The 57,671-nt window shown below is 33.7% G+C and carries 49 protein-coding genes, 4 tRNA genes and 3 rRNA genes (2 of these 56 only partly in view); 30 read left to right on the top strand and 26 right to left on the bottom strand.

All coding sequences use genetic code 11. The features are described 5' to 3' along the window. The 3 genes in view from mgrA to CLU82_RS12915 are tightly spaced (at most 18 nt apart) and all read left to right on the top strand, a layout consistent with a single transcriptional unit that may run on beyond the window. Positions 1 to 975, top strand: partial view of an L-glyceraldehyde 3-phosphate reductase gene (mgrA, locus tag CLU82_RS12905; protein ID WP_100843480.1) — the 3' portion only. The gene continues 33 nt to the left of window position 1, outside the view; the window shows 975 of its 1,008 coding nt (coding positions 34–1,008); its start codon lies beyond the left edge, outside the window; it ends in the stop codon at positions 973 to 975. A 10-nt stretch (positions 976 to 985) separates the two neighbouring features. Continuing rightward, positions 986 to 2,449 (top strand): glycoside hydrolase family 30 beta sandwich domain-containing protein, encoded by a 1,464-nt coding sequence (locus tag CLU82_RS12910; RefSeq protein ID WP_369829029.1) that lies wholly within the window; start codon positions 986 to 988, stop codon positions 2,447 to 2,449. A gap of 18 nt (positions 2,450 to 2,467) precedes the next feature. Beyond that, positions 2,468 to 3,121, top strand: a complete 654-nt coding sequence (locus CLU82_RS12915) for a carbohydrate-binding protein (RefSeq protein ID WP_198520224.1) — start codon at positions 2,468 to 2,470, stop codon at positions 3,119 to 3,121. Between the two features lie 50 nt (positions 3,122 to 3,171). Here CLU82_RS12915 and CLU82_RS12920 read toward each other — a convergent pair whose 3' ends face one another. Beyond that, entirely contained in the window at positions 3,172 to 3,408 is a 237-nt protein-coding gene (locus CLU82_RS12920; protein ID WP_100843481.1) for a hypothetical protein, read from the bottom strand. Between the two features lie 150 nt (positions 3,409 to 3,558). On the opposite strand from CLU82_RS12920, the gene CLU82_RS12925 reads away from it, so the two are divergent. Continuing rightward, entirely contained in the window at positions 3,559 to 5,118 is a 1,560-nt protein-coding gene (locus CLU82_RS12925) for an NAD(P)/FAD-dependent oxidoreductase (RefSeq protein WP_100843482.1), read from the top strand. Positions 5,119 to 5,341: 223 nt separating this feature from the next. Here the strand turns inward: CLU82_RS12925 and CLU82_RS12930 are convergent, their stop codons facing one another. The 5 genes from CLU82_RS12930 to msrB form a co-directional block, all read right to left on the bottom strand. Continuing rightward, positions 5,342 to 6,301: a quinone oxidoreductase gene (locus CLU82_RS12930; protein ID WP_100845031.1), complete on the bottom strand. Its 960-nt coding sequence runs from the start codon at positions 6,299 to 6,301 to the stop codon at positions 5,342 to 5,344. A gap of 55 nt (positions 6,302 to 6,356) precedes the next feature. After that, the gene (locus CLU82_RS12935; RefSeq protein WP_100843483.1) at positions 6,357 to 6,842 is read right to left on the bottom strand and encodes a nuclear transport factor 2 family protein; all 486 of its coding nucleotides are present in this window, start codon (positions 6,840 to 6,842) and stop codon (positions 6,357 to 6,359) included. 87 nt (positions 6,843 to 6,929) lie between these two features. Then, the gene (locus CLU82_RS12940; RefSeq protein ID WP_100843484.1) at positions 6,930 to 7,466 is read right to left on the bottom strand and encodes a MepB family protein; all 537 of its coding nucleotides are present in this window, start codon (positions 7,464 to 7,466) and stop codon (positions 6,930 to 6,932) included. Positions 7,467 to 7,574: 108 nt separating this feature from the next. Continuing rightward, a complete protein-coding gene (msrA, locus tag CLU82_RS12945) occupies positions 7,575 to 8,210 on the bottom strand; it encodes a peptide-methionine (S)-S-oxide reductase MsrA (protein ID WP_100843485.1) in 636 nt (211 codons plus the stop codon). 18 nt (positions 8,211 to 8,228) lie between these two features. Beyond that, entirely contained in the window at positions 8,229 to 8,783 is a 555-nt protein-coding gene (gene msrB / locus CLU82_RS12950; protein WP_100843486.1) for a peptide-methionine (R)-S-oxide reductase MsrB, read from the bottom strand. A gap of 328 nt (positions 8,784 to 9,111) precedes the next feature. Between msrB and idi the strand changes: the two genes are divergently transcribed. The 7 genes from idi to CLU82_RS12985 all read left to right on the top strand — a co-directional run bounded on the left by idi (position 9,112) and on the right by CLU82_RS12985 (position 12,206). Further along, positions 9,112 to 9,651 (top strand): isopentenyl-diphosphate Delta-isomerase, encoded by a 540-nt coding sequence (gene idi / locus CLU82_RS12955; protein WP_100843487.1) that lies wholly within the window; start codon positions 9,112 to 9,114, stop codon positions 9,649 to 9,651. 36 nt (positions 9,652 to 9,687) lie between these two features. After that, complete coding sequence (locus tag CLU82_RS12960) at positions 9,688 to 10,098, top strand: 6-carboxytetrahydropterin synthase (RefSeq protein WP_100843488.1); 411 nt, start codon at positions 9,688 to 9,690, stop codon at positions 10,096 to 10,098. Then, positions 10,098 to 10,553: a peroxiredoxin gene (locus tag CLU82_RS12965; protein ID WP_100843489.1), complete on the top strand. Its 456-nt coding sequence runs from the start codon at positions 10,098 to 10,100 to the stop codon at positions 10,551 to 10,553. The genes CLU82_RS12960 and CLU82_RS12965 overlap by 1 nt, the downstream gene beginning before the upstream one ends. A gap of 62 nt (positions 10,554 to 10,615) precedes the next feature. Then, complete coding sequence (locus CLU82_RS12970) at positions 10,616 to 11,584, top strand: type I phosphomannose isomerase catalytic subunit (protein ID WP_100843490.1); 969 nt, start codon at positions 10,616 to 10,618, stop codon at positions 11,582 to 11,584. Between the two features lie 56 nt (positions 11,585 to 11,640). Beyond that, positions 11,641 to 11,907, top strand: coding sequence for a hypothetical protein (locus tag CLU82_RS12975; protein ID WP_100843491.1), 267 nt, complete (start codon positions 11,641 to 11,643; stop codon positions 11,905 to 11,907). 78 nt (positions 11,908 to 11,985) lie between these two features. Next, a tRNA-Thr gene (locus tag CLU82_RS12980) sits at positions 11,986 to 12,059 on the top strand. A gap of 73 nt (positions 12,060 to 12,132) precedes the next feature. Beyond that, a tRNA-Thr gene (locus tag CLU82_RS12985) sits at positions 12,133 to 12,206 on the top strand. A 310-nt stretch (positions 12,207 to 12,516) separates the two neighbouring features. Here CLU82_RS12985 and CLU82_RS12990 read toward each other — a convergent pair. The 7 genes from CLU82_RS12990 to CLU82_RS13020 all read right to left on the bottom strand — a co-directional run bounded on the left by CLU82_RS12990 (position 12,517) and on the right by CLU82_RS13020 (position 18,783). Then, positions 12,517 to 13,233, bottom strand: a complete 717-nt coding sequence (locus CLU82_RS12990) for a DUF4369 domain-containing protein (protein WP_100845032.1) — start codon at positions 13,231 to 13,233, stop codon at positions 12,517 to 12,519. A 189-nt stretch (positions 13,234 to 13,422) separates the two neighbouring features. Continuing rightward, positions 13,423 to 15,285 carry a peptidase M61 gene (locus CLU82_RS12995; protein WP_100843492.1) on the bottom strand — a complete coding sequence of 621 codons (1,863 nt, stop codon included), beginning with the start codon at positions 15,283 to 15,285 and terminating at the stop codon, positions 13,423 to 13,425. Positions 15,286 to 15,418: 133 nt separating this feature from the next. After that, complete coding sequence (locus CLU82_RS13000; RefSeq protein ID WP_100843493.1) at positions 15,419 to 15,697, bottom strand: DUF2805 domain-containing protein; 279 nt, start codon at positions 15,695 to 15,697, stop codon at positions 15,419 to 15,421. 168 nt (positions 15,698 to 15,865) lie between these two features. After that, the gene (locus CLU82_RS13005) at positions 15,866 to 16,468 is read right to left on the bottom strand and encodes an alpha-ketoglutarate-dependent dioxygenase AlkB (RefSeq protein WP_100843494.1); all 603 of its coding nucleotides are present in this window, start codon (positions 16,466 to 16,468) and stop codon (positions 15,866 to 15,868) included. A gap of 86 nt (positions 16,469 to 16,554) precedes the next feature. After that, positions 16,555 to 17,262: an aquaporin Z gene (aqpZ, locus tag CLU82_RS13010; protein WP_100843495.1), complete on the bottom strand. Its 708-nt coding sequence runs from the start codon at positions 17,260 to 17,262 to the stop codon at positions 16,555 to 16,557. Between the two features lie 162 nt (positions 17,263 to 17,424). After that, on the bottom strand, positions 17,425 to 18,318 hold the full coding sequence (locus CLU82_RS13015; protein ID WP_100843496.1) for a DMT family transporter: 894 nt from the start codon (positions 18,316 to 18,318) through the stop codon (positions 17,425 to 17,427). A 33-nt stretch (positions 18,319 to 18,351) separates the two neighbouring features. Beyond that, positions 18,352 to 18,783, bottom strand: coding sequence for a DUF2721 domain-containing protein (locus CLU82_RS13020; protein WP_100843497.1), 432 nt, complete (start codon positions 18,781 to 18,783; stop codon positions 18,352 to 18,354). Between the two features lie 1,273 nt (positions 18,784 to 20,056). Here CLU82_RS13020 and CLU82_RS13025 point away from each other — a divergent pair. The 6 genes from CLU82_RS13025 (at position 20,057) to CLU82_RS13050 (ending at position 25,964) form a co-directional block, all read left to right on the top strand. After that, positions 20,057 to 21,570, top strand: a 16S ribosomal RNA gene (locus CLU82_RS13025). Positions 21,571 to 21,736: 166 nt separating this feature from the next. Further along, a tRNA-Ile gene (locus CLU82_RS13030) sits at positions 21,737 to 21,810 on the top strand. A gap of 138 nt (positions 21,811 to 21,948) precedes the next feature. Next, positions 21,949 to 22,022 (top strand) — tRNA-Ala (locus CLU82_RS13035). A 152-nt stretch (positions 22,023 to 22,174) separates the two neighbouring features. Then, positions 22,175 to 25,058: ribosomal RNA gene (locus CLU82_RS13040) — 23S ribosomal RNA — on the top strand. A 153-nt stretch (positions 25,059 to 25,211) separates the two neighbouring features. After that, positions 25,212 to 25,321 (top strand): 5S ribosomal RNA (rrf, locus tag CLU82_RS13045). Together the 16S, 23S and 5S rRNA genes with 2 tRNA genes alongside form the textbook arrangement of a ribosomal RNA operon. Positions 25,322 to 25,559: 238 nt before the next feature. Beyond that, positions 25,560 to 25,964, top strand: a complete 405-nt coding sequence (locus tag CLU82_RS13050; RefSeq protein WP_100843269.1) for a DUF3244 domain-containing protein — start codon at positions 25,560 to 25,562, stop codon at positions 25,962 to 25,964. 229 nt (positions 25,965 to 26,193) lie between these two features. On the opposite strand, the gene CLU82_RS13055 is transcribed toward CLU82_RS13050, so the two are convergent. From CLU82_RS13055 to CLU82_RS13075, 5 genes are all read right to left on the bottom strand, one after another. After that, the gene (locus tag CLU82_RS13055; RefSeq protein WP_100843498.1) at positions 26,194 to 27,141 is read right to left on the bottom strand and encodes an MASE1 domain-containing protein; all 948 of its coding nucleotides are present in this window, start codon (positions 27,139 to 27,141) and stop codon (positions 26,194 to 26,196) included. 253 nt (positions 27,142 to 27,394) lie between these two features. Next, on the bottom strand, positions 27,395 to 28,339 hold the full coding sequence (locus CLU82_RS13060; protein ID WP_100843499.1) for an ABC transporter ATP-binding protein: 945 nt from the start codon (positions 28,337 to 28,339) through the stop codon (positions 27,395 to 27,397). A 131-nt stretch (positions 28,340 to 28,470) separates the two neighbouring features. Continuing rightward, positions 28,471 to 29,154: an OmpA family protein gene (locus CLU82_RS13065; protein ID WP_100845033.1), complete on the bottom strand. Its 684-nt coding sequence runs from the start codon at positions 29,152 to 29,154 to the stop codon at positions 28,471 to 28,473. 17 nt (positions 29,155 to 29,171) lie between these two features. Continuing rightward, on the bottom strand, positions 29,172 to 29,681 hold the full coding sequence (locus tag CLU82_RS13070; RefSeq protein ID WP_100843500.1) for a lipocalin family protein: 510 nt from the start codon (positions 29,679 to 29,681) through the stop codon (positions 29,172 to 29,174). Positions 29,682 to 30,054: 373 nt separating this feature from the next. Further along, positions 30,055 to 30,750, bottom strand: a complete 696-nt coding sequence (locus CLU82_RS13075; RefSeq protein ID WP_100843501.1) for a hypothetical protein — start codon at positions 30,748 to 30,750, stop codon at positions 30,055 to 30,057. Between the two features lie 475 nt (positions 30,751 to 31,225). Here CLU82_RS13075 and CLU82_RS13080 point away from each other — a divergent pair, with 475 nt between their 5' ends. From CLU82_RS13080 to CLU82_RS13105, 6 genes are all read left to right on the top strand, one after another. Then, complete coding sequence (locus CLU82_RS13080; RefSeq protein ID WP_100843502.1) at positions 31,226 to 31,750, top strand: hypothetical protein; 525 nt, start codon at positions 31,226 to 31,228, stop codon at positions 31,748 to 31,750. Positions 31,751 to 31,761: 11 nt separating this feature from the next. Then, positions 31,762 to 32,364, top strand: a complete 603-nt coding sequence (locus tag CLU82_RS13085; RefSeq protein WP_100843503.1) for a DUF4145 domain-containing protein — start codon at positions 31,762 to 31,764, stop codon at positions 32,362 to 32,364. Positions 32,365 to 32,520: 156 nt separating this feature from the next. After that, positions 32,521 to 33,069: a transposase gene (locus CLU82_RS13090; RefSeq protein WP_100843504.1), complete on the top strand. Its 549-nt coding sequence runs from the start codon at positions 32,521 to 32,523 to the stop codon at positions 33,067 to 33,069. A gap of 275 nt (positions 33,070 to 33,344) precedes the next feature. Beyond that, complete coding sequence (gene htpG / locus CLU82_RS13095) at positions 33,345 to 35,231, top strand: molecular chaperone HtpG (RefSeq protein ID WP_100843505.1); 1,887 nt, start codon at positions 33,345 to 33,347, stop codon at positions 35,229 to 35,231. A gap of 363 nt (positions 35,232 to 35,594) precedes the next feature. Next, positions 35,595 to 36,785 carry a pYEATS domain-containing protein gene (locus CLU82_RS13100; protein ID WP_100843506.1) on the top strand — a complete coding sequence of 397 codons (1,191 nt, stop codon included), beginning with the start codon at positions 35,595 to 35,597 and terminating at the stop codon, positions 36,783 to 36,785. Positions 36,786 to 36,965: 180 nt separating this feature from the next. Then, positions 36,966 to 37,778, top strand: coding sequence for a hypothetical protein (locus CLU82_RS13105; protein WP_100843507.1), 813 nt, complete (start codon positions 36,966 to 36,968; stop codon positions 37,776 to 37,778). Between the two features lie 82 nt (positions 37,779 to 37,860). Here the strand turns inward: CLU82_RS13105 and CLU82_RS13110 are convergent, their stop codons facing one another. Further along, positions 37,861 to 40,272 carry a S9 family peptidase gene (locus tag CLU82_RS13110; protein WP_100843508.1) on the bottom strand — a complete coding sequence of 804 codons (2,412 nt, stop codon included), beginning with the start codon at positions 40,270 to 40,272 and terminating at the stop codon, positions 37,861 to 37,863. Positions 40,273 to 40,467: 195 nt separating this feature from the next. Here CLU82_RS13110 and CLU82_RS13115 point away from each other — a divergent pair, with 195 nt between their 5' ends. Continuing rightward, positions 40,468 to 41,475, top strand: coding sequence for a 3-oxoacyl-ACP synthase III family protein (locus CLU82_RS13115; RefSeq protein WP_100843509.1), 1,008 nt, complete (start codon positions 40,468 to 40,470; stop codon positions 41,473 to 41,475). Positions 41,476 to 41,592: 117 nt separating this feature from the next. Here the strand turns inward: CLU82_RS13115 and CLU82_RS13120 are convergent, their stop codons facing one another. Continuing rightward, the gene (locus CLU82_RS13120) at positions 41,593 to 43,944 is read right to left on the bottom strand and encodes an outer membrane beta-barrel family protein (RefSeq protein WP_100843510.1); all 2,352 of its coding nucleotides are present in this window, start codon (positions 43,942 to 43,944) and stop codon (positions 41,593 to 41,595) included. A 374-nt stretch (positions 43,945 to 44,318) separates the two neighbouring features. Between CLU82_RS13120 and argS the strand changes: the two genes are divergently transcribed. Then, a complete protein-coding gene (gene argS, locus CLU82_RS13125; protein ID WP_100843511.1) occupies positions 44,319 to 46,097 on the top strand; it encodes an arginine--tRNA ligase in 1,779 nt (592 codons plus the stop codon). 76 nt (positions 46,098 to 46,173) lie between these two features. On the opposite strand, the gene CLU82_RS13130 is transcribed toward argS, so the two are convergent. Together CLU82_RS13130 and CLU82_RS13135 are read right to left on the bottom strand one after the other, a co-directional pair. Next, positions 46,174 to 46,518, bottom strand: a complete 345-nt coding sequence (locus CLU82_RS13130; RefSeq protein WP_157813354.1) for a DUF6686 family protein — start codon at positions 46,516 to 46,518, stop codon at positions 46,174 to 46,176. 15 nt (positions 46,519 to 46,533) lie between these two features. Further along, the gene (locus CLU82_RS13135) at positions 46,534 to 47,445 is read right to left on the bottom strand and encodes a DUF6607 family protein (protein ID WP_100843513.1); all 912 of its coding nucleotides are present in this window, start codon (positions 47,443 to 47,445) and stop codon (positions 46,534 to 46,536) included. A gap of 107 nt (positions 47,446 to 47,552) precedes the next feature. Here CLU82_RS13135 and CLU82_RS13140 point away from each other — a divergent pair, with 107 nt between their 5' ends. The 5 genes from CLU82_RS13140 to CLU82_RS13160 all read left to right on the top strand — a co-directional run bounded on the left by CLU82_RS13140 (position 47,553) and on the right by CLU82_RS13160 (position 54,062). Then, the gene (locus CLU82_RS13140) at positions 47,553 to 49,619 is read left to right on the top strand and encodes a TonB-dependent siderophore receptor (RefSeq protein ID WP_100843514.1); all 2,067 of its coding nucleotides are present in this window, start codon (positions 47,553 to 47,555) and stop codon (positions 49,617 to 49,619) included. Between the two features lie 26 nt (positions 49,620 to 49,645). Further along, positions 49,646 to 50,278 carry an HmuY family protein gene (locus tag CLU82_RS13145; protein WP_100843515.1) on the top strand — a complete coding sequence of 211 codons (633 nt, stop codon included), beginning with the start codon at positions 49,646 to 49,648 and terminating at the stop codon, positions 50,276 to 50,278. A gap of 325 nt (positions 50,279 to 50,603) precedes the next feature. Then, positions 50,604 to 51,965 (top strand): signal recognition particle protein, encoded by a 1,362-nt coding sequence (gene ffh, locus CLU82_RS13150; RefSeq protein ID WP_100843516.1) that lies wholly within the window; start codon positions 50,604 to 50,606, stop codon positions 51,963 to 51,965. Positions 51,966 to 52,090: 125 nt separating this feature from the next. Continuing rightward, a complete protein-coding gene (locus CLU82_RS13155; RefSeq protein ID WP_100843517.1) occupies positions 52,091 to 52,972 on the top strand; it encodes a bifunctional 5,10-methylenetetrahydrofolate dehydrogenase/5,10-methenyltetrahydrofolate cyclohydrolase in 882 nt (293 codons plus the stop codon). Between the two features lie 205 nt (positions 52,973 to 53,177). Then, the gene (locus CLU82_RS13160; RefSeq protein WP_157813355.1) at positions 53,178 to 54,062 is read left to right on the top strand and encodes a hypothetical protein; all 885 of its coding nucleotides are present in this window, start codon (positions 53,178 to 53,180) and stop codon (positions 54,060 to 54,062) included. A gap of 90 nt (positions 54,063 to 54,152) precedes the next feature. Here the strand turns inward: CLU82_RS13160 and rluF are convergent, their stop codons facing one another. From rluF to CLU82_RS13180, 4 genes are all read right to left on the bottom strand, one after another. Then, on the bottom strand, positions 54,153 to 54,965 hold the full coding sequence (gene rluF / locus CLU82_RS13165; RefSeq protein WP_100843519.1) for a 23S rRNA pseudouridine(2604) synthase RluF: 813 nt from the start codon (positions 54,963 to 54,965) through the stop codon (positions 54,153 to 54,155). 159 nt (positions 54,966 to 55,124) lie between these two features. After that, positions 55,125 to 55,982, bottom strand: a complete 858-nt coding sequence (locus CLU82_RS13170) for an alpha/beta fold hydrolase (protein ID WP_100843520.1) — start codon at positions 55,980 to 55,982, stop codon at positions 55,125 to 55,127. Between the two features lie 48 nt (positions 55,983 to 56,030). Continuing rightward, entirely contained in the window at positions 56,031 to 56,810 is a 780-nt protein-coding gene (locus CLU82_RS13175; RefSeq protein ID WP_100843521.1) for a zinc ribbon domain-containing protein, read from the bottom strand. Between the two features lie 3 nt (positions 56,811 to 56,813). Beyond that, positions 56,814 to 57,671 carry the 3' portion of a Nif3-like dinuclear metal center hexameric protein gene (locus CLU82_RS13180; RefSeq protein WP_100843522.1) on the bottom strand. 240 nt of this gene lie beyond the right edge of the window, so the window shows 858 of its 1,098 coding nt (coding positions 241–1,098); its start codon lies beyond the right edge, outside the window — the gene reads right to left on this strand; its stop codon occupies positions 56,814 to 56,816.

The following is a 57,671-nucleotide window of genomic DNA, read 5'->3' on the forward strand; positions in this document are numbered from 1 at the left end:
AAAATGGATTACCGTCGTTGCGGAAAAAGTGGTTTACTATTGCCAGCGCTTTCTCTCGGATTGTGGCATAACTTTGGTGCAATCGACAAGATTGAAAACGCTCGTAATATAATGCACACCGCTTTTGATAATGGTATAACTCATTTTGATTTAGCCAATAATTATGGTCCGCCTCCTGGATCGGCAGAAATAACTTTTGGACAGTTATTTAAAGAAGATTTCAAATCATATAGAGATGAACTTTTAATTTCAACTAAAGCTGGATGGCAAATGTGGGATGGACCTTATGGAGATTGGGGGTCTAAAAAATATTTGGTTGCTAGTCTTGACCAAAGTCTTAAACGAATGGGATTAGATTATGTCGATATTTATTACCACCATAGACCTGATCCAAATACGCCTCTTGAAGAAACGATGGGAGCGCTTGACTTAATTGTTCGCCAAGGAAAAGCATTGTATGTAGGTATCTCTAGTTATAGTCCGAGTGAAACTCAAAAAGCAATTAAAATATTGAAAGATTTAGGTACACCTTGTCTTATTCATCAACCAAGATATTCAATGTTTGACAGATGGGTTGAAGATGGGTTATTAGATGTTTTGCAGGAGAATGGAGTGGGTAGCATTGCTTTTTCTCCTCTTGCACAAGGGCTTTTAACTAATAAATATTTAAACGGAATTCCACAAGATTCAAGAGCCGCATCTCATAGAGGGAATGGAGCGATAGAAGAAGATGTTTTAACTCCTGAGAATATAGCTAAGGCAAGAAGTCTAAATGAAATTGCTGAAAATCGTGGTCAAAGTTTGGCTCAAATGGCTTTATCGTGGATTCTGAAAGACAATCGTATATCATCCGTTTTGATTGGAGCAAGTAAACCTGAGCAAGTAATCGATTCTGTTGGTGCTCTTCAAAATAGTACCTTTACTACTGATGAACTTCAGGCGATTGAAAATATTCTTAATAAAAACGGGAATTAATTTTTTAGATATGAATAAAAACAACATCAAAATGTTTACTGTAGCATTTCTCTTTTTTTCTGTAACGTCAAATATAATGGCACAGAAAGCAGCTGTAAATCCTCTAGCGGGAAAAACAGCTAAAGTGTATGTTACAGCCAAAAACACAGAAAAGAAACTTACAGAAACCGAAACGCTACAGTTTATTGATAAACCTCAAACAACTGAAAAAGAGATTGCGGTTTTTGTAGATCCATCAAAAACTTTTCAGACGATGTTGGGAATTGGTGGTGCGATTACAGATGCCTCTGCTGAAGTTTTTTATCAACTTTCTAAAGAGAAACAACAAGAAATCCTGACAGCTTATTATGACAAAGACAAAGGAATTGGTTACTCTTTGGCAAGAACGAACATGCAGAGTTGTGATTTTTCGAGTGATACTTACAGTTATATTGCTGAAAACGATAAAGAACTTAAAACCTTTGATATCAGTCATGATCAAAAATACCGAATTCCATTAATTAAAGAAGTGATTGCAAAATCAGGAGGGAAATTGACTTTATATGCATCGCCATGGAGTCCTCCAGCTTGGATGAAAACCAATAATGATGTTTTACATGGAGGTTCTTTAAAACCTGAATTTCGTCAGAGTTGGGCAAACTTTTTTGTAAAATTTATTACTATTTACGAAAAGGAAGGAATTCCGATTTGGGGGTATACAGTACAAAACGAACCTATGGCTGTACAACGTTGGGAATCATGCATATTTACTGCGGAAGAAGAACGTGATTTTATAAAAGATTATCTTGGACCAACAATGAATAAAGCGGGATATTCTAAAAAGAAATTAATCATGTGGGATCATAACCGTGATTTAATGTATCAACGTGTAAGTACGGTTTTGGAAGATAAAGATGCTGCCAAGTATGTTTGGGGAATTGGATATCATTGGTATGAAGACTGGATGAAAGCAGGAATGAATTTTGAAGCTGAAGGTCGTGTTGCACAAGCTTTTCCAGATAAGGCACTAGTATTAACTGAAGGCTGTGCAGCAGATTTTGATCAAAAACTACTAACTGATTGGAGTTTTGGTGAAAAATACGGAATGTCTATGATTAATGATTTTAATATTGGAACTGTTGCTTGGACAGATTGGAATATTTTGTTAGACGAAAAAGGCGGACCAAATCATGTACAGAATTTTTGTATGTCGCCAATTCATGCCGATCTAAAAAACGGAAATCTAATTTATACTAACGGATATTATTATTTAGGTCATTTTTCTAAATTTATTCGACCTGGAGCAAAACGTATTGCTTGTTCATCAAGTAGCAACAAACTTTTATCTACTGCTTTTGTCAATCCAGACGGAAAAACGGAAATCATTGTAATGAACCAAACTGATGCTGATATTGAGTATTTTCTTTGGATAAAAGGAAAAGCAGCAAAAACAACAAGTCTTGCTCATTCTATTGCAACTGTAGAAATTCGTTAAATAAAAAATAGTAGAACTATGAAAATCTGGAAAATGTTAATTTATGGAATTGCGCTAATAAGTCTCGTTTCTTTTAAAAATCCATTTTTAATTGGAAATCCTTGGCAAGGAAAAATACAACAAATTCCAGGTAAAGTTGAATGTGAGTTTTATGATGAAGGCGGAGAGGGGATTGCTTATCACGATATTGATATCGATAATAACGGAAGTGGAAAATTAAATCCTATTAATGGTAATCCGCTTAACGAGTTTAGAATAAAAGAAAGTGTTGATATTTCATATACTAAAGATGGAGACGTAGATAATAGCCAATATAATAAAACCAAAAGGAGCATAGGTCAGTTTTATTTAGGCTGGACTCAACCTTCTGAATGGATTAATTATACTGTTCAAGTTGCTAAATCAGGAAATTATCACATTGGGGCACTTTATACTTCAAACGGTGACGGGTCTATTTCTATTGATGTAAATGGTAAAGATGCAACAGGAATAATTAAAATTGAAACTACCCACGATGATCGTGATACAATAGATTGGAGACAATGGCATCATTGGAATGAATCAAAATCTTTGGGAATAATCAAACTCAAAAAGGGGAAACAATTACTTACAGTCCACATTGTGAAGAACGGTAATATGAATCTAGATTATTTGAGTTTTAACCCTTACTGAATATTTTTTTGAAGTTAAAACGCGATTATAAAAGTATAATCTTTCACATACTATTCAAACACTTCTCCACGATGCGGTTTCAAAGCATCACGTACTTGAATCATATTTTCTTCGGTTACAACCATAAAAGCGGTAGCATGCATATCGTTTGCAATTTCAAAACCTGTAATATTAAGAGGAAGTTTTTCGATAGCAATATATTCTTTCAAATGAATTTCATGATGTTCAGCTGTCTTAGCAGATGCTGGACCACGAAAGTCCCAAATCAATTTTATTTGTCTAGGCATTATTTTTTGGAGTAAAGTTTTAAAGGAGCAAAGTTACAAAGTCTATTTTTTAAAATGGATTTTTATATTAAAGAACTAGTTTCAGTTCAAAAGACTATTTTTGCATGTTCTTTTCATAGAAAGAAAAGCTAAAAGCATAAATAATATACAATGCCACAAGAACTTTTATTACAAGTTACTCCGGAAACAGCTTCAAATGATTTGTTGCTAAAAGACCATTTGTCTAAGCAAATTAAAGTTTCGACAAACGAGATTCAACATGTTGCTATTTTAAAAAGATCTATTGATGCACGTCAAAAAGCAATCAAAATCAATTTGAAAGTAGCAATATATTTAAAAGGTGAATCTTTTAAAGAACTTAAAATAGAACTTCCCGATTATAAAAATGTTTCCACAGCGCAAGAAGTAATTGTTGTAGGCGCAGGACCTGCTGGTCTTTTTGCTGCTTTACAATTAATTGAATTAGGTTTGAAACCTATCGTTATAGAACGTGGAAAAGATGTTCGTGGACGACGTCGTGATTTGAAAGCTATAAATGTTGATCATATTGTTGATGAAGATTCTAATTATTGTTTTGGAGAAGGAGGAGCAGGAACCTACTCGGATGGAAAATTATATACTCGTTCCAAAAAACGTGGTGATGTTACCCGAATATTAGAGTTGTTGGTAGCTTTTGGTGCATCGGGAGATATACTTATAGATGCGCATCCGCACATTGGAACTAATAAATTACCTCAAATTATTCAGGATATTCGAGAAAAAATTATCGAATGTGGTGGACAAGTTTTGTTTGAAACACGTTTGACTGATATTCTTGTAAAAAACAATGAAGTACAAGGAATTGTAACCCAAAGTGGAGATACAATTTTAGCAAATAAAATAATTCTGGCAACAGGACATTCTGCTAGGGATATATTTGAATTATTAGACAAAAAGAAAATTTTAATTGAAGCTAAACCTTTTGCCTTGGGTGTAAGAGCAGAGCATCCACAATCCTTAATTGATAGTATTCAGTATAGTTGTGATTATCGCGGAGAGCATTTACCACCAGCACCTTATTCGATTGTGAAGCAGGTAAATGGACGTGGAATGTATTCTTTTTGTATGTGTCCAGGAGGTGTTATTGCGCCTTGTGCTACTAGTCCGGGAGAAGTGGTTACTAATGGTTGGTCACCATCTAAAAGAGATCAAGCTACAGCTAATTCTGGAATTGTAATCGAATTGAAATTGGAAGATTTTAAGCCTTTTGCCAAATTTGGGGCTTTAGCTGGAATGGAATTCCAAAAAAGTATCGAACAAAAAGCGTGGCATTTGGCAGGACAAACTCAAAAAGTTCCAGCACAGCGTATGATTGATTTTACACAAAATAAAGTTTCTGAAAGTATTCCTAAAACGTCTTATGTGCCAGGAACTACTTCGGTAGAAATGGGACAAGTTTTTCCGGGATTTTTATCTCAAATTTTGAGAGAAGGATTCAAGGAATTTGGTAAATCTATGAAAGGATATTTGACAGACGAAGCCATTTTACATGCGCCAGAAAGTAGAACTTCATCTCCAGTTCGTATTCCGAGAGACGGAATCTCCTATGAACACTTGCAAATAAAAGGATTGTATCCTTGTGGAGAAGGAGCAGGTTATGCGGGCGGAATTATATCAGCGGCTATTGATGGTGAAAAATGTGCTTTGATGATTGCTGAAGCTTTAAAATAAAACTAATAAAAAAAACCGCTTCAAAAGCTACCATCTGGACATAAGTATAAAATCAACCATAAATTTCACAAATTAGCACAAATTTGAATATACTAAATCAACCCAATAACTATTTTCACTATACCGATTTGCGCTAATTTGTGAAATTTGTGGTTAAAAAGTAATATTTACTATTTGTGTCCACACGGTAGCTTCAAAAGCGGTTTTTTTTATTGATCAATTTTTAAGGAATTAAAATTATTTTTCCTGTACTTTTTCGGCTTTCCAAATAATCGTGTGCTAGTTTTCCTTCTGATAGTTTGAAAGAAGTTGGAGGAGCAAGCGTAATTTTCCCTTCTATAATCCAATCAAATAATTGGTTGGCTCTTTTAATTCTTTCTTCTTTCGAATTTAAATAACTCCATAAATCTCCGCCTGTTAAGGTTTTTGAAGTGTCCATTAGCATTCTTGGGTTAATAAATTCAGGATCTCCGCCTGCCATTCCAAAGAAAACAACCTGACCACATTCTTTGGTAACTTCAAAACTTTCCATTAAAGTGCTTCCGATACTGTCATAAACTACATCAACACCATTTGGAACCGTTTTGAAAATATCCGATTTCCAATCTTCGTTATATAGAAATACATGGTCAGCGCCTTGTTCAAGAGCTATTTTTGCTTTGCCTGATGATGAGGTTAAACCAATAACTTTGGCGCCTAAAAGTTTGCTAATTTGTGTCAAAAATTGACCAACTCCACCAGCAACTGCATGAATTAAAACAGTTTCACCTTTTAAGGTCTTATGACTGTCTGTTGCTAAGTAATGTGCCGTTAAACCTTGTAATAATATAGATGCAGCAGTTTCAAATGAAATGGCTTCGGGTAAAGGAAGAACATGGTTTATATTAACAGCAACCAATTCAGCATTTGCAAAAGGAACATCAGCGAAAGCGATACGATCGCCAACTTTGAATTCTGAATTATTATTGGCGTTAACAACAATTCCAGCGCCTTCGTAACCAGCAATAAATGGCGGATTTCCTTTGAGGTGATAATTTCCTTTTCGTCTGTAAACATCGGCAAAGTTTAATCCGATGGCTTTCATCTCTACTAAAATTTCATCTGATTTTAATGTTGGAGAAGGAATTTCTATATATTCAAGTACATCTGAGTCTCCAAATGCAGAGAAGGTAAGTGCTTTCATTTTCATTTTTATTTTGAGAATGCAAAGGAAAGTAATTTTATCAGTTAATTAAAAATTAATGATCGTAGCTAATCATTCTTGAGATTTTCCATTCATTATTAACCTTTTTCCAAATAGCAAGAAACTTAAAAGTTCCTATTTCTTCTTTCCCATTTTCCATATGTTTAAATTGATGAACACCAATTTCTATAGCTCCAAAGTCTTTTATAGGATGTACTTCAAGACTTCCTTTTACCAACTGTCGAGTGAGTTTGTTTTCGTTTTTGAACATTTTTTCAAAATTAGAAAAAACAGTTTCATAGGAAAGTAATCCTCCATTGTCCTGATACCATTCTAAATCTTCGAGAAACAAAGGTTTAAATTTTGCCATGTCTTTAGCATTAAATGCATCAAAGAGAACGGTGTCCATTGCTGAAATTTCATTGTATAATTCTTGCGAAGTTGGAGCTACTTTTTTTTCTTGCGCTTGTGCAAAATGTAGACCGACTAAAAATGTAAAAAATAGCAAGAATGCGTTTTTATTAAGAAATTTTGGTGTCATGTTAGTTTTGTTTAAAATGCATTAAAATTTTAATTTACTCATTTTTAGTTTTTTACAACTCTAAAGATAGAAAAGTATATTTAATTTTTAGTGCTCTAAATGAAGAAGTAATTTTGTACGGTTTAAATCGAATGCTTGGTTTTGTGATATTTCCAGGAAATACTCTAATTGCCAATTCTGTGTTTTTTGAGCTTGTTTACTAGTTGTAATGTCCCAAGGCGGATAAACACGAATAGCACGTTTCCCTTCTTTTTTATCCGAAACTATTTCTTTATCAATAAGAATGGCTTTTGGAAAAATAAACAGACCAAAGTGATTTTCTTTTCTAACGCTAATAATGAATAAATCTATAGGGTCAGTATTGTCAAAAGGTTGAATAGGTCCTTTGTTTATTCTTTTCCAAAGTGTCACAAATTGTCCTGTTTTAGTAGGTGTGATTTTAGCGGTTCGAAATCGAATGTTTGAATTGTTTAGGACAAAAGTACAAGCTCCATATTCAATGCTTTCCAATTCAATAATCGGTTGGCTAATTTTTATATTATCAATTTCAGAAAATATTTTTTTTATGTTTAGGAACTCTTCGGGTAATTCTTTACTTGTAATTTTTGGATTTTGAATACTCATTGAATTTGATTGGTTGGGAGTAATTAGTTTTTTAGCAAAATAAATAAAAAAAATCCTTCAAATGTATTTTTGAAGGATTCTGTTTTTAGTATTTTTAATTACTGTTGATTAATGACTCTTTGTTTTGAGTTTATCTTTAAAAACTTTTTCAAATTTTTCAAGCTTGGGTTGAATAACCATTTGACAATAAGGCTGATTTTTGTTATTGGCATAATAGTTTTGATGGTAATCTTCGGCTTTATAAAATTTAGTAAAAGGTTCTATAGTAGTAACAATTGGATTTTCATAAACTTTTGCTTTTTGTAGCTCAGCAATAATGGATTTTGCTTCTTGTTTTTGTTCTTCGTTATTATAAAAAATTACAGAACGGTATTGCGTTCCTCTATCCGCACCTTGTCGATTAAGAGTTGTTGGATCGTGTACCGTGAAGAATACTTTGAAAATCTCATCAAGATTAGTTATATTTTTATCAAATGTAATTTGGACAACTTCGGCATGTCCAGTTGTACCAGAACAAACTTCTTCATAGCTTGGGTTAGCAATTTTTCCTCCCGAAAATCCAGAGACTACTGATTTTACTCCTTTCAAGTTTTCATATACAGCCTCTACGCACCAGTAGCAGCCACCACCAAGAGTTATGGTTTCAAAATTAGATTGTGTCATTTTTTTAGTTGAACTGTTGTTTTGAGAGAATAGTGCTCCGCTAAATAATAAGCAGAACAAAAATATTGTTTTCGTTTTCATCAGAATATTTTTTAGTTTTTATTTAGCATCTGGTACAAAATCAAGGGCGATAGAATTCATGCAATATCTTTTCCCTGTCGGAGCTGGGCCATCATCAAATAAATGACCTAAATGACCGCCACATCTACCACAAAGCGCTTCTATTCGTTCCATACCTAGAGAATTATCATTTTTATAGACAACACTTTTTTTGTTTTCTTGTTCAAAAAAACTTGGCCAGCCACAACTACTAGCAAATTTAGCTCCTGACCGAAAAAGAAGATTACCACAAGCGGCACAATAATAAGTTCCCTTTACATCAGTATTCCAATATTTACCTGTAAATGGTCTTTCAGTATCTGCTTTACGAGAAACTAAATAAACATCTTCTGGAAGGATTTTTTTCCACTCGGCATCAGTTAAATTCAGTTTTGTAGTATCGGTATGCGAATAATAAGGATTTTTAGGTTTGCTTGGGTTGGTTTCAACCGAAGCCATTTCAGTACTCTTAGCTTCTTTGTTTTGTCCACAAGCTTGAAAAACAAATAAAGGGAGTAGTAGTAGTACAATGCAAAAAAAAGATTTTGTTTTCATGGTGATGATTTTTTATATCTCAAAAGTAATAGAAGAATAACGATGGAAATGTCGCGTATTTTACAATTCACTTCTATTTATGTAATTTTTAACTATTAGTAGTTACGTTAAAAATGTTATTTTGGTTTTGAAGAGTAATAGAAGGAATAACTTTTATAGGTATTATAGATTAAATTTGGTCTCTCAAATATACAAAAAAATAAGGACTAGAATTTATAAGGTTTAGGTTCTAAAGTAGTACAAGGATATGATTTTAGTAAAAAGCAAAAGAATGTTTACCCTTTTATAAAGGTATCTTTTTTGTACTTTTGTTTTATCAATACAGTATATGGAAGAAGAAAAAGTAATATTAGTAAATGAATTAGATCAGCAAATTGGTTTGATGCCGAAATTAGAAGCACATGAAAAAGCTATTTTGCATCGTGCTTTTTCTGTTTTTGTTTTAAATAATCAAAATGAGATTATGCTTCAGCAAAGAGCGCATCAAAAGTACCATTCTCCTTTACTATGGACAAATACTTGTTGTAGCCATCAGCGAGAAGGGGAGTCAAATATTGTAGCCGGCAATCGTAGATTGTATGAAGAAATGGGGTTCAATACCGATTTGAAAGAACTTTTCCATTTTATTTACAAAGCCCCTTTTGATAATGGTTTGACGGAACATGAACTTGATCATGTAATGATTGGTTATTATGATGGAGAGCCTTTGATTAATTCAGAAGAGGTTGAAGCTTGGAAATGGATGAAAATTGAAGATGTAAAAAATGATATGCTTTTGAATCCAGAAATTTATACTGTTTGGTTTAAAATCATTTTTGATGAATTTTATCACTTTTTAGAAGAACACGCTTTAGAGCAAAAGAACTAATCGTGGATTTACTAAATTTAAATTCTTAAACCCCATATGAGAGTAACTATATCTAGAAAAGCCCATTTTAATGCAGCTCATCGTTTGTATCGAAAAGATTGGTCTTTTGAGCAAAACGATGCAGTTTTTGGTAAATGTAATAATCCCAATTTTCACGGGCATAACTACGAATTAATTGTAAGTGTTACTGGAGAGATAGACAAAGAAACAGGCTATGTTTTGGATGTAAAATTTTTAACTGATATTATTAAAGAAGAAGTAGAGGATAAATTTGATCATAAAAATTTGAATCTGGATGTTCCTGAATTTCAAGATTTGAATCCAACCGCAGAGAATATTGTAGTTGTGATTTGGAACAAAATCCGAAGAAAGGTAAAGCCTGAACTAGATTTAGAAGTTGTTCTTTATGAAACGCCACGTAATTTTGTAACCTATAAAGGAGAATAATGGAACTTAAAGTAGGAGATAAAATTCCAAATTTTACAGCCAAAGATACTAATGGTAATGATTTTAATAGTCAAGATCTAATAGGTAAAAAGCCATTGGTTATTTATTTCTACCCGAAAGATAATACTCCAGGATGTACAACTCAAGCCTGTAGTTTTAGGGATCAATATGAAGATTTTAAAGATTTTGGTGCTGAAGTTATTGGAATAAGTAGTGATAGTGTAGCTTCTCATCAAAAGTTTACTCAACAATTTAAATTACCTTTTATTCTTTTATCAGATTCAGATAAGAAAATTAGAACTCTTTTTGGGGTTCCTTCAAATTTGTTTGGATTATTGTCAGGCAGAGTGACTTATGTTGCAGATAATACAGGAACAGTTATTATGATATTTGATAGTATGAAAGCAAAAAATCATATTCCTAAAGCTCTTGATGCAATTAGAGGATTACAGTAATAGAATGACAAAATAATATTACTGTTTGAAAGCAAAAAGATAGAAATTTGTAAATAAAAATTATGAACTCAAAAAAATATCCATTACAGTTTAATGCTATCCTAAAAGAACGAATTTGGGGCGGAGAGAAATTAAAAACAATTTTAAACAAACCAATTACTTCCAGTATTACTGGCGAAAGTTGGGAATTGTCTACTGTAGAGGGGGATGTAAGTGTTGTCGCAAATGGTGAGTATAAAGGAAAACTTTTGACGGAGTTAATTAATGAATATCCAAATGAAATTCTAGGGACAATAGTTCATGAAAGATTTGGAAAACAGTTTCCACTGCTTTTTAAATACTTGGATGCGCGTGAAGATCTATCCATTCAGGTACATCCTAATGATGAATTAGCAAAAAAACGTCACAATTCTTTTGGTAAAACCGAAATGTGGTATGTTACACAAGCTGATAAAGATGCTAGGATTATTGTAGGTTTTAAAGAGGATTCCAGCCCAGAAGAATATATAGAGCATTTAAATAATAAAACCCTAACAGATATTCTTGATGATGTAAAAGCAAAACCCGGAGATGTATTTTTCTTAGAAACGGGAACTGTTCATGCTATTGGAGCAGGATTAGTTGTTGCCGAAATACAGCAAACTTCAGATATTACGTATCGTTTGTATGATTTTGATAGAAAGGATGCTCAAGGGAATACTAGAGAACTTCATGTTGATTTAGCATTGGACGCTATCAATTATAAAAAAGTAGATACTTATAAAAAATATACTAAAGACACAGATAAGTCAAATGTAGTGGTGGATTGCCCTTATTTTACAACTAATTTTATTCCATTGGAGAAAGCAAAAGCAGTTGAAAATTCAGGATCGTCTTTTACCGTATATATGTGTATAGAAGGCTCTTTTGAACTGGATTATGATGGTGTAATATACCAATATATAAAAGGAGATACAGTACTTGTTCCTGCAGCAATGAAGTCTTATAATCTTAAGGGAAAAGCTTCAATTTTAGAAATTTACATTTCATAGTTGGGAATAGAAAGATTATGTGTACTTTTGCAAACGCAAATTAAATAAAAAATAAAATGGCAAACGTTAAGAATTTAAAGAAAGACATCAACTACGTTTTAGGTGATATTATTGAAGCAGTTTACTTGTTTGAAATTTCTACAACAGGAAAACCTACAGATGAAACGAATGCATTAATTGACGAAGCTATCGCTGCTTTTGATGTTTTAATCACTAAAGTGAACGCTAAAAATGTTGAAAATAAAAAAGCACATTTCAAACAGATAAATGTAGAATTGGAACAAACTGCTAATCAATTGATTGCTAAAATCAACGATTTGTAGTAAAAAAAAGGGCAAAAAAAGTTTGAATTTATTTTGGAAAAACGAAATACAGACTTATATTTGCACCCGTAATGAGTCGCCAGCGTAGCTCAGTTGGCTAGAGCAGCTGATTTGTAATCAGCAGGTCGTGGGTTCGAGTCCCTCCGCCGGCTCAAAGAAAACCATCTATTCATTTAGATGGTTTTTTATTAAAGTCGAAAAGATCATTACAAAACATATTGAGTCGCCAGCGTAGCTCAGTTGGCTAGAGCAGCTGATTTGTAATCAGCAGGTCGTGGGTTCGAGTCCCTCCGCCGGCTCAAGTAAAACCATCTAACTTTTGTTAGGTGGTTTTTTGTTTTAGAAAGGTTTGAGAATATATTTCTTCAAACAAATAGAATATTTATTGATCCCTATTGGCTCGCGAGACGGATAGAAGCAAGCTACCGAAGTAGCTCGTATAGCCCGACCCCAATCTTATAAAAGAGCGTATATTCGCAAAGTGAGTTTGCTCTTTTATAAGGTTGGGGTCTCGCCCAAAAGAGTCTTAGCTATCTGAATAAGCAAATACTTTTAAGCAAAAAAAACCGCCAATGTAATAAAGGCGGTTTTGTATTTAAAGTGAAGAAATTATTTTGCCTCACTTTTTTTGATGTCATTCACATACTTGGTCAATTTTTTACCATAAAGAGAGTTGGCAACTTTTGGAGTCATCGATTTTTGTATGGTATCTAAGTATTTAATATTGATATCATAAATTTCGGCCAAAGCGATATATGGTGATACTTCGTGATCTTTGTGGTTTACAGCAAAATTGGTTGCATAAAGATATTTACGTTTGATGTTGCTCTCTTGTGCTGCAGAAATGCTATCAATTGCTTTTGCATTTTTACTTTTTAGAGCTTTGAATCTTTGCTCAATCAGAGTTAGATTTTCATCGGTGAAACGAGAGTTTATTTTTTTGTATTCTTCGTATAATTCTTGATTTTTTGATCCTGTGATTTTTGCACTTGAAATGAATGAATCTAAGTCAGTATCGATATTGATTGTTCCAGGTTCTGCAAAAAATGTGATGTTATTGTCAAGAGAGTTGGTTACTCCTCTATCAAGATATAAGTATAACATTTCGGGTGATTTTAAATCAAGATTACTTTCAAATGTTGACTTTCCATCAATCTTAATAGTGTCGATTGCAATAAGAACAGTATCATTATATTTTTGAATGTATAAGGTGCCTTCTTTTAATCCTTTGATATTTCCTGTGATATGCAGATTCTTATTGGATTCATTTTTGTTACACGCAACCAAAAGAAGTAGAGAGGCAAAAGCAATAATAGAATTTTTCATGTGTAAATTAATTTGTTTTTTGGGAACATAAAACGTAATTCTTCTGTAATGAAGAATACCAATTTTAGGTTTGTTTATTTTTGGCGCAAAATAAAGAAAATTGTTGAAATGAATGGTTTTAAGGAGACTGAATTTCAAAAAAAATCCCAATCTAGTTTTAGATTGGGATTTTTTATTGGGTTGTTAGGATTATCCTTTCAACCAAGCTTCTCTTAATGTTGCTTTTGATGCATCTGTAGCTTCAAGTCCTTCTGTGTCTACGTAAGGGAATTTTACGTTTCCTTTCAGTATTTCTTCTTTACCATCTCTTTTAATTTTGATAGAAATTGGATCGTTTTCTTTCCATTTTTGACTATCGGTAATCATATCATAGATGTTGTCAAGATTATAGGGTTTGTCATTAATAGCAAGGATAATGTCTCCGCCTTTTAGACCTAATGTAGTATAGAAAATGTGTAACTCTTTGTTCGGAGCAACAAAAATTTCTTTATTTTCTTTGTTTACACCAACGTAAGGAACTTGACCTTGTAGAAATATTCCATCAGGTGTTTTTTTGGTGTTTTTTGTAACCCCTACTTTTGCTAGATAGTCATAATAAGGAATAGGTGTTGGGCCAGAAACGTATTTGGTTAAAAATTCGCCAACTTCTGGATACGTTAATGAAGTTATTTTGGTAAATAAATCGGCGTCATTGAATGGTTTTGAAACTCCGTATTCGTTAGAAAGCTGATGCATTAAATCTAGGATTCCTTTTTTACCATTACTCTTCTCTCTAATTTGGATATCTATACACATTCCGATTAAGGCTCCTTTTTGATACACATTTAGATATTGATCTTTATAAGGCTCTGTCAAGACATTTGCGCTCATTGTAGTAAAAGGCATGGTGTCGTTCATTGCATTCGCGCTTTGTATTTTTTCAGCTATACGAGAATAGAATTCATCTTCATTAATTAATCCTTGATTGATTTGGAATAAATTAGCAAAATATTCTGTTACTCCTTCGTACATCCATAAATGTTGAGACATTTTTGGTGCGTTATAATCAAAATACTGAATCTCTTTTGAGTGAATAGTCAAAGGAGTTACAATGTGAAAGAATTCATGAGAAACAACATCTTTCATTTGTTTTACCAATTCGTCTTTCGGCATTACTTCTGGCATTACAACTGTTGTTGCTGTAGGGTGTTCCAATGCGCCAAAACCTTTGGCATCTGTTGGAGACATTGTAGAAAGATATAGTATAACTGTATATTTTTTTGTAGAATTGATTTTTCCTAAAAATGTTTTTTGAGCAGTCATCATTGTTTTCATTTCGGGAGTAATACTCTCGGCAGTAAATTTTCCAGATGGTGAGTAAACTGCAATTTGAATATCCATTCCATCTACATTAAAAGTAGTGTAGTCTGCTTTAGAATACATGATTGGATTTTCTAATAATTCAGAATAAAGTGGCATATCAAAAACATCTGTTGTAGATGATCCATCTTTATCAATCATTGATGTAGCTCCCCAAAGTGTAGCGGGATGAGTTATAGTAACTTTATAAGGTACTTCTTTTTTATCTTGAAAATAGCCTACAAAACCATGTAAGTTTAACATGAAATTTTTATTGACATCAATATTAGTACCAGCTGGAGAGAAAACATCATCTTGACCAAAACCATTTCCTTTTTCGGTATCGTATGTGTCATTTACCAAGTAAGTAATTTTTACTAATGATTTTGCTTTTTTGATAGACCATGTATTGTTATCCGCTTTCGTAACAGTTAATAAATTCCCTTTGCTGTCATACGCTTTAAAATCGGCAACATATTTTCCGTAATCATCTACGGAGTAAGTTCCCGGGACAGTTTTAGGAAGGCTATATGTGATGTCGTCTGTTTTAATTTTTGGAGCTTTTACAGTAACCAAAACTTGATCATCTTTTACATCAACAAGATTAATGTTGACTTCAATTCCTTCTTTTTTTGAATCTACAGGCTTTGTAGTACTCGCTTTACTTGTCCAGATTAATGAAGTGAAAGCAAGAGTGAAAATTATTTTTTTCATTATTGTTTATGTTTGTTTTGTCAATTAGTATTTCAAATTCTAAAAAAGTTACAAAAATGTATTAATAAAAGGATTTAAGTTAAAAATCAATTGAAAATAAAAAAACTCCTGAGTACAGGAGTTTGAATTTTGGTTAATCTAATTTATTTTTTATGTAATATTTACCATCTAAGTCTTCATCAAAATCATCGATTTTTAAAGGCTTCGGTTTAGGTTTACTTGCTATTGCTTTCTTTTTCCACATTTCATATTTTTCAGTCGGCATTTTCTTTTTCATAATTTCAAGAACCTCCTTCTCGGCTAATCCAAATTCTTTATGTATAATTTCAAATGGATTTCTCTCTTCTTGGGCCAATGCAATCAGTCTTTCTGTTTGTTCCCAGTTTAATTCTTTACGGTTACTCTTTTTCATCACGTGAAAATTAATTCAATTTGGTTTAATGATTAATAAATTTGATTTTAAATCTTGTACCAATATTAATAAAAATTATAATTACTTTTTATTTTAAGTCAAAAAAAATTGATTTTTTTTACGATTTTAAATTAGTGATATTTTTAACAAAGAAAATTGAGCATTCTTTTATTTAATCACTCTAAAAGTAAGATTTATTCTTGGGCTTATTGATTTTGCAGTTTTAGGTACTTGATGTTTCCAAAAATGTTGTGTCGTACCTTTCATTAATAACAAACTACCATTCTCTAGAATGATATTCTTTTTTTGAGTAGGGTCTTTATTGTGTTTTAACTGAAAGTTTCGTTCTGCACCTAAGCTTAATGATGCAATTACTGGATTCACTCCTAATTCTTTTTCATTGTCGGCATGCCAGCCATTGCCATCATTGCCGTCTCTGTAATAATTGAGTAAAACAGTTGTAAAATTAGTTTCAGAAACCCTCTCAATACGTAATTTAATTTCTTGCAGTGGCAAAGTCCAATGATGAGGTTGCATCACTATATTCGAATAGGAGTAGGGCATCCCTTCATTCCCGTATAAAGCAGTCAATCGGGGTTGTAAATGTTTTTTGCCATAAACAGTAATTTCATCCTGTTGCCACGGAATGTTTTTCTGCAATTCATAAAAAAGAGAATTCACCTCTTCCTCCGATAGAAAAGACGGAAAGTAGATGATTTCGGCATCTGGCAGATCAAAATATATAGGCTCGGATTGAAATAGTGAATTCATTATACAAAAGTAAAGAGAAAAACAAAACCCTCGATTTCGTTTTTCTCTTTACGCTATTTTATAAAACTATATAATGCTAATTGTTGCTATGCTTCAGAATGATCTTGCAATAAAGTTTTGTAGATAAAGCCAGCTACAATAGCTCCCAAAATTGGCGCTACCCAAAACAACCAAAGTTGTGATAATGGCTCTCCACCAACAAAAATAGCTTGTGATAATGATCTTGCAGGATTAACAGATGTATTTGTAATAGGAATACTTATTAAGTGAATCAGCGTCAAGCCAAGTCCAATAGCGACTCCAGCAAATTTTCCGTTTGCAAATTTATCTGTAGCACCAAGTATAATTAAAAGGAAAAATAAAGTCAGTACAAATTCTGCAATAAACGCGGCTTGCATAGAATACCCATCAGGAGAAAAAGCACCATAACCATTAGATGCAAAAGCACCGGCCTTTGTGTTATCAATCATAAAACCAGCTTTTCCCGAAGCAATTGTAAACAATGTTCCAGCTGCAGCAACAGCTCCTACACATTGAGCTATAATATAAGGAAGTAAATCTTTGGCCGAAAATCTTCCGCCTGCCCATAATCCTAAAGATACTGCAGGATTAAAATGACCTCCGGAGATATGTCCAACAGCATACGCCATGGTCAAAACCGTAAGTCCAAAAGCTAATGAAACCCCAACAAATCCAATTCCTAAATCAGGTATACCCGCAGCAAAAAGTGCACTACCACAACCTCCAAAAACCAACCAATACGTTCCGAAAAATTCTGCAAAAAGTTTTTTCATGATAAAAAAATTAAGTTAATAGCTTATTAGTAAAAATTAATCAATCTCTATTCCGAATACATTCCTTCTAATTTAATAAGAATTGAATGGATTACGAATTTATAAAAAAATTAACACATAATTACTATAGTTTTAATCTTTTAATATTGATAATCAGTACTATTACTGTTTCTTGAAGTTTACATTCATTATAACTATAGCCAATATAATAAGGAGTATTCCAATCCATTGTATCAAGACAACTTCTTCGTGAAGAAGAAAATAAGCCATTAAAACAGAAACAGGAAGTTCCAATGCCGAAACGATACTTCCCAGTCCAATACCCGTAAGCGGAAAACCAGCATTCATTAACATTGGCGGAATAATAGTTCCAAAAAGAGATAATATAATTCCCCATTTCAGCAATATTTCAAAATGGAATGCAGTGTTTAGAGTAACAATTGCAAAAGCCAAAACAATTACAGCTCCTCCAAAAAGCATATACAAGCTACGTTGAGCCGACGATATTCCCAAAGCCACTCGATTGGCAGTAAACATAGTCATGGTAAAAGAACATGCCGCCAACATCCCCAACAAAAGGCCTCGCCAATCTAGCTGAATCTCATTCTGAAAAATGTTTGTCGCCAAAAGAGTCCCTAATAATACCACAAGCGCAGCAACAATTTTTTGTCCAGAAGGGATCTTCTTTTCCAAAATCATTTCCAGCAACAAACCAATCCATACCGTTTGCATTAATAAAATGATAGCAATAGAGACAGGAATGTACTTTACAGCCAGGTAATAAAACACACTTGTCAACCCCGTAGAAGTACCAGCAAGCATCAACTGAAATATGTTTTTTGGGGTAGCCTTAATGACTTCATTCTCGCTTTTAGCTTTTTGAAACGCATTAATAATAAGAATGCCAACAATACCCAATATAAATTGTGAGATAGTAACTTCAGCCGTAGAGTACCCTTCGCTGTAAGCCATTTTTACAAACGTAGCCAGCATTCCGTAGCTAGTCGCGCCAATTCCTACTAGAAAAACTCCTTTAAGTGTGTTGTTTTTAAACATTGATAAGTATATGAGTATTAATAAGTGTAAAAACTATTTAGATTCAATAGTAGGAAGCTGTTCTTTTTCAATACCTATATGCGTCAAATCGCTCAAATGCAAACGCAGAGCATCAACCGAAATATTGATTTCCCAAAAACAAAGCGCCAAAGAAATTAATAAAGCAAGCAAACTAAAGCCAAACAAATATATACCAGTCAATTGATAATCTAAAAACAATACAAGCATCGTAAACACAGATAAAAACAAACTCAGTACACCAGCCATTTGCATAAACCGAATAATAGTCAGTCTTAAATTAAGGTTTTTAATCTCCAACAAAATCACTCGATTCTCTTTCTCTTTGTATGCCTTTTTTAAACCACGAATAATAGTGGCAAGCGTCAAAAACCGATTAGTATAGGCCAACAATATCAAAGAAGTAGCCGAAAACAATAAAGCAGGAGTTTCAATATGAAGTGTCATTCGTGTATTTTTAGATTGCAAAGGTCGTACTTTTTAAGGATTATTAAAAAACAACCAAAGTAATACTAGCAATAATCAGGAGCTATTTCCTGCTATCCGTTCCAATCTTGTGGGCCGAACCCCGGCCCACAAGGATTTCCACTACTATCAGGGCTAGGGTATGAGGTTTCATAAGAGAGATTTGTTTTTTTTAGATATGCCTATTATATATGTATAGCATCTTTTTGATGCAAGCCCCCCATATTCTGAACCCTTCAGAATAACAACCCAACCATATTTTAGATTAAAAAGCAACCACCGCATCTAAAACCAATGATATTATACGTTTTATATATAACATTTATATAAAACGTATAAATGATTTGTATAAAGGGTATAATTGTTTTATACGAAAGGTATAATTGTTTTATACGAAAAGTATAATTGATTTATACAAAAAGTATAATTGTTTTATATGAAAAGTATAATTGATTTATACAAAAAGTATAAATGTTTTATATGAAAAGTATAAATGTTTTATATGAAAAGTATAAATGTTATATACAAAAAGTACATTATATAGTAAGAGCGGCCAAAAACGATACTTCTATGTGCTTAAAACAATAAAAATTTAGAATCACCACTCAGTACCTATATATAGTATAGCGAATAAACCACGTATTATTCCCAAAGAAACCTCCAAAACCCTAGCAAAACCGATAAAACACCCCAAAATCCAATACCCAAATTCAAAAATCATCAAAAAGTATTTTTGTAACCCGCCTTAAACCAGTGTATTAAAAAATAAACAAAAAATAGTTATGAAAAGGCATTGTTTAAACGAATAAACGTGGTACTTTTGCACCCGCAACAGCGAATAAGTTCTTAGAAAATCTGGCAAGTAATTCAAAATCAAAACGAAAATTTATTTTCAAAAAAGATTCGAAAAAGCTTGTGAGAAATAAAAGAGTTAGTTACTTTTGCACCCCGCTAAATTAGCAACGATCTTTGAAATACTGATAAGAAAACGAGAAGCAAACGAAAAAGAAATTTTTTCTAAAAAAACTTCAAAAAGTTCTTGCCAGTTAAAAAGAAAATGCTACTTTTGCACCCGCTTTGAGAAACAAGCGAAATACAAAAAGACACGTTCCTAGACATATTGAATTGACAGCCGTCTTATCCAAAAGATAAGACAAATAAAATAAGAGTAATAGAATCGTATAGATTTGAATAAACACCGATAGAAACTGAGTCGAATAACAATAGTCTTGAAGCAATTCAAGACGTATAATATACGATGAAGAGTTTGATCCTGGCTCAGGATGAACGCTAGCGGCAGGCTTAACACATGCAAGTCGAGGGGTATAGTTCTTCGGAATTAGAGACCGGCGCACGGGTGCGTAACGCGTATGCAATCTACCTTTTACAGAGGGATAGCCCAGAGAAATTTGGATTAATACCTCATAGTATTATGAAATGGCATCATTTTATAATTAAAGTCACAACGGTAAAAGATGAGCATGCGTCCCATTAGCTAGTTGGTAAGGTAACGGCTTACCAAGGCTACGATGGGTAGGGGTCCTGAGAGGGAGATCCCCCACACTGGTACTGAGACACGGACCAGACTCCTACGGGAGGCAGCAGTGAGGAATATTGGACAATGGGCGCAAGCCTGATCCAGCCATGCCGCGTGCAGGATGACGGTCCTATGGATTGTAAACTGCTTTTGCACAGGAAGAAACAACATTACGTGTAATGTCTTGACGGTACTGTGAGAATAAGGATCGGCTAACTCCGTGCCAGCAGCCGCGGTAATACGGAGGATCCAAGCGTTATCCGGAATCATTGGGTTTAAAGGGTCCGTAGGCGGTTTGGTAAGTCAGTGGTGAAAGCCCATCGCTCAACGGTGGAACGGCCATTGATACTGCTAAACTTGAATTATTAGGAAGTAACTAGAATATGTAGTGTAGCGGTGAAATGCTTAGAGATTACATGGAATACCAATTGCGAAGGCAGGTTACTACTAATGGATTGACGCTGATGGACGAAAGCGTGGGTAGCGAACAGGATTAGATACCCTGGTAGTCCACGCCGTAAACGATGGATACTAGCTGTTGGGAGCAATCTCAGTGGCTAAGCGAAAGTGATAAGTATCCCACCTGGGGAGTACGTTCGCAAGAATGAAACTCAAAGGAATTGACGGGGGCCCGCACAAGCGGTGGAGCATGTGGTTTAATTCGATGATACGCGAGGAACCTTACCAAGGCTTAAATGTAGATTGACCGGTTTGGAAACAGACTTTTCGCAAGACAATTTACAAGGTGCTGCATGGTTGTCGTCAGCTCGTGCCGTGAGGTGTCAGGTTAAGTCCTATAACGAGCGCAACCCCTGTTGTTAGTTGCCAGCGAGTCATGTCGGGAACTCTAACGAGACTGCCAGTGCAAACTGTGAGGAAGGTGGGGATGACGTCAAATCATCACGGCCCTTACGCCTTGGGCTACACACGTGCTACAATGGCCGGTACAGAGAGCAGCCACTGGGCGACCAGGAGCGAATCTACAAAACCGGTCACAGTTCGGATCGGAGTCTGCAACTCGACTCCGTGAAGCTGGAATCGCTAGTAATCGGATATCAGCCATGATCCGGTGAATACGTTCCCGGGCCTTGTACACACCGCCCGTCAAGCCATGGAAGCTGGGGGTGCCTGAAGTCGGTGACCGCAAGGAGCTGCCTAGGGTAAAACTGGTAACTAGGGCTAAGTCGTAACAAGGTAGCCGTACCGGAAGGTGCGGCTGGAACACCTCCTTTCTAGAGCCTTAGTTGTTAGCAATTTATTGCACGCTAGGGAAAGAAGACGAAGAATTTATAGGTTACAAATTAAAGATTATATTACTCTTGCTGTTAATTTAAAAAAATAAAGAATAAAAGTAGAGGCGTTGCAGTGCAACGACTAATACAATTTAAGAATAAAGAGTGTCTCGTAGCTCAGCTGGTTAGAGTACTACACTGATAATGTAGGGGTCGACAGTTCGAGTCTGTCCGAGACAACTATTTTAAGAGTTATAAGTCATAAGTTATGAGTTATAAGTTTAAAAGAATTGAAATTCTTAAAAAAAGGAAATTTTAGAAGTTGAGCGTTTATGAGCAAATTCATAACTCATAATTCATAACTCATCATTTAAAAATGGGGGATTAGCTCAGCTGGCTAGAGCGCCTGCCTTGCACGCAGGAGGTCAACGGTTCGACTCCGTTATTCTCCACAATCCGGTAGAGACGTTGCATTGCAACGTCTCTACTAAGGAAAAAGTTCATTGACATATTGAGATAAGAAATAATAAAAAGTAGAAAGCGTTTTTTACTATTTATAGTAAAAGACAAAAAAAAACGGTCTTAATTAATTTTAAGATTGGTACAATAAGCAAAATAAGGGCGTATGGGGGATGCCTTGGCTCTCAGAGGCGATGAAAGGCGTGATAAGCTGCGAAAAGTTACGGGGACGAGCACACATCGATTGATCCGTAAATACCTGAATGGGGCAACCCACTATGTTGAAGACATAGTACACCGATAGGTGGGCAAACCCGCTGAACTGAAACATCTAAGTAGGCGGAGGAGAAGAAAACAAAAGTGATTCCGTAAGTAGTGGCGAGCGAACGCGGATTAGCCCAAACCAATGTTGTTACGGCAATGTTGGGGTTGTAGGACCACGACATTTCTTGCATAAAGAATTAGAATCTACTGGAAAGTAGAGCCAAAGAAGGTGATAGCCCTGTATAAGTAATGAATGTAAAGGATAGTGGTATCCTGAGTAGGGCGGGGCACGTGAAACCCTGTCTGAATTTGGCGGGACCATCCGCTAAGGCTAAATACTCCTGAGAGACCGATAGTGAACCAGTACCGTGAGGGAAAGGTGAAAAGAACCGTGAATAACGGAGTGAAATAGATCCTGAAACCATACGCTTACAAGCGGTCGGAGCCCTTTTGTGGGGTGACGGCGTGCCTTTTGCATAATGAGCCTACGAGTTAACGTTGCTGGCAAGGATAAATGGTTAAGCCATGGATCCGTAGCGAAAGCGAGTCTGAATAGGGCGCTTTAGTCAGTAGTGTTAGACGCGAAACCGTGTGATCTACCCATGGGCAGGATGAAGCGCTGGTAACACAGTGTGGAGGTCCGAACCGGTTGACGTTGAAAAGTCTTCGGATGACCTGTGGGTAGGGGTGAAAGGCCAATCAAACTCGGAAATAGCTCGTACTCCCCGAAATGCATTTAGGTGCAGCGCACGGCGTAAAGTTATATAGAGGTAGAGCTACTGATTGGATGCGGGGGCTTCACCGCCTACCAATTCCTGACAAACTCCGAATGCTATATAATGTTTCCGTGCAGTGAGGGCTTGGGTGCTAAGGTCCAAGTCCGAGAGGGAAAGAACCCAGACCATCAGCTAAGGTCCCCAAATATATGTTAAGTTGAAAGAACGAGGTTTGTCTGCCCAGACAGCTAGGATGTTGGCTTGGAAGCAGCCATTCATTTAAAGAGTGCGTAACAGCTCACTAGTCGAGCGGACGAGCATGGATAATAATCGGGCATAAACATATTACCGAAGCTATGGATTTGTAATTTATTACAAGTGGTAGGGGAGCATTCTAACAGGGTTGAAGGTGTGTTGTAAAGCATGCTGGACTGGTTAGAAAAGAAAATGTAGGCATAAGTAACGATAATGCGGGCGAGAAACCCGCACACCGAAAGACTAAGGTTTCCACAGCTATGCTAATCAGCTGTGGGTTAGTCGGGACCTAAGGCGAACCCGAAAGGGACAGTCGATGGACCACGGGTTAATATTCCCGTACTACTAATTACTGTGATGGGGTGACGGAGTGATGAAAGCGCCGCGAACTGACGGAATAGTTCGTTGAAGTACCTACCTATAAGCTGCGCAGGCAAATCCACGCGGCTTGGGGAAATACGATAGTACTCGGAGTCTTCGGACAAAGAGATAGTGCGCCTAAGGGCTTCCAAGAAAAACCTCTAAACTTCAGGTAATTAGTACCCGTACCGCAAACCGACACAGGTAGTCGAGGAGAGAATCCTAAGGTGCTCGAGAGATTCATGGCTAAGGAATTAGGCAAAATAGACCCGTAACTTCGGGAGAAGGGTCGCCCCGAGTAATCGGGGCCGCAGTGAAGAGGTCCAGGCGACTGTTTATCAAAAACACAGGGCTCTGCAAAATCGTAAGATGAAGTATAGGGCCTGACACCTGCCCGGTGCTGGAAGGTTAAGAGGAGATGTTATCTTCGGAGAAGCATTGAATTGAAGCCCCAGTAAACGGCGGCCGTAACTATAACGGTCCTAAGGTAGCGAAATTCCTTGTCGGGTAAGTTCCGACCTGCACGAATGGTGTAACGATCTGGACACTGTCTCAGCCATGAGCTCGGTGAAATTGTAGTAACGGTGAAGATGCCGTTTACCCGCAGTGGGACGAAAAGACCCTGTGCACCTTTACTATAGCTTAGTATTGACCTTGGATAAATGATGTGTAGGATAGGTTGGAGACTGTGAAGTGGCGTCGCTAGGCGTTGTGGAGTCATTGTTGAAATACAACCCTTTGTTTATCTGAGGCCTAACCCCGCTTTGCGGGGGACATTGCTTGGTGGGTAGTTTGACTGGGGTGGTCGCCTCCAAAAGAGTAACGGAGGCTTCTAAAGGTTCCCTCAGTACGCTTGGTAACCGTGCGTAGAGTGCAATGGCATAAGGGAGCTTGACTGAGAGACATACAGGTCGATCAGGTACGAAAGTAGAGCATAGTGATCCGGTGGTTCCGCATGGAAGGGCCATCGCTCAAAGGATAAAAGGTACGCCGGGGATAACAGGCTGATCTCCCCCAAGAGCTCATATCGACGGGGGGGTTTGGCACCTCGATGTCGGCTCGTCACATCCTGGGGCTGGAGAAGGTCCCAAGGGTTGGGCTGTTCGCCCATTAAAGTGGCACGCGAGCTGGGTTCAGAACGTCGTGAGACAGTTCGGTCTCTATCTACTGTGGGCGCAAGAAATTTGAGTGGATCTGATTCTAGTACGAGAGGACCGAATTGGACAAACCTCTAGTGTATCTGTTGTCCCGCCAGGGGCACCGCAGAGTAGCTACGTTTGGAAGGGATAAGCGCTGAAAGCATATAAGCGCGAAACCCACCACAAGATGAGATTTCTTTTAAGGGTCGTGGGAGATGACCACGTTGATAGGCTATAGATGTAAAGGCAGTAATGTCATAGTCGAGTAGTACTAATAACCCGTAAGCTTATGTACACCCTTTTCCCGAGTCGCAAGACTCGGGAAGAAACTTTCTAATACACTTTTTATATTCTTTATCTCAGTATGTTAAGATATTGTTGCAATGCACGAGTTCTAAATTAGGAATTACGACTTGCAAGATGATTGTCCAAAGCAATTATAACTTCTTAAGGTGGTTATTGCGGCGGGGCTCACCTCTTCCCATCCCGAACAGAGTAGTTAAGCCCGCCTGCGCAGATGGTACTGCAGTTATGTGGGAGAGTATGTCGCTGCCTTTTTTTATAAAAACCCTGTTTCGATAAGAAACAGGGTTTTTTGTTTTACAAAAAACTCAGTTTATATAAAAAACGGACTATGGTATATTGCCCCAAACAGTTACTGAATTACCATAGAGGTGGATATATCGTTTTCGTGGAGTTAAAATAGCACTTATATTAGAGAATGTAGTTGTGTTTTTATAGGAATTATGAGACTACTTTAGCTATAGAAATAATTACTAATTTAAAACGCAGTATCATGAAAACGATTTTAAAATTCAGTTTAGTAGTATTAGTAGCAATGACTACAATGAGTACTTATGCAATCAATGGTGATTTTTTACTTAATGTAAAAAAGGGAGAGGGTAAAGAAATTAGTTTTTCGGTAAATGAGATTCAGAAAGCTACTGTAACAATCTATGATGAGTCCCATAATGTGATTTATAATGAAACAGTAACGGGTAAAGGTGGAATAACAAGAGTGTATAGTCTTGAGGAGTTTCCAGAGGGGGTTTACTTTTTGGAGGTAGAAACTAATTTAAAAAAGGTAACCCATGAGATTGTAGTTGCTAATACAGCCACTACCTTATCCAGAAAAGCAATCGCTGAAGTCTATAAAGGCGACTTGAAAATTAAAAATGAAAATGTGGCTACGGTAAATTAAAGATTTAGGATTTTTTGAAACTACTTACTTCGAATGTTAAGAAACAGCTCTTTGGGGGCTGTTTTTTTTTGTTTTAAAGCCCTTTAAAGTCTCAATACTCTCTTGAAGCTGAATTTGCATGAGGGATGGAAATGGCATCCTTTTGTTTTGCTTCTTTAGCAAAATAAAAGATAGAATGGACAGCTCGACCCTTGCGGGCATGCACAAATAATAAAAAAGGTAAGGTTTGTTAATTTTTAGCCTCTTCTAGTTTTCTATGCAAGTAATCGGAATAGTAACCCGCAGCTATTAAGGCTATTACAGTGGCCAATCCAAAAAATGGATTAATGTTGATCAATGAATCTTGAGAATTGACAACTACAAATGAACCATATCCCAGGTACCCATATATTGAAGATAAAAGGGCAAACATTGATGCTAGGATAGATACTCCTCTAATTCTAAAACGAAATGTAGCCCATAACAATATTAGAATAAATAAAAATTGATCATTTGGATGATCAAAAGCAACTAATACACAGACAAAGATTGTTGCTAATCCTAGTGAAATAGCTTCAAAAAGTGATGTTAAAATAATTTTTATGTGATGGAGATGTAACCATGAAAGTAAAAAAGGAGTTATAAGTATAGTACCTATTAAATCACCTTGCCAAAGCGTTGTCCAATTTGAAATAAAATGATTTGGTGTGCTTAATTCCCAAAATGAAATAGCTGATACACATAAGAAAGAGCATATACCACAATATAATATGCTAATACCTAAAAAAGAAATTACTGAAAATCCTGTTTTTAATGGATATTCACCTTTGTTGATTAAATTAATTAAATAAGCACTAATAGTAACACCAATTGCTACTCCTGTAGCTACAGAAGCTGAAGAGAGTATGGTTTCGAGTAGAGATTTATCCAACATCTTGCAAACATCCCAAAAGGAAAACATATTTGCGACAAATGAGCCTAGCCAAACTCCGGCAATAGCTTTACGCCCTATGATTAATACTGCTGCAAGTGCGAACCCAACATCAGGGAAAATTGGAGAAAGATTGTCTGGAGAAACGGTTATTCTGAAACTCAAAAAGGCAAGTGCGTTGAAAACAAATGCAACCAATATAATTTTAAAAAGTGAAGATTTTAAAAAAAATGGAGTGTAATAATCGTTTAGATCTAACTTGTACATAATGAGTCATTTTTAATGTTATTCTTTGAGAAAACCTGAGAATTTCTTTAACAAATTTAATATTTAAATTTTAATAGTTATTTTTTTTGAGGTTTAATTTATTCGATAATATGCTTTTTTTTAACTTTGCTTTTAAAAAATAAACATTCATTTATATGTTTCTTATATTGCATAAAAAAAAGAGACAGCTTAAAACTGTCTCTTTTTTTCTTGTTACTCTTTCAAAGGAAATAAATTTTATATTTTAACCTCCTTAAATAATTTTCAATAGTACTTCCTGATTGAATGCTAAAGCAGTTTCATGTTCAAAGAAAATAACTTTTCTATCAAAAGCCCCTTTTATTAAAAAACGACTTCCTTTAAAAAAAGATTCTTTTACTACTGCTTTTATAGAGCCATTTGGATCTATTTTTAATTGATGCGGATATAATAAAACAATTTCATCTTCTCCATCAATTGGCATTAACTGCGATAATTTTAGTTCATTCACTTCGCCAAAAAGAGAAGCAACATATTTATTCAAAGGATAATTATACACATCTGCAGATGGTCCTTTTTCCATAATTCTGCCTTGATACAAAACAATGGTCTCGTCTGAGAAAGAAAGTGCATCGGTACTATCATGAGTAGCAATAAAACAAGTGATTTGTTTTTTCTTTAAATACGCAAAAAGGTTTCTTCTAAGTGCATTTTTTCTAAAATTATCAATATGACTAAATGGTTCATCCAATAACAACACCTCTGGTTCCAAGGCCAAAACTCTGGCTAAGGCAACACGTTGTTGTTGTCCTCCACTTAATAATTTTGCTTTAACATTGGCAAATTCAGTCATTTCTACCATTTCTAATAATTCCTGAATACGCAACTTTTTTAGTGGTAAAAAACCATTAGAAAGAAACTTACCTACATTTTCGGCAACCGTTTCATAAGGCATCAAATCAAAATCCTGAGCCAAATATTTCATAAATGGCATGCCTGGAATTAAATTGTATTTAGGCCCCCGAATCTCAGTTTCATTGTATATAATACGACCTTGATTTAAGTCATACATCCCATAAATCAGTTTTAAAAGCGTACTTTTTCCACAGCCGCTTTCGCCAATAAGTGCAATATTTTGTCCTTTGGCAACGGTGAAGTCAACATTTTGAATAATGATTTTTTCGGTATAGCCGAATGAAATATTTTGAACTTGAAGCATTCTGTACTATTAAAATTTTAGGATAACAAAGATAGTTTCTTTAGCAAAAAAAATATGTTTATAATTCATTTATATCCAAAAAAAAACTGCTTTATTATAAAGCAGTTTTTAATTTATGAAATGACTGGTATTTATTTACCATTTTTGGCGTCTTGAACCATTTTATCATTTGCAGTAATAGCAAATTCTACACGACGGTTTTTACTTTGTCCTTCTTTGGTATCATTACTGGCAATTGGATCAGCAATTCCATGACCAGATGTTTTGAAACGGCTGGCTGCTAAACCTTTTGAGATTAAATATGTTTTTACAGATTCGGCTCTTTTTTGCGAAAGCGTTAAATTGTAATCTGCTTTTCCTGTAGAATCTGTATAACCAAATATTTCAATATTGGTATCGGCATACGAATTAAATACTGGAACTAATTTATCTAAATTTGCTTTTGCCATTGATGTTAATGTAGCTTTATTGACATCAAATCGAACAGAGTTTTCATTCAAAGTCAATTTAATTCCTTCTCCAACTCTTTCTACATCTGCTCCAGGTAAAGCCTGATCGATTTCACGAGCTTGTTTATCCATTTTGTTACCAATAAGGGCTCCTGTTCCTCCACCGATTGCAGCTCCTATCGCCGCACCTCCTGCAGTACCAATCCCTGTATTGTTTCCTATAATTGCTCCAATAACCCCTCCTGCAACTGCACCGATTCCGGCACCTTTTTGAGTATTATTAGCGTTTTTTGTAGCCTCACATCCTGTAAAAAGCATACTCAACATAAATAAACTACTTATCCCTATAATTGCTGATTTTCTCATCTTTATCATCTTATGTATTAGTTAACTTTTTGAAATTTGTAAACAACATCTGTTGGATTATTACCTACACTTATTTTATCGATCAATTCAAATGAAGTTTCTGATTGATTTCTTACTGCCAGAACAAAACCTGTTTTAACATTTTTAGATTTTAATCCTTCATCTAATATTTTTAGAACAAATTGTCCTTCTTTATTAATGTACCAAGTAATTGCCGAAGTAAAGGCTGTACAATTTGGACTATTCAAAGTCATAGTTCCTTTATTGTTGTTTGAAATAAAATGCCAAGTACTTCCAATAAAACATTTTGAATCTGCAAGATTAAAAGAATTCACTTTGATATACTCAGAACCTGGATAGCTAACGCTAGCAATCTGCCAATCTCCTTTTATTCCAACTTGAGAAGTCTTGTCTAATTTTGCAGTCGGGGCATTAGAAACTGGTTCTGGTGTAGTAGGTGTAGTAGATGTCGGTTTACAAGCAAAAACCAAAAGGGCAATAGCGCTTATTAAAAGAATTTTTCTCATTTCTATCAGTTTTTAAATTAATGTCAGAACAAAGATACGTATGAATTTCATTCAAAATTATTTTTTTCCTTATATAATTTACTTACGTCAATTAAAAATAAAATGGTAGTTCTATAACAATTAGTGTTTTATTTGAAAGATAATCCTCATTTATAACAATAAAGGATAAGCTAACATTCTCATCTATAAATAGTATTTTTTTTTAAACCATATAATGGCGTCTAAGGACATTTAAATCTTTGTTTTAATCTTTCGGTGCCACTTGTATGAGCTTATATGCCTTATATGGGGAACCTAAGCTTGTAAGTGTTTAAGATTTTGGACAAAAAAAGCACCGTCAATGCGGTGCCTTTCTTTTCTGAAAATGATATTTTTAAACGGCAGGTAGTGTAGCAACTTCTGGAGCTTCGCTATTTATCGTGTTATAAATAACATAATCATTGTACTTAGCCACATCACTGGTTTCCCATATACTAAGTCCCATTGTCGTATATTTTACCAAAATATGGTAGATATTATTACCCGCTTCTACACGGTCTTCCTGAGCTATATCGCGTTCCCCAATTTTTATTTTAAGATCTATTATCAGGTTTTCAAATTCATTGCAAAGTGTGGTAATGGCAGTTAGCATAGCAACAGTCAATCCATTTGCAGTAAGAGTTGGTAAAAATTCGGTACCCACTCGCACCACTCTTTTTCCAGTAATCAGTAAATCAGAATCCGATTGTTGTGAGAGTGCCTCTGTACCAAATTTTCTATACACAGCATTACTGGTACCATACTTTAATTCGACACGCGCCATAACGGTTCTGATGGCTACACGCAATTGGTCGGCTTTAGCATCTTTGCTGGCAGTAACCCCAGTTTGGTTACTGACCGCCTCGATATCAGTAATGGTGTTCGAAAAAGTATTGATAGCTGTTTCCAGACTGCTCAATAATGCTGCACTAATACCAAAAGGCGTAAAAGCGGCAGCATCTCTGCGCATAAAAGCAATTTTCTCTTTTCCTGTGGTTACTAATGTCGCATCCGAAAATTTATACAATCGGGAAACTAATGGTTTTTTCATAATTATTATTTTTAAATTAAAGTTAATACTTACAAATGTATTTAAATTATAATATGAAGCATCGTTTTATATAAAAAAAATACTACTTTTTTATATTTTAAAATATTCAGTACCAATTATCAAGTTGTCAGATGAGTTTAAAAACCGATCCGAAGTAGACGGATGCTTGTTCGAAGCATGTATCAGGCTGACGGAAGTATTCAACAGAGAGGCGGAAGCTAATGAAATGCAGACGGAAGTGTACAACAGGGAGACGGAAGCTTGTTCCAGAGTCACGGAAGTATGCAACAGGCTGACGGAAGACCGTATCAGGGAGACGGAAGCTCGCATCAGGGCATTCTTTTTTCTACGGAAGCCCTATTTTACTGGGCGGAGTGCAAAAACAGTAGAAATGAGTAAAAAACACAGATAGCGGTTTGTAATTTTAAATTTCTATATTTGAAAGTAAAGAATAAAACAAATTAAGTTCAATTTTATGAGGCAGTTTTCAAGCATACAAACTAAAATAACAGCAAAGAATATTCATTTTTATGCAGCTATTGGTCTCACCTCTGTTCGTTTCGCAGAGTTAGAAAGTCTAATATTTCATATTATTGAAAAATTAATAAACTCTGACGACAAAATTATAAGCAGTACGCTTATTGAAAAAAATAGCTTAGAATCAAATCTTAATTTATTACTTAAAATAAATCGCAGTCGACAATATAAAGAAGAGAAACTCTATAAAATAGTCACAGAAATTAGACCACTAAAGGATAAAAGAAATCTTTTTATTCACGGTGTTTGGAGTGATGTAATTGTTGAAGCCAATGTAGAGTATATGTGCTGCTCAAATCATAAACACATTTATAAAAAATTACCTGATGGTAGAGAATGGAGAAGGTATGCAGGAGAAAGATTTACACTTGAAGAATTAGAAGAAATTACAATTAAAATAAATCCAATTTTACTTGATTTATTATCAATACTTGAAGAATTAGAAGAAAAAGATTTTCATTAAAACAACTAAATATGTTAGTAGAATGTGATAATTGTAGCGCACTAGTAGAAGCGCAAGTTATTGGAGCTTATGTTCAAGAAATGGAATACGATTGGATGTGTAATTTAAAGCTTTCACTTTGCAAATGTTCCCAATGTGCATCACCTATCTTGGTTGAACAAGAGTATGAATTTGATCACGAAGAAAATTTTGACTGGGGAATTCCTAAAAGAATTTATCCAGGTAATTTATTTCACATCAACCCAATAATACCAGACAAACTCAAAATTGGTTTGACAGAATGCATCAAATGTTTCAAAGGAAATGCTTATACAGCGACTGCAATAATGTGTCGAAGAACACTTGAAGGATTCTGTTTGATAAAAGGAGCAAAAGGAAAAAATTTAGCAGTATCTATTAAAAAACTCAAAGAAGACGGAATAATAAATGACCAACTTTATGATTGGGCAGACGAATTAAGATTAGCAGGAAACGAAGCTGCACATAATATTGATAATGACATTGACCCATTAGTCGCTAAAGATATTTTAGATTTTACTATTGCCATTTTGGATTTCACGTATTCATTTAAAGATAAATTTGATAAATTCAAGAATAGAGAAAAAAAGAAATAAAGTAGCTGCCCCTAGCCAGCGCGAGCATTAGTTACCACTTAGCTAGTGCGAGCTTCTAGCTCGTACCCACAATAAAGAGCAGACAAAACAAACTACAACCCTAAAAAAGTTGTAGCTTTTTTTTGTAGGAATATTTATATTTACATTAAAAGATAAATGAGTAGAAAATATAAATTTCACGAAAAACAAGGAGCCTATTTTGTAAGTTTCGCTACAGTCAATTGGATAGACGTTTTTACAAGAGACCTATATTTTACAATTATAACCGAATCATTAGACCATTGCAGAAAAAACAAGGGTATGGAAATTTATGGCTATTGTATTATGCCAAGTCATATACATTTGATTTTTAGGTCTGCACTAGGCGACCCATCTGGATTAATGCGAGATTTAAAAGGCTTTACATCAAGAAAAATAATCAAAACAATTCAAGACAATCCACAAGAAAGTAGACGCGAATGGATGTTATGGATGTTTGAAAGAGCTGGAATAAAAAACAGCAATGTAAAGGATAAACAGTTTTGGCAACAAAACAACCAGCCAATAGAAATTTGGAGTTTGAAAGTATTTGAACAAAAATTAAACTACATTCATAACAATCCTGTAGTATCTGGTTTTGTAACCGATCCTATAGATTGGAAATATAGTTCGGCTAGAAACTATGGAAATAATGATAATACAGTTTTAGAGATAGATTTGAATTGAATCTGTTTGTGGGTACGAGCTGGAAGCTCGCACTAGCGTGAGTTTTAGAGATAGATTTGAATTGAATTTGTTTGTGTGTACGAGCTGGAAGCTCGCACTAGCGTGAACAAAAATCCTGAGCTAGTGCGAGCTTCCAGCTCGTACCATTCAACCTTACCAAACCTTAAACCGTTTCAACTTACTTTCTCTACGACAATTTGTCACACCGATACTAATTGGTACTCTATTTGAAAGTTATATTTTTCGATTGTAAAACCATTAAATAATTAAAAAATATGACAACAGGTAAAATTAATGTTTCGGTTGAAAACATCTTTCCCTTAATCAAGAAATTCTTATACAGTGATCACGAAATCTTTTTGCGTGAATTAATTTCTAACGGAACCGATGCAACTTTAAAATTAAAACATCTAACCAGTATTGGAGAAGCCAATGTTGAATATGGTAATCCAATTATTGAAATTAAAATTGACAAAGAAGGCAAAAAAATCCACATCATTGACCAAGGATTAGGAATGACTGCTGATGAAGTTGAAAAATACATCAATCAGGTTGCTTTTTCTGGTGCTGAAGAATTTTTAGACAAATACAAAGATTCTGCAAAAGATTCTGGTATTATTGGTCACTTTGGACTTGGTTTCTATTCGGCTTTTATGGTTGCTGAAAAAGTAGAAATCATCACCAAATCATACAAAGACGAACCAGCTGCACACTGGACATGTGACGGAAGCCCAGAATTCACATTAGAACCAGCTGACAAAACGACTAGAGGAACTGAAATCATTTTGCACGTTGCTGAAGATTCATTAGAGTTCTTAGAAGATTATAAAATCTCTGGTTTATTGAGCAAGTACAATAAGTTCATGCCTATTCCAATTAAATTTGGAACAAAAACTGAAACGCTTCCAAAACCAGAAGATGCTCCAGAAGATTACACTGCAGAAACTGTTGAAGTAGATAATATTGTAAACAATCCTAATCCAGCCTGGACAAAACAACCAACAGATTTATCGGATGCTGATTACAAAGATTTCTACCGTGAAATGTATCCAATGCAGTTCGAAGAGCCATTGTTTCATATTCACTTAAATGTAGATTATCCTTTCAACTTAACAGGTATTTTGTATTTCCCTAAATTGGGTTCTGACATGCAAATTCAGAAAGACAAAATTCAATTGTACCAAAATCAAGTATATGTAACGGATAACGTAGAAGGAATTGTTCCTGAGTTCTTGATGATGCTTCGCGGTGTTGTTGATTCTCCAGATATTCCTTTGAATGTTTCTCGTTCTGGACTTCAGGCTGATGGTGCAGTTAAGAAAATTTCAAACTACATCACTCGTAAAGTAGCTGATAAATTGAAATCTTTATTCAACGAAAACAGAGCAGATTTCGAAGCAAAATGGAATGACATCAAAATCGTTCTTGAATACGGAATGCTTTCTGAGGATAAATTCTACGAAAAAGCGGGTGCATTTGTATTATACCCAACGGTTGATAATACATACTTCACTTTAGAAGAATTAAAAGAAAAAATCAAAGAAAAACAAACTGATAAAGACGGAAAACTAGTTGTTTTATATGCTGGAAATAAAGAGGCTCAACACTCTTATATCGAAATAGCAAAAGACAAAGGGTACGAAGTTTTATTATTGGATTCACCAATCATTTCACATTTAATTCAAAAAATTGAAGGTGACAATAGCGGTATGCATTTTGTTCGTGTCGATTCTGACCATATTGATAACTTAATCAAAAAAGAAGAAAATTCAATTTCTAAATTATCTGAAGAAGAACAAACAAGTTTAAAAACAGTTCTTGAGACTATTGTTCCTAAACAAACCTATACTGTTCAATTAGAAGCTTTAGATAGTGAAGCTGCTCCATTCATTATCACGCAACCAGAATTTATGCGTAGAATGAAAGAAATGAGTCAATCTGGTGGTGGCGGAATGTTCGGAATGGGTAATATGCCAGAAATGTACAATTTGGTTGTAAATACTAACTCCGAATTGGCTACAAGTATCTTAAATAACAAAGACCAATCAGCTCAAGAAAACTTGGTAAAACAAGCATTAGATTTGGCTAAATTATCTCAAAACTTATTAAAAGGAGAAGCATTAACTGCTTTCGTAAAAAGAAGTTTTGAACTAATAAAATAATTCTAAGAATACCACTTAGAGTTTAGTTACAAATGACCCTGCAAATACTAATTTGCAGGGTTTTTTATTTTTAGATTAATAGAATTTTTCAACAGTAAATAAAAAAATTAACAACCATATTACTGAAAAAATAGACACTTCCCTTTACTTTATATCCATTTTTTGATTAATTTTAAGAATTAGAAAATGAATTAATTTGATTATTTTACCAGAAATCAAACTCATCATTACCCATTTTTACGATCAGAAATTTAAAAATACCCTATTAGTTGCTCTTTTTCTTTATGAACCACAATTCAAAAATTAAGATTAAAGACCAATTTATTACTGATTTGATTTAGACCTAATTTAAACCTAACAAATATGGCAAATAACGAAATCAAAAGTCAAAATGAAACGGAATTAGAGATAGAAAAAAACACAGGAAAAGAAGCTGAAACTTCAGTTCTATTAACATTATACTTAGGCCTTTTTTTAGGAATGGTCCCTGTTATTGGTTTCCCAGTTACAATTCACGAAATGGGAAGTACCATTCTTTTTATTGGGATTATCCTGGGCATTACATCTTTGGTAAGTTTTTATTTCGTTGGAACGCTCTTTGGTATGCCCAAACGAAACAACAAGAAAAAAATTGATTCTTCACTAAACAATGGCCTATTTGAAATTGCCGATTGGCTAACCAAAATAATCATAGGGCTCACATTAATTAATCTAAAAGAAATTCCAAACTATTTCATTTCATTAGGAGAATATGTAAGATCTTCTTCAAAATACGACAGTCAACTTGTAAACATATACAGCATTGGAATTGTAATTTACTTTGGCTTTTTAGGGCTGTATATCGGGTATAATTATATGCGGCTTGTTTTATCTAATAAATACAAATATGCTGATGATAATTTTATCAGAAAAGAACTAGAAACTGCTAATGAAAAAATTCTCGAAGCAAAGGAAGAAGATAAGCAAAAAGAAAGGAAGATCATCCAAATTCAAAGTCTGATTCAGGAAAAAGAACAACTCACAAAATCACTAATCACTAAGTTAAACGGAGCATCTATGTCTGACACTGATTTTGAAACGGTTCTTAAAAAAGAAATGAATTCAGACGAAATCAAAAAAAGAAAAGAAAATATAAAATCAGATTTAGATAAAATGATAGATGAAGCCAAATTAAAACTCCATAAAGGCTTAATGCTAAATCATGAAGACCCTCAAAAAGGACAATGGAAATTAAAAGCGATAGACAACGAACGAGAATTAAAAGCAAATGTTATTGAAGAAACTAAAGGATTATATAAAATAACGTTACAGGTAGTATCTACAAATCCAAAAAACAATCCATTAAAAAATGGAGACTATATATTATTTGCTTTACATAACAGGTTTGGTAATCTACCTTTTAAACTCATAAAAGTAGACAAACAAATTGCAGAACTCAATTTTTACAGTGATGGTTCATTTACCATTGGAGTGTTTGCAGATAATGGCAGTACAGAATTAGAATTGGATTTAGCTGAATTACCAGATATTTCGAGCCATTTCAAATTTCATTAAAAAAACTTATAATTGCCCTCTAAACAAAAAAACACTTCTAAAAATATGTAAGATTTATAATTTAATATATACAAATAAATTCATTTCTTAAATATTTAACAGTTTTATCAATTATTAATTCACTTAAAATAATATATTTGGCTACCCAAAGAAAAAAAACTTAACCTAAATTTTAATTTTATGAAGAACAGTTCTTTACTATTATCCACTTTTGCTCTTATCCTTTTTTCATTTATTTCATGCACCAAAGAAGATTCTTTGACGGCAACAGACAATGGCCCCGTTGTTGCATCAGTATCTATTGATTTAATTAATGAATTAGATATTAAAATAGGAAATGAAATATCATTTGAAAATTCAACTGCTAAAAAAACTGGTAAATCATTAACAAGTTCTTGTGCAATTATAGCAATGAATCCTGTAACGTCAAATTTTCCTAAAACATTCGATGTCGATTTTGGAACTGGTTGTACCATAAATGGTATTATAAGAAAAGGAAAACTAAAAATTACTTTTTCAAACTATGTTACAGAAACTGGAAGCACTATGACAATTGAAAGAGAAAACTACTATGTAAATGGTAATAAAGTAGAAGGGAAAATTGAATATAAAAATACGACTACAACTCCAAGCATCCCTCAATGGACAAGAACAGTAACCAATGGAATATTTACTAACACTAAAGGTGAAGTATATACAAACACAGGAACTCATACCATAAAACAAACGAAAGGTGTTGAAACACTTACATTAGATGACAACACTTACGAAATGATAGATGGAACTCATATAGTTACCAAACAAAATGGAGCTAAAATTACCTTAACAGTTTTAGAATCATTAGTAAAAAGTTACAGTTGCAATTATGTGTCAAAAGGAAAGCTAAAAGTAGAAAGCCCACTTTTAAACGGTATAATCGACTACGGTAATGGAGATTGTGATAACAATGCAACTTACACACAAAACGGAATAATTTTCCCTTTTACTATGTAAATAATTTTCAATAAAATAAAAAAGAGACAGTCTATTTTAAGACTGTCTCTTTTTTTGTTTAACGAAAGTTTGGATTTCGATTTTAGTTTTTCAAATACTTTTCCAGAAACTGATCTTGCTCCCAAAGTAAATGCAAAATATTTTCTTTGGCTACATATCCATGAGCTTCTTTTGGTAATATTACCATTCTCACTGGTGCTCCCAATCCTTTTAGAGCTTGAAAGTAACGTTCTGTTTGTAATGTAAAAGTTCCCGGATTATTATCGGCTTCTCCATGAACTAAAAGCAATGGTGTTTTCATTTTATCTGCATTCATAAAAGGAGACATTGTATTGTACACTTCTGGAACTTCCCAGTAATTGCGTTGTTCACTTTGAAAACCAAACGGAGTCAGCGTTCTATTGTAAGCACCACTTCTGGCAATTCCACAGGCAAATAGATTGGAATGTGTTAATAAATTGGCAGTCATAAAAGCACCATAAGAGTGTCCGCCAACAGCTACTTTCTTGGTATTGATATATCCTAAAGCATCAACGGCATTTATTGCGGCTTCGGCATCGTCTACCAATTGTGTGATAAAAGTATCATTAGGCTCTGTAGTTCCTTCGCCAATAATAGGAAACGAAGCATCATCTAGAACAACATACCCTTTTGTAGCCCAATATATAAAGGATCTATAAGAAGGAAAGGTAAATTCATTTGGGTTTTTATCATTTTGTCCAGCACTGTTTTTGTCTTTGTATTCAGCCGGATAAGCCCAAATTAACAATGGAAGTTTTTCTTTTTTGACTTTGTCATACCCTTCTGGTAAGTATAACGTTCCAGATAATTCTACTCCATCTTTTCGTTTGTACTTGATTACTTCTTTACTTAAGTTTTTGATACTTTCAAATGGATTTTTGAAGGCAGTAATAGCAGTCAGACTATTTTTTTGTTTGATGTTTCTGAAATAATAATTTGGATATTCATTTTTTGATTGAATCTGAACCAATACTTTTCCAGTTTTAAAATCTTCAATTTCTAATAAATCTTCTTTTTTGTCTTTGTAAAGTGAGGTGTACAATCGTTTTGATTGTAATGTTTTTAAATTGAATTCATCAATAAACGGAAATTGACCATCTTTGGTAAACCCATCTCCAATAAGGAAAGCATTACCGTTTTCTATAGCTAATACCTGTCTGTTGTATTGATTTTTTCTAGTTTCAAAATTTCCTGGATCAGCATAAATATCTTGAGAATTTCTATCAGAGATTACTTTCGCTTTCTGATTTGAATCGGATGGATTGATCAAATAGGTTTTGATATTTCGAGTGTCATACCATTCATCAACAAGAATGGCGGTATTTTCATTTCCCCAAATTATATCGTTGATACGTTGCGGAGTTTTTGCCATAGTAATTGGATTTGCAGTAAATGGAGCATCCCATAGAAAAATCTCGTCTCTAAAATCGACTTTATTTGCTGGATCACCTCCGTCTAAAGCTTCTACATAAAATAAGGTAGCAGGTTTATCGTTTCTCCAGCCCATTTCTCTTTTTCCTTTGCGCACTGCCATAAAGCCTTTTGGCATAATTTCATTTAATGCAACTTCATTTACCGTTTTTATTTCAACTCCATTTTTGTCATAAACGATACTTTTTGAAGGGAAACGATTAATTGGTACAATGTATGAAAATGGCTTTTGTATGGTAGTTATCATTATAAAGTTTCCATCTGGCGAAATTCTTTCTCCTGCAAACATAGCCGCATTTTTAAATAGTGTTGCTTTTCCGTCCAGAGTCACTTTATACAATTCGGATGTAATGATGTTCTCAAAATTGATTTCATCATTTTTGTTTTTCAACATATCAGGGTAGGTTCTGTTTTGTGATTTTGTACCCTCCGAATTGGAAATAATTGGACCTGTAGGTAGATCTTTTTTAGAGTCTAATAATGCAGCTCTGTTTTTTGGTAACATTTTTACCAAAATAGTTTCACTGTCATTGAACCAACTATAAGGAGTGCCAAGATTAGCGTTTAGATTTGCCTCGGTTAATTTTGTTGCTTTAGCAGAAGCGACGTCCAAAATCCATAATTCAACTCCGGTACTAACCGTGTTAGAAAATAATATCTTTTTGTCATTAGGTGACCATGTAATATTACTGATACGAGGATTGGCGGGTAAATTACTAATCTGCGTTTCGTTTTTGTCTGATACTTTCCGTAAGGTGATGTTGTTGATGTAGGTTACCGTACTCGAAATATTGGTTACAGGATTAATTCGTAACCCTCCTAAACGCAATTCTTCCTGATTTAAATCATCTAATGTTTTATAGGTAGCTGTATAACTCAACAGTATATACTCTTTTTTGGTATCCATAGAAACCGAAGGCGCTTTTTGATAATCTGCCAGATCCAAAATAGATTTGGATGGTTTTTGGTAGTTTACGTTTTCTTGTGCAATAGCTGATAAACCCATGCATAGAAATAGAAATAAGGAAACTTTTAATTTCATAATTTTAAATTATTTTGGTTGATTTAGGGCAACTGGTGTTAGTAATATGTCGTAATAATTCAATTTTGTTACATTTACGAAAACAGTTCGAAAAATAATAATAATTTGGATATTGCTAAAAAAAGAGTAATTTGTAATCAATTATTTTAAAAGATATTTAAATTTGCAACCTTGATTTTAATAAAACAATAAAATATGTACCATTCAAAAATAACAGGATTAGGATATTATGTTCCGGATAATGTAGTGACTAATGATGATTTGTCTAAAATTATAGATACAAATGACGAATGGATTCAAGAAAGAACAGGGATTCAGGAAAGAAGGCACATCATTCGTGGCGAAGATACCACTACGTCAATGGGAGTTAAAGCTGCCAAAATTGCAATTGAACGTTCTGGTGTTGCTAAAGAAGATATCGATTTTGTGGTTTTTGCAACATTAAGCCCTGATTATTATTTTCCTGGACCAGGTGTTGCAGTGCAACGTGATTTGGGATTAAGAACTGTTGGAGCATTAGATGTAAGAAATCAATGTTCTGGTTTTGTTTATGCTATTTCGGTTGCTGATCAATATATCAAGACAGGAATGTATAAAAACATTTTGGTTATTGGTTCCGAAGTACATTCTACAGGTTTGGATATGACAAGTCGCGGAAGAGGGGTTTCAGTAATTTTTGGAGATGGGGCAGGAGCAGCAGTTTTGAGCAGAGAAGAAGATGTAACCAAAGGAATTTTATCTACACATTTACATTCTGAAGGATTGCACGCTGAGGAATTGGCTTTGAAGGCACCAGGGATGGGAGCGCGTTGGGTTACTGATATCATTGCTGATAATGATCCAAACGATGAAAGTTATTATCCATATATGAATGGACAATTTGTATTTAAAAATGCAGTTGTTCGTTTTGCCGAAGTTATCAATGAAGGATTAGAAGCAAATAATTTACAGGTTTCGGATATTGATATGCTGATTCCGCATCAGGCTAACTTGAGAATTTCTCAATTTATTCAAAGTAAATTTAAACTTTCAGACGATCAGGTCTATAATAATATCCAAAAATACGGAAACACAACAGCTGCGTCTATTCCGATTGCTTTAACTGAAGCTTGGGAGAAGGGAAAAATCAAATCTGGTGATACTGTAGTTTTAGCTGCTTTTGGTAGCGGATTTACTTGGGCAAGTGCTATTATTAAATGGTAATATTGTTTTAGATACTATTTAATCGAATAAAAAGTTTCACTATATAATATAAGAAACCCCAGAGTTGGCATTCTCTGGGGTTTCTTGCTTTTGTAACCTGATTATTAAAACTAATTTTTAGAAACCACCACTTTTTTGGGTTTCGTTTTTATCTCTTTCTTTTCTGTTAATTGCTTTGTTTTTTCCAGTTCCAAAACGGTAATTGAATCCTACATAAGCCGTTTGACTTTCCCAATGGAATTCTCCAGTTTGGGTTTTTGGTCTTGTTGCCTCAAATCCATAATGCATAGTATTAAATACATCACTAACACGGGCAGTTACCGTAGCACTTCCTTTAAGGATGGTTAGACTTGATCCCAAATCTATTTTCCACATTGGTTTTCTTAGGAATTGTAAGTTTAAATCTTCACCACGATACATCCCTGTTAATTGAAAGCGTAAATTTTTTGATGCTTTGAATGTGTTGCTCATACGAGTGTTAAAAGTTGTAACGTTCACTTCTACATATTCTAATTCTCCAGAAGCTATTTCTACATAGCCTTTAGTTTTTTTGTTGTATAAATCAAAACTAATATTTGCAGTATACCATTTTGTAAAATCTAAATTTCCAGAAAGTTCTACTCCAAAGGCATTATTGTCACCCAAATTGGCATACGATAAAATTTGTTTTTCAGAATTTGGTTCTGACGAAAGAGTTCTCGAAATTTCGTCATTGATTTGGCGGTAAAAAACACCCGAAGTTATAGAACCTATTTTAGTTTTACGAGTGTAATTCAATTCAACTGAATTGGTAAATTGAGGTAATAATTCAGGATTTCCTTCAGAGTCGATTAGAGGAGTACTCCATTCTCGAATAGGGTTTACCTGATCGATACTTGGTCTGTCTACACGTTTTGAAACGCTAAGGTTAAAGGAATCATTATCATTTGGTGCATAATTTAAAAATCCAGATGGGTACACAGTGAATAGATCATCATTAAAAGTACCATCGGCTTCGTTTATTTTTTTAAATAACGCATCGGCTGTATATTTTTCAAAACGGGCACCAACCTGAGCATTCCATTTTTTCCATTGTTTTGAAATAGTAGTATAGGCAGAATAAATATGTCTTTCGTAATTAAAATTAGAATTATAAGCACCATCCACAAGGAAATTATTTTTAGTATTTTCGATTCGGGTTTCTAATCCTGCTTCCAGTTTGATGGTTTCTGTTAAAGGATTAGTATAATCCAAATTAAGTAATACGTTTTCACCTTTATTATTTACGTCATTGGTTTTAGGATCATTGTATATACTATTTTCAGTATTATCATTATTGCTGTAATTACCCTCGAATTCAAGCGTGTGCCCTTCTTTTTTGAATTTTTTCTTGTAATCTAAATTATAGGTTTGGGTATAATTGTCGTTCTTACTATCTATTAATTGAAATATACTAGGACTCGAATTTGTATAATCTACATTTGTCTGAGACTTTCCTTTATCATCACTAATGTTCTGTGTTGTATAAACAGAAATAGTGTTGGTATCATTCAAATAAAAGTCAAGACCAATTTTAGCTAAGTGTGCGGTATTATCATTTGTAAATTCAAAATTTTGAGTGTTCTCTAAATTAAGATTAGAATCAAGCGTTTTTACATGACCATAATTATTATGTTTCCCAGTAGTTAACCCGTAATTGCCATAGAAATTAACTTTTCCATTGCGGTAATTCATGTCAAAAGAAGAATTGGTTTTTGGAGTATCGCCAAAAGTTACACCACTATTTACACTTCCGTTAAAGCCAATTTTTGCATTTTTGTTCAATACGATATTGATAATACCACTCATTCCTTCAGGGTTATATTTGGCCGATGGATTGGTTATTAATTCAATTTGTTTAATAGAAGTAGATGGAATTTGTTGCAATAACTGAGCAGCATCTACTGTAGTTGGCTTCCCATCAACAAATACTCTAACATTAGAATTTCCTCTAAGGCTTACCGCATTAGTTTGCGGATCTACACTTACAGAGGGAATGTTATTCATAATCTCAGCAGCTGTTGCTCCAGCGCTTAGTAAATCCTTACCTACATTGATTATTTTTCTATCCGTTTTTTGTTCGATTAATGAATGTTCTTTAACAATATCTACCGATTGAAGTTCTGTTATATCTTCATCAAGAGATACTTCTATCTTGGAGTTTTTTTGAGCAGTACTTAATTCAAAAGAAGTAGTGTATTTTTTGTATCCAATAAATTCTACTTCTAAAGTGTATTTTTTTAATTCTAAATTTTTAATTAAAAATTCTCCTTTGTCATCTGCTACAATTCCGTTTATTATTTTTTCTCCATCTTTTATAACAATAGAAGCATATGGAATTGGCTGTTTTGTAGTTTTGTTTATTATTTTCCCTGAAATGATTCCAGCGTTTTCTGCTTGTGCTATTCCTATAAAACTCAATAGGAATATTACTAATAGTTTAGTCTTCATAGTTTAATTTTTGATTGATGATTTTGATTGATGATTGCTAATAAGACTATTTTATCTTCTTTTTGTAACAACATTTTAAATAAAAAATTGATGTTTTTTAAAAATGATCTTTTGAGACTTTGATTTTTAGAGCTTTGTATTTGATTATTTTTTGAGGAAAAAGAATTTTTTTCATGTGTTTTAAAAAATATTCTTACTTTTTTTGATATTGTTCTAGTTAATTATAATGTAGAATAAGATAATTTTGTTGTCGAAAAGTGACAATCCAATAAAACATTGAATTTTCTAAATAATCGATAATAGAATGTTTTTTTTCACTTTCTATATTTGGCGAATAAGCCTTATATTTGCACACTTAAAAAAAACAAGTATACATGTCATTATCCAATATTCTTACCCCATCTATAGAAAAAGCTATTCAAACTTTGTTTGATGTAACGATTGATAAAGTAGAGTTTCAAACGACCAGAAAAGAGTTTGAAGGAGATATTACGATGGTTATTTTTCCATTATTGAAATTGGTAAAAAGTAATCCAGTAGAATTAGGGAATAAAATTGGAAATTATCTGGTAGAAAATGTTTCTGAAGTAGCTCGTTTTAACGTTGTTTCAGGGTTTCTGAATATTGTAATTGCAGATAGTTATTATCTAGATTTCTTCAACGGAATCAGAGGCGGTGATAAATTTGGATTTGTAACGCCTTCGGCAAATGACAAAGCGGTAATGGTAGAATATTCTTCGCCAAATACTAATAAACCATTGCATTTAGGTCACGTTCGTAATAATCTTTTAGGATATTCGGTTGCTGAAATTATCAAAGCTTCGGGTAAAAAAGTCTATAAAACTCAAATCATCAACGATAGAGGAATTCATATTTGTAAGTCGATGTTGGCTTGGCAAAAATTTGGAAATGGAGAAACTCCAGAATCTACAGGATTGAAAGGCGATAAATTAGTAGGTAACTATTATGTTGCTTTTGATAAAGCTTATAAAGGTGAAATTACTGAGTTAATAAATGCTGGTAAAACGGAAGAAGAAGCAAAAAAACTAGCTCCGATTATTCTTGAAGCACAACAAATGCTTTTGGATTGGGAGAATGGAAAACCTGAAGTAATTGCACTTTGGAAAACCATGAACCAATGGGTTTATGATGGTTTTGCAATAAGTTATAAAAATTTAGGAGTCAACTTTGATAGTTTTTATTATGAAAGTAATACCTATTTATTAGGTAAAGATGTAGTTCAAGTTGGTTTAGAAAAAGGTGTTTTCGAAAAAGATCCAGATGGTTCTGTTTGGATTGATTTGACTGATGAAGGATTGGATAGAAAAATCGTGTTGCGTTCTGATGGAACAGCGGTATATATGACGCAAGATATTGGAACTGCTATTCAGCGTGTAAAAGATATGCCAGACGTTGGTGGAATGGTTTATACAGTGGGTAACGAGCAAGATTATCACTTCAAAGTATTATTTTTAATCTTGAAAAAATTAGGTTTTGACTGGGCTTCTAATCTGTTTCATTTGTCTTATGGAATGGTAGATTTACCTTCTGGAAAAATGAAAAGCCGTGAGGGAACTGTCGTTGATGCCGATGATTTAATGCAGGAAATGACCGATACAGCTCAAAAAATTGCTGAGGATTTAGGAAAATTAGATTCTTATTCGATAGAGGAGAAATCAAAACTATACAATACGATAGGTCTTGGAGCACTTAAATATTATATCTTAAAAGTAGATCCTAAAAAACGAATCTTGTTTAATCCAGAAGAATCTGTTGATTTTGCAGGAAACACAGGGCCGTTTATTCAATACACATACGCAAGAATTCAATCAATTATTCGCAAAGCAGATTTTGATTTTGTTTCGAATGCAGAAATAACTGAACTCCACGAAAAAGAAAAGGAATTAGTAAAACAATTGGAGTTGTTTCCAGAGGTAATTCAAAATGCTGCACATAATCATAGTCCGGCTTTAATTGCGAACTTCACTTATGAGTTAGTTCGTGAGTACAATTCTTTTTACCAAGCCGTTTCTATATTGGGAGAAACAGATTTGAATAAAAAAATATTCAGAGTACAATTATCCAAAAAAGTAGCCGATGTAATTGCTGATGCTTTTAGTTTGTTGGGAATAAATGTGCCTGAGAGAATGTAATTTTCTCTCGAATTAATTATAAAAAAAAATCCGAATCATTACGTTCGGATTTTTTTATGTGCTATTTCTAAATCAATCAATTGGAGATGATTTGGTAATTAATCTCTATGGGTTTTAGAATCTTATATTGACTAGTGCAATCTACCAAAAAACGTAATTCTTCCAGTTCCTTTCTGTTTAGCAAAATGATAAAATTAGATTGTAAAGTAGGAATTGGAATTTTCTTTTCATAAATAGAATGTTTGTATTCGGTTTCCCAGTAATCAATGTCAATTTGTTCCAAATAATTAGAAAAACTAGTCATTTCAATACTACTCAAATCAAAGGTCAGATTATTAAACAGTAATTGATACATATCCCTGTGCTGGCAATGTAATAAGATTCCATTTGATGTTCTGTTTAATACTTTTAGATTACACATAATTGTAAGTGTTTATTATTTGATTACAAAAGAATCAATGATAGCATCAACTTCTGCCTGGGTTGCCGTTGGTTTTAAATCGTATAACACTGAGAAAAGCGATTTTTTATTTACTTTATTCTGCAAGGCTAAATCTTTATTACTGCCATATACTTTCTCCCATTTACTTCTTACTTTCACCCAAAGTTCTTTGTTGTTTTTCCACCAATTTTGAGCCAATAAGCATTTGTTATTATCTACTTTGGTGTAAATATCTAATCCTTTTTCTTCGGCTAATAAAGTATCTTTTCCATCAGTATCTCTGATTATTTTTTTATTGTCTTGTTCGTGATTCCAGCCTGTTGCTGTAATTTCATGAATGTTTCTTCTGTTTAAAACGTTGTAATCATTTCTTTTAGTATGTTCTCTTCTTGGCAATGGTGCATCTGCTGTGTTCAGCCAATAATTTTTTCCGTCTAAATGAACCCAGCTTGAGGAACCTTCATATCGAGGACTATCATCTACTTGAAAAACTTTTTGTGTCCACTGTCCTTTTACATCTTTAGCTGATAAATTTTTAAATTTCCACGAGTTGTCTTTGTAAAAGGAATATAAATTGGTGTTTTCATAAAGCCAATCCTGTCTCCAGTGTTTTACAATGTCATTTTCGCCAGTTCCAACAATTAATAAATGTTGTAATACTAGTTTATTTGGTTTGTCTTCTACTAATTCTATCCATTCCAAACCCGTATCATGTTTTGTTTCTGATGGTTTGTAGTTAACTGAATCCTTAGAATATTTAAAAGTTTCAGTAAAATTGAATTTTACTTCATAACAGCCACACATAGATTTAATTGCCTTGAGGTCTTCTTTTTTTGACTCTTGACAAAAACCAATTAGGGTTGTAATAGCCATTAAGGCAGATAAATAGGTCTTTTTTGTAATCATAATTAAGTTTTTATTTAAAAAATATTTTGACAAATATATTAATTTTATTTAGAATAAATAAAAATAACTATATATTTGCAATAGATTATTAAGACTAAATAAAAATAATGAACTATAGAATTACTCTTTTTATTGCCTTCTTTTTTTGTCAAATTTCTTTTGCTCAAAAAATTGAAAAAGATAGCATCCAGCAGAATGAGTTGTTAGAAGTTATGGTTGTTACCGGGACAAGAACCGAAAGAGTACTTTCTTCATTGCCATTGCCAATGACAATTATTACCTCTGAAACAATTGCAAAAACTGGTGTTACAAGGTTAAACGAAATTTTAAACGAACAAACAGGAATTATTTTAATTCCTGATGAAAGTGGGTTTGAGGGCGTGCAAATGCAAGGCTTAGATGCAGCTTATACAATGATTTTAATTGATGGTCTTCCTCTTGTAGGTAGAAGTTCAGGAGTTTTAGATTTATCAAGAGTATCTGTTGGAAATATAGAAAGAATTGAGATTGTAAAAGGGGCTTCTTCCGCTTTATATGGTTCAGAAGCAATGGGTGGCGTGATTAATGTAATTACAAAAAAGCCTAAAAAAGATATGTTTTCAGGAAATCTTTCATATAGATATGCAACCTTTAATACTAATGACATTAACGCTAATATTCTTTGGAAAAAGAAGAAATTTTCAGCTAATTTATTTACTAATTTTTATTCCTCAGATGGCTATGATTTAGACAAAACAACAGCTCTGAAAAATGTCGAGCAATTTTATAATTACACAATTCAGCCCAAATTATATTATGATTTCTCAGAAAATCTAAAACTAATTGTAAGCAATCGTTTCTACAATCAGAAGATGGATAATGTAGCAATAATTAGTTCTGAAAATTATAATGGGAATGCAAAAGAGAACGAATGGAATTCGCAAATTAAATTGGAACATAAGTGGAATTCTAAATTATATTTTGAATATGAATTTTATGCAACCAATTATAAAAACGATTCATTTTTAAATGATGAAAATAATTTGCTTTATGATAAAACCTATTACAATCAATGGCTTTTTAGACCAGAAGTAAGAACGACTTTGTCTATAAATAATGACAAGTTAACAGCTGGAATAGGATTGAATTATGAAACCTTGGATAGAACCTATTTTGAGACTAATGTAAGTTTTAATTCTCACTATATTTTTATTCAATATGATTGTAATCCAACTGAAAAATGGAATATTCTAGCTGGATTCAGATTTGATAATCACAGTGAATACACATCGCAGTTAAGTCCAAAATTAGCAGTTAATTATAAAATAAATGGGAATTTTTCTTTAAAGGGATCAGTTGGTTATGGTTATAAGGCTCCAGATTTCCGTCAGTTGTATTTTGACTTTAGCAATCCGTCGGTTGGATATACGGTTTTAGGTTATAATGTTGCCGAAAATGGTTTAAATGCATTAGAAGCAGAAGGTCAAATTTTAAAACGAATACCAGGAATAAGTTTTGAAGATCCATTGGATGCTGAAAGTGCTGTGAATTTTAATCTTGGAACTTTTTATAAAAAAAATAAGTTCAAATTAGATATAAATACTTTTTATAATTCAATTGCTAATTTGATTGATACACGAGTAGTTGCTCAAAAAACGAATAGCCAGAATGTTTTTAGTTACTTTAATACAGGCGAAGTTTTTACTTATGGTGTTGAGTTTAATACGGTTTATAATTTTACCAAAGAATTTACGGTTTCATTAGGGTATCAATATTTAGAAGCCAAAGACAAATCGGTTGTTGACAATTTTGAGGATTATCAATACATACGAAATGCAGAACTTCAAACGATTAAAATTAATAAATCGGATTATTTCGGATTGTATAATCGCTCAAAACATACTGCCAATTTAAAATTCGCATGCACCATTCCAAAAATAAAAACGGACATTAACTTACGTGTTTTGTACCGAAGCAAGTACGGACTTTATGACACCAATGGAAATCAAATTCTAGATAAATACGACACGTTTGTAAGTGATTATTTTATTACAAATTTAGCAGCTTCAAAAGATATTACGGATAAATTAGTTTTTCAAGTTGGAGCTAATAATTTACTTGATTATACAGACCCAAGTCAAATTCCAAATCTTTCAGGAAGACAACTTTTTGCACGAATTCAATATAATTTTTAATAACCAATTATTTAAACACTTTTACAATGAAAACAAATTTTTTAAAAATCTCAATTTTAGCATTAGTTCTTTTTACAGCATCTTGTAGCAATGATGATGATAAAAATGAGGAAGTAATTCCAGCAGTTGTTACTCAAAAATTTTCTAATCTTTATGCGCCACAAACAGGTGGTGGACAATCAGGTACTCCAGTTGGTGGCGAATTTATAAAATTTAGTTTTTCAGAAAATAAAATCGTAACCAATGATAATTGGGATATTGCTTTCCGTGGAACGACAATTATTGTAAATGGAGGAGTCAAAGTCAGTGCAGACGACGCAGACGAGCCAGCAAGAACAGGAAGTGGAGCAGTAAGTGCTGTTTCTGGTGCATTTGCTAGTGTAACTACTTTTCCTTTAGCAACAACATTTACTCAAGATGCAGCTACAATCTATGCTTTTTCAGGAGATAATGTATGGTATAATTATGATGGTGTGACTCATATTATTTCGTCTAAAGCTGGAAAAATATTTGTTGTAAAAACACACGATGGTAAATATGCGAAATTCGAAATCTTAAGTTATTATAAGGATGCTCCAGCAACTCCAGAAGCGACTTCTGAATCAAGATATTTTACATTCAATTTTGCTTATCAAGCTAATAGTACAACAACGTTCTAATAAATAGAGCTTTGAATGAATTAATATAATAAGTAAGTATACAATATAGTAGTTAGTTAGGTTTTTTTTGAAGAAGGGAGGTTGTCGTAAAAGGCAACCTTTTTTCATATATAATTGCGTCAACTTGAAATTGATGATTTGGTAAAGTATTTAGTAATTTGAAAAGTCGATTTTGTTCTAAATTAAGAGGTTTTTCATTGAAATAGAGTTTTATTTAGAATTTTTACATTTTATTTTAAAAACAATTGATTTTTTATTTCTAATACTATTTAAACTTCAATATCAAATCATTAAATTTGCGCCTTAATAAAAGAGAAATACAATTATGTTCGATAATTTAAGCGATAAACTAGACAAAGCCTTTCATATATTAAAAGGACACGGAAAAATCACTGAGGTAAACGTAGCTGAAACTTTGAAAGAAGTTCGTCGTGCGTTACTAGATGCCGATGTCAATTTTAAAATTGCTAAAGATTTTACAACCAAAGTAAAAGAAAAAGCAATTGGTCAGGATGTGTTAACTACATTACAGCCAGGACAATTATTGGTAAAGTTAGTCAAAGATGAGCTTACTGAATTAATGGGCGGCGATGTTGCAGGAGTTAATCTTTCTGGAAATCCATCGATAATATTGATGTCAGGTTTACAAGGGTCAGGAAAAACAACTTTCTCTGGTAAATTGGCCAATTTTCTTCAAACAAAAAAGAATAAAAAACCCCTTTTGGTAGCTTGTGATATTTACCGTCCAGCGGCAATTCAACAATTGTATGTTGTTGGTGATTCGATAGGAGTTGAGGTTTACTCTGAGCCTGAAAATAAAAATCCAGTTGAGATTGCACAAAACGCAATCAAACACGCAAAAGCAAACGGATTCAATGTTGTAATTGTCGATACAGCAGGTCGTTTGGCTGTTGATAAAGAAATGATGGATGAAATTGCGAAAGTGCATCAAGCGATTCAACCACAAGAAACTTTATTTGTTGTAGATGCTATGACAGGTCAGGATGCTGTAAATACTGCAAAAGCATTCAACGATATTTTGAATTTTGATGGGGTTATTTTAACCAAATTAGATGGTGATACTCGTGGTGGAGCTGCAATTTCTATTAAATCTGTAGTCAACAAACCGATTAAGTTTGTTGGTACTGGTGAAAAAATGGATGCGATTGATGTTTTCTATCCAAATCGTATGGCTGAGCGTATCCTAGGTATGGGAGATGTTGTGTCTTTGGTAGAAAGAGCACAAGAGCAATATGATGAAGACGAAGCAAGAAAAATCCAAAAGAAAATTGCTAAAAATGAATTTGGTTTTGATGATTTCTTGTCACAAATTCAGCAAGTAAAGAAAATGGGTAATATGAAAGACTTGGTTGGAATGATACCAGGTGCTTCAAAAGCCATGAAAGATATTGAGATTGAAGACGATGCTTTCAAGCATATTGAAGCTATTATTCATTCAATGACTCCAATTGAAAGAAGTAAGCCTGCCATAATTGATGTAAAGAGAAAAGCAAGAATTGCTAAAGGATCTGGGACAAAAGTTGAACAAGTGAATCAATTGATGAAGCAGTTTGAGCAAATGAGCAAGATGATGAAGATGATGCAAGGTCCGGGTGGAAAAAACCTAATGAAAATGATGGGTGGTATGAAAGGCGGAATGCCTGGAGGTATGCCAGGAATGAGATAAGAATGTTTAAGGTTTAAAGTTTCAAGTAGAAATTTTAGACCTTAAATTTTTTAAATTAAGTAAAGAATAATTATATAATTTGAGTTTCACCTTTTTTAAATATGAAACTTTAAACTTTTGAAAAAATGCAAATACTAGACGGAAAAAAAACATCAGAAGATATTAAAAGCGAAATTGCTGCCGTAGTACAAAAGATGAAAGATGATGGACAGAAAGTTCCTCATTTAGCTGCAGTTATCGTTGGTAACAACGGAGCTAGTTTGACATACGTTGGAAGTAAAGTAAAATCTTGTCAGCAAATTGGTTTTGAATCCACCTTAGTAGCTTTGCCAGAAACAATTACAGAATCAGATTTATTAACAAAAATAAAGGAGTTAAACGAAGATGATAATTTAGATGGTTATATCGTTCAATTGCCTTTGCCAAAACATATTGACGAACAAAAAATATTGATGGCTATTGATCCCGATAAAGATGTAGATGGATTTCATCCTGCAAATTTTGGAAAAATGGCTTTGGATATGGAAACTTTTTTACCAGCAACTCCATTTGGAATAATGGAATTATTGGAACGCTATAAAGTAGAAACAGCAGGGAAACATACTGTAGTTATTGGACGTAGCCACATCGTGGGAAGACCAATGAGTATTTTAATGAGCCGTAAAGGGAATCCAGGGGATTCAACTGTGACCTTAACGCATAGTCGTACTAAAAACCTAGAGGAATTTACAAGAAATGCTGATATTATTATAACTGCTTTAGGTGTTCCTGAATTTTTGAAAGCCGATATGGTAAAAGATGGAGTGGTAGTAATTGATGTTGGTATTACTCGTGTTGATGATACATCTAATCCAAAAGGATACAAGATTACTGGAGATGTTGATTTTGATGGTGTAAGTAAAAAAGCATCTTTTATCACCCCGGTTCCTGGTGGAGTTGGTCCAATGACCATTGCAATGTTGTTAAAAAACACACTTTTAGCAAGAGAGATGAGAATGCAAAAATAAATTTTGTCACAATTCACAAAAAAACCTCAAACGTAAGTTTGAGGTTTTTTTTGTGAATTATTCATTGATATTTGAATATTGATTATTTTTTATAGCATTAAATCTTTGTTTCGTGACATTTTTATGTTAATTATGTTAAAAATGGTTATTTTTGTGTTGAAGAAAATAAAATTTAAATACCAAAAATCTCCTAAAAATCAGCAAATTGGAAAATCAAAAAAAATCACTGACACTAAATGTCATTATGGTTTCGTTTTGTTTTTTAGCTCTTTTATCATCTGGAATTTTGTACTATTCTAGCGGAATGAGTAATATAACAGAGTCGATTAAACCAGATGCAAAGAAAAATGAGCTCGAAAAAGAATCAATTTTGCGAGAACTCAATGACCTGAAAAATAATTATGATGATATTATTTTGGAAAATAAAACGATGTCACTTGAGTTAATTCAAGAAAGAGATAAGGTTGTTAAATTAATATCTGATTTAGTTATATTTAATGGGAATCAATACGATTTGATGAAATACAAGAAAGAAGTAAAGTCTTTGAAAGTAAAATTAAAAATTTTGACAATTGAAAATGCAGTACTTGAAAGAAAAAATGTATTGATCTCAGTACAACGTGATAGTACTAAAGTAGTTTTGCAAGACTCTGAAAAGCACAATGATGATTTAAAACGCGATTTAGAAAATACAGTCGAAAAATTTTCAAAATTAGTAGTTTCGGGTACTACGATAGTGACTTATAAGTTGCGAAATTCTGGTGAAGTTACAATAACTGATAAAGCAAGTAAAGTAGAAGGTATTAATATTAGTTTTGTAATAGATAAGAATGAAATCGCTAAACCTATTGCTAAAATTTATTATATTCAAGTGATGAATAGCGAAAACACGGTCATAGGAGATAATAATATGGAAACGCATCAATATAAATCATTACAATATAGTTTGGCTTCTAATGTGAGTTATGAAAAGAAAATGATGAGAGTTACGGAAAATTTAACAGGTAAGAATTTTGCAAAGGGTACTTATTTTGTTAATATTTTTGATGGAGAAGAGTTAGTTGATGAGTCTAGTTTTACATTGAAATAATGTAATAAAGCAATTTTTAGTAAAAAGCAATATAAAAGAATAAATACAAAAAAAGACCAAGATTATCTTGGTCTTTTTTTGTTATAAAAATTAATAATCTCCTCTTTTTTTAAAGCGGGGATCATCTCTTTTAATGAATTCAGTTTTGCGTCTGGGAACTTCTTGTTTTGGTAAACTAGCTTCTTCTGTTTTACTAGAAGGCTCTATCAATTGATTTAATTCTTTAATCTCGGCATCGGTCAAATCTCGATATCGACCTACAGGTACATCTAAAGAAATATTGATTATCCGGATGCGTTTCAAGGCAGTAACTTCGTAGCCTAAATATTCACACATTCTACGAATTTGGCGATTAAGACCTTGAGTCAAAATGATTTTGAAAATATTTTTACTGATTTGCTCTACTTTGCATTTACGAGTAACAGTATCCAAAATAGGTACTCCATTTCCCATTCGTTCTATAAAACGATCAGTAATGGGTCTATTTACGGTAACGGTATATTCTTTTTCGTGATTGTTTCGGGCGCGTAATATTTTATTTACAATATCACCGTCATTAGTCATGAAAATTAATCCCTCACTAGCTTTGTCCAAACGTCCAATTGGGAAAATACGTTTTGGATAATTGATATAATCTACAATATTATCGTGAACGTCAAGATTTGTGGTACATTCTATTCCTACTGGTTTGTAGAATGCAAGGTAAACTGGTTTTTCGTTTTTTTCTCTAATTAGTTTTCCGTCTATTCGCACTTCGTCATCTGGGGAAACTTTGGTTCCCAGCTCTGGTACAACTCCATTGATTGTTACCCGGCCTTCTTCGATAATTTTATCGGCTTCGCGACGGGAGCAATAGCCTGTTTCTCCGATGAATTTATTAAGGCGTTTTAGATTTTCTTCCATACTGCAAAAGTAATGATTTTGTTTGTTAGATTTTGGGCTTTTCTTTCCAAAAAAATGCTCTGTCTATCTCTTTAGTCCTTATCGAAATGGCATCCTTTTTTCTATTTTTTATAGAAAAAAGATATAATGGATGGCTGAAACCCATGATAACAAAGTGGCCTATTTTTTTGCTTCAAATAAAAAATGATATATTTCTTTATATAAGGTATCATCGTGCATGGAATGGCCTAAATTATTGGTGGTTATAAAATGACCTTTTTCCCAATTGTGAGCAATTTTTTTTCCTTCTTCAAATGCTACTACTGTGTCGTTGGTATCGTGAGCAATAATTCCTTCTATTTTGATTTGCTTCGCAAATATAGCAGCTGAGAAATTGTCGAGTTTAGTATTGAAATTTTTTAAATAATGTTTTTCTAAAACAGGATACATTTTACTATTTATACTCAACATTTTAATATAATTGTCTAGAAGAGTTTTTAAATCGGAAGGAGCGCCGAGAATGACCATTTTTTGAATGCTGGTTTCAGGATACAAATATTGATGGTAGAGACAAGCTGAACCTCCAATGGAGTGACCAATAATGATGTTTGGTTTAAGTTCTTTAACTGCTTTGTTGATGAAATCAGCATAGCGGGGAACGTTAAATTCTATACCGCTGGTTTGTCCGTGAGCCGGTGCATCGATTGCAATAATAGTACTTCCTGACTGTTGTAGGTATGGTAATATTTTTTCCCAGCGTGCCGAATTGCTTTCCCATCCATGAACCAAAAGGATTTTGGTATCGTTACCTTTCCAAGTGTAGGTTTGAAATTGGTGTTCGTTGTGTTGAAACGTTTCTTTGTGAGTGTCTTGTAATACAGTTGGGAGGTTGTCTTTGGAAAGTCGTCCTACTCTTGGATGACTAAAAAGAGTATAGGAGAGATGCAATGCTTTTTTAGGGTGGACAATACGTAGTATGTTGATGTATTGACCAACGGATTTGACAACTATAAAACGAATGCTTTTTTTTAGACTCAAAATAGTGTGATATAAAAAAGCCTCGAAATTCGAGGCTTAGTTGTTTTTTTAGAACTTAGAAAATAATTGATCCATTTTCTCTCTTTCTTCTTCAGCCAGTACACTGTCGACTAAAATTCTTCCAGAGTGCTCATCAATTAAGATTTTCTTTCTGGCAGCAATTTCAACTTGTGTTTGTGGTGGAATTGTAAAGAATGATCCTGCTGATGCTCCTCTTTCGATAGAAACAACTGCTAGTCCGTTACGAACGCTGCTTCTGATTCTTTTGTAAGCTACCAATAAACGGTCTTCAATTAATGCTTCAAATTCTGCTGATTTCTCACTTAAGAAGATTTCTTCTTTTTGAGTTTCAGACATGATAGCATCCAATTCTGATTTTTTATGTTTTAAATGCGATGATTTAGAATCTAACTTTTCTTTAGAAGAATTGATTACTTCTTTTTTGTGTTCAATAGAAGCTTTCATTTCTTTGATTTGCTTTTCAGCTAATTGAATTTCTAATTCTTGAAATTCAACTTCTTTAGTCAATGAATTGAATTCACGGTTGTTACGAACACTTTCTTGTTGTTTAGTGTATTTTTTTACAGCCTCTTTGTGCTCATCAATTGCATTCTTTTTTTCTTTGATAAGGTTTTCGATAACTTCGAGTTCGCTTTTCAATTTCTCTGAACGAGTGCTTAAACCAGCAACTTCATCTTCTAAATCTTCTACTTCTAAAGGTAGTTCACCTCTCACGTTTCTGATTTCGTCAATTCTAGAGTCAATAAGTTGTAAATCGTATATTGCTCTTAACTTGTCCTCAACACTTAATTCTTTCGTATTCGCCATATTCTATAAGTACTTAACTGGATTTGTATTTTCTTCCGATAAAATGATTGCAAAATTAAGGATTTTTTTTCTAAGATAATCAACAATATACTCTTTTGTATAGCGTTCACTTTCAAAATGTCCAATATCGGCTAATAAAAGCTGATTTTCGGCCTCATAATATTGATGATATTTTAAATCGGCTGTCAAAAAAGCATCGGCACCAGCCTGAATTGCATTTTTTATTGCAAAACTACCAGCACCTCCCAAAACAGCAATTTTTTTTATTTTTTTTCCTGTAAAAGCTGAATGACGAATTCCATCGGATTTCATTTTGTCTTTTGCGTAGAGTAAAAAGTCTTTTTCATCCATTTCTTCTTCTAATTCACCAATCATTCCCAGGCCAATATGATTAAATGTATTTTTCATATTGTAGATTTCGGTAGCCACTTCTTCGTAAATATGATTTTCTCTAAGTGCTTTTATGATTCCAGCCTCGAGATGTTTAGCATAAACTACTTCGATTTTGGTTTCTGTACCCCTAGACATAACACCTCTTTCTCCAACAGTTGGCTCACTTTTTTCGTTACCTTGGTAGGTAAAAGTACCTTCTGAGTTGAAACTGCATTTGTCATAATTCCCAATGCTTCCTGCTCCTGCATCAAACAAAGCATTTCGGACTTTCTCTGCATTGTCTCGAATCGTGTAGGTGACTAATTTTCGGATGTGATTTTGTTTAGGTATTAAAATTTTGGTATTTATTAGCCCCAAAGTGTCACAAAATATTTTATTTACTCCTTCTGGATGATTGTCAAGTGCGGTATGAACGGCATATATGGCGATGTCATTTTTTATAGCTTTAAGAAGAGCACGTTCTACATA

The organism is Flavobacterium sp. 5 (assembly GCF_002813295.1).
Lineage (GTDB): Bacteria > Bacteroidota > Bacteroidia > Flavobacteriales > Flavobacteriaceae > Flavobacterium.

Coding starts and splice junctions, on each gene's coding strand:
- CLU82_RS12910 (WP_369829029.1), top strand. CDS start 986: ATGAATAAAAACAACATCAAAATGTTTACTGTAGCATTTCTCTTTTTT.
- CLU82_RS12915 (WP_198520224.1), top strand. CDS start 2,468: ATGAAAATCTGGAAAATGTTAATTTATGGAATTGCGCTAATAAGTCTC.
- CLU82_RS12920 (WP_100843481.1), bottom strand. CDS start 3,408: ATGCCTAGACAAATAAAATTGATTTGGGACTTTCGTGGTCCAGCATCT.
- CLU82_RS12925 (WP_100843482.1), top strand. CDS start 3,559: ATGCCACAAGAACTTTTATTACAAGTTACTCCGGAAACAGCTTCAAAT.
- CLU82_RS12930 (WP_100845031.1), bottom strand. CDS start 6,301: ATGAAAGCACTTACCTTCTCTGCATTTGGAGACTCAGATGTACTTGAA.
- CLU82_RS12935 (WP_100843483.1), bottom strand. CDS start 6,842: ATGACACCAAAATTTCTTAATAAAAACGCATTCTTGCTATTTTTTACA.
- CLU82_RS12940 (WP_100843484.1), bottom strand. CDS start 7,466: ATGAGTATTCAAAATCCAAAAATTACAAGTAAAGAATTACCCGAAGAG.
- msrA (WP_100843485.1), bottom strand. CDS start 8,210: ATGAAAACGAAAACAATATTTTTGTTCTGCTTATTATTTAGCGGAGCA.
- msrB (WP_100843486.1), bottom strand. CDS start 8,783: ATGAAAACAAAATCTTTTTTTTGCATTGTACTACTACTACTCCCTTTA.
- idi (WP_100843487.1), top strand. CDS start 9,112: ATGGAAGAAGAAAAAGTAATATTAGTAAATGAATTAGATCAGCAAATT.
- CLU82_RS12960 (WP_100843488.1), top strand. CDS start 9,688: ATGAGAGTAACTATATCTAGAAAAGCCCATTTTAATGCAGCTCATCGT.
- CLU82_RS12965 (WP_100843489.1), top strand. CDS start 10,098: ATGGAACTTAAAGTAGGAGATAAAATTCCAAATTTTACAGCCAAAGAT.
- CLU82_RS12970 (WP_100843490.1), top strand. CDS start 10,616: ATGAACTCAAAAAAATATCCATTACAGTTTAATGCTATCCTAAAAGAA.
- CLU82_RS12975 (WP_100843491.1), top strand. CDS start 11,641: ATGGCAAACGTTAAGAATTTAAAGAAAGACATCAACTACGTTTTAGGT.
- CLU82_RS12990 (WP_100845032.1), bottom strand. CDS start 13,233: ATGAAAAATTCTATTATTGCTTTTGCCTCTCTACTTCTTTTGGTTGCG.
- CLU82_RS12995 (WP_100843492.1), bottom strand. CDS start 15,285: ATGAAAAAAATAATTTTCACTCTTGCTTTCACTTCATTAATCTGGACA.
- CLU82_RS13000 (WP_100843493.1), bottom strand. CDS start 15,697: ATGAAAAAGAGTAACCGTAAAGAATTAAACTGGGAACAAACAGAAAGA.
- CLU82_RS13005 (WP_100843494.1), bottom strand. CDS start 16,468: ATGAATTCACTATTTCAATCCGAGCCTATATATTTTGATCTGCCAGAT.
- aqpZ (WP_100843495.1), bottom strand. CDS start 17,262: ATGAAAAAACTTTTTGCAGAATTTTTCGGAACGTATTGGTTGGTTTTT.
- CLU82_RS13015 (WP_100843496.1), bottom strand. CDS start 18,318: ATGTTTAAAAACAACACACTTAAAGGAGTTTTTCTAGTAGGAATTGGC.
- CLU82_RS13020 (WP_100843497.1), bottom strand. CDS start 18,783: ATGACACTTCATATTGAAACTCCTGCTTTATTGTTTTCGGCTACTTCT.
- CLU82_RS13050 (WP_100843269.1), top strand. CDS start 25,560: ATGAAAACGATTTTAAAATTCAGTTTAGTAGTATTAGTAGCAATGACT.
- CLU82_RS13055 (WP_100843498.1), bottom strand. CDS start 27,141: ATGTACAAGTTAGATCTAAACGATTATTACACTCCATTTTTTTTAAAA.
- CLU82_RS13060 (WP_100843499.1), bottom strand. CDS start 28,339: ATGCTTCAAGTTCAAAATATTTCATTCGGCTATACCGAAAAAATCATT.
- CLU82_RS13065 (WP_100845033.1), bottom strand. CDS start 29,154: ATGAGAAAATCAGCAATTATAGGGATAAGTAGTTTATTTATGTTGAGT.
- CLU82_RS13070 (WP_100843500.1), bottom strand. CDS start 29,681: ATGAGAAAAATTCTTTTAATAAGCGCTATTGCCCTTTTGGTTTTTGCT.
- CLU82_RS13075 (WP_100843501.1), bottom strand. CDS start 30,750: ATGAAAAAACCATTAGTTTCCCGATTGTATAAATTTTCGGATGCGACA.
- CLU82_RS13080 (WP_100843502.1), top strand. CDS start 31,226: ATGAGGCAGTTTTCAAGCATACAAACTAAAATAACAGCAAAGAATATT.
- CLU82_RS13085 (WP_100843503.1), top strand. CDS start 31,762: ATGTTAGTAGAATGTGATAATTGTAGCGCACTAGTAGAAGCGCAAGTT.
- CLU82_RS13090 (WP_100843504.1), top strand. CDS start 32,521: ATGAGTAGAAAATATAAATTTCACGAAAAACAAGGAGCCTATTTTGTA.
- htpG (WP_100843505.1), top strand. CDS start 33,345: ATGACAACAGGTAAAATTAATGTTTCGGTTGAAAACATCTTTCCCTTA.
- CLU82_RS13100 (WP_100843506.1), top strand. CDS start 35,595: ATGGCAAATAACGAAATCAAAAGTCAAAATGAAACGGAATTAGAGATA.
- CLU82_RS13105 (WP_100843507.1), top strand. CDS start 36,966: ATGAAGAACAGTTCTTTACTATTATCCACTTTTGCTCTTATCCTTTTT.
- CLU82_RS13110 (WP_100843508.1), bottom strand. CDS start 40,272: ATGAAATTAAAAGTTTCCTTATTTCTATTTCTATGCATGGGTTTATCA.
- CLU82_RS13115 (WP_100843509.1), top strand. CDS start 40,468: ATGTACCATTCAAAAATAACAGGATTAGGATATTATGTTCCGGATAAT.
- CLU82_RS13120 (WP_100843510.1), bottom strand. CDS start 43,944: ATGAAGACTAAACTATTAGTAATATTCCTATTGAGTTTTATAGGAATA.
- argS (WP_100843511.1), top strand. CDS start 44,319: ATGTCATTATCCAATATTCTTACCCCATCTATAGAAAAAGCTATTCAA.
- CLU82_RS13130 (WP_157813354.1), bottom strand. CDS start 46,518: ATGTGTAATCTAAAAGTATTAAACAGAACATCAAATGGAATCTTATTA.
- CLU82_RS13135 (WP_100843513.1), bottom strand. CDS start 47,445: ATGATTACAAAAAAGACCTATTTATCTGCCTTAATGGCTATTACAACC.
- CLU82_RS13140 (WP_100843514.1), top strand. CDS start 47,553: ATGAACTATAGAATTACTCTTTTTATTGCCTTCTTTTTTTGTCAAATT.
- CLU82_RS13145 (WP_100843515.1), top strand. CDS start 49,646: ATGAAAACAAATTTTTTAAAAATCTCAATTTTAGCATTAGTTCTTTTT.
- ffh (WP_100843516.1), top strand. CDS start 50,604: ATGTTCGATAATTTAAGCGATAAACTAGACAAAGCCTTTCATATATTA.
- CLU82_RS13155 (WP_100843517.1), top strand. CDS start 52,091: ATGCAAATACTAGACGGAAAAAAAACATCAGAAGATATTAAAAGCGAA.
- rluF (WP_100843519.1), bottom strand. CDS start 54,965: ATGGAAGAAAATCTAAAACGCCTTAATAAATTCATCGGAGAAACAGGC.
- CLU82_RS13175 (WP_100843521.1), bottom strand. CDS start 56,810: ATGGCGAATACGAAAGAATTAAGTGTTGAGGACAAGTTAAGAGCAATA.